General features: G+C 37.2%; 52 protein-coding genes (1 of these 52 only partly in view). 13 read left to right on the plus strand and 39 right to left on the minus strand.

Annotated elements, in window-relative coordinates:
- Positions 1-648, minus strand: partial view of a manganese-dependent inorganic pyrophosphatase gene (locus ABH966_RS15970; protein ID WP_370080009.1) — the 5' portion only. It extends 279 nt beyond the left edge of the window; only the first 648 of its 927 coding nucleotides appear in the window; its start codon is at positions 646-648; the stop codon falls past the left edge of the window.
- Between the two features lie 616 nt (positions 649-1,264).
- On the opposite strand from ABH966_RS15970, the gene ABH966_RS15975 reads away from it, so the two are divergent.
- The gene (locus ABH966_RS15975; protein ID WP_370080011.1) at positions 1,265-2,065 is read left to right on the plus strand and encodes a GNAT family N-acetyltransferase; all 801 of its coding nucleotides are present in this window, start codon (positions 1,265-1,267) and stop codon (positions 2,063-2,065) included.
- Positions 2,066-2,173: 108 nt separating this feature from the next.
- On the opposite strand, the gene ABH966_RS15980 is transcribed toward ABH966_RS15975, so the two are convergent.
- Both ABH966_RS15980 and ABH966_RS15985 read right to left on the minus strand, forming a co-directional pair.
- A complete protein-coding gene (locus tag ABH966_RS15980; RefSeq protein WP_370080013.1) occupies positions 2,174-3,040 on the minus strand; it encodes a MurR/RpiR family transcriptional regulator in 867 nt (288 codons plus the stop codon).
- Positions 3,041-3,762: 722 nt separating this feature from the next.
- Positions 3,763-4,992: an MFS transporter gene (locus tag ABH966_RS15985; protein ID WP_370080015.1), complete on the minus strand. Its 1,230-nt coding sequence runs from the start codon at positions 4,990-4,992 to the stop codon at positions 3,763-3,765.
- Positions 4,993-5,198: 206 nt separating this feature from the next.
- Between ABH966_RS15985 and thrC the strand changes: the two genes are divergently transcribed.
- The 3 genes from thrC to ABH966_RS16000 are packed head-to-tail and all read left to right on the plus strand — an operon-like array spanning position 5,199 to position 7,873.
- Complete coding sequence (gene thrC, locus ABH966_RS15990) at positions 5,199-6,251, plus strand: threonine synthase (RefSeq protein ID WP_370080016.1); 1,053 nt, start codon at positions 5,199-5,201, stop codon at positions 6,249-6,251.
- A complete protein-coding gene (thrB, locus tag ABH966_RS15995; protein WP_370080018.1) occupies positions 6,248-7,162 on the plus strand; it encodes a homoserine kinase in 915 nt (304 codons plus the stop codon). Before thrC ends, thrB begins: the two co-directional genes overlap by 4 nt.
- Before the next feature lie 27 nt (positions 7,163-7,189).
- Positions 7,190-7,873, plus strand: coding sequence for a 2-hydroxy-3-keto-5-methylthiopentenyl-1-phosphate phosphatase (locus tag ABH966_RS16000; RefSeq protein ID WP_370080020.1), 684 nt, complete (start codon positions 7,190-7,192; stop codon positions 7,871-7,873).
- A gap of 210 nt (positions 7,874-8,083) precedes the next feature.
- Here ABH966_RS16000 and ABH966_RS16005 read toward each other — a convergent pair whose 3' ends face one another.
- The 7 genes from ABH966_RS16005 to ABH966_RS16035 form a co-directional block, all read right to left on the minus strand.
- Positions 8,084-8,695 (minus strand): phosphatase PAP2 family protein, encoded by a 612-nt coding sequence (locus ABH966_RS16005; protein WP_370080022.1) that lies wholly within the window; start codon positions 8,693-8,695, stop codon positions 8,084-8,086.
- Between the two features lie 164 nt (positions 8,696-8,859).
- Positions 8,860-8,988, minus strand: coding sequence for a hypothetical protein (locus ABH966_RS16010; protein WP_370080108.1), 129 nt, complete (start codon positions 8,986-8,988; stop codon positions 8,860-8,862).
- Between the two features lie 29 nt (positions 8,989-9,017).
- Complete coding sequence (locus tag ABH966_RS16015) at positions 9,018-9,917, minus strand: hypothetical protein (protein WP_370080024.1); 900 nt, start codon at positions 9,915-9,917, stop codon at positions 9,018-9,020.
- Positions 9,918-10,350: 433 nt separating this feature from the next.
- On the minus strand, positions 10,351-10,965 hold the full coding sequence (locus ABH966_RS16020; protein WP_370080104.1) for a response regulator: 615 nt from the start codon (positions 10,963-10,965) through the stop codon (positions 10,351-10,353).
- Positions 10,949-13,222 (minus strand): ATP-binding protein, encoded by a 2,274-nt coding sequence (locus tag ABH966_RS16025; RefSeq protein ID WP_370080106.1) that lies wholly within the window; start codon positions 13,220-13,222, stop codon positions 10,949-10,951. The genes ABH966_RS16020 and ABH966_RS16025 overlap by 17 nt, the downstream gene beginning before the upstream one ends.
- A gap of 23 nt (positions 13,223-13,245) precedes the next feature.
- Positions 13,246-13,404: a competence pheromone ComX gene (gene comX / locus ABH966_RS16030; RefSeq protein WP_370080026.1), complete on the minus strand. Its 159-nt coding sequence runs from the start codon at positions 13,402-13,404 to the stop codon at positions 13,246-13,248.
- A gap of 12 nt (positions 13,405-13,416) precedes the next feature.
- Entirely contained in the window at positions 13,417-14,319 is a 903-nt protein-coding gene (locus ABH966_RS16035; protein WP_370080028.1) for a polyprenyl synthetase family protein, read from the minus strand.
- 496 nt (positions 14,320-14,815) lie between these two features.
- Between ABH966_RS16035 and ABH966_RS16040 the strand changes: the two genes are divergently transcribed.
- From ABH966_RS16040 to ABH966_RS16050, 3 genes are all read left to right on the plus strand, one after another.
- Positions 14,816-15,466, plus strand: coding sequence for a hypothetical protein (locus tag ABH966_RS16040; protein ID WP_370080030.1), 651 nt, complete (start codon positions 14,816-14,818; stop codon positions 15,464-15,466).
- Positions 15,467-15,619: 153 nt separating this feature from the next.
- The gene (locus ABH966_RS16045; protein WP_370080032.1) at positions 15,620-15,829 is read left to right on the plus strand and encodes a hypothetical protein; all 210 of its coding nucleotides are present in this window, start codon (positions 15,620-15,622) and stop codon (positions 15,827-15,829) included.
- Positions 15,826-16,149: a hypothetical protein gene (locus ABH966_RS16050; protein WP_370080034.1), complete on the plus strand. Its 324-nt coding sequence runs from the start codon at positions 15,826-15,828 to the stop codon at positions 16,147-16,149. The genes ABH966_RS16045 and ABH966_RS16050 overlap by 4 nt, the downstream gene beginning before the upstream one ends.
- Here ABH966_RS16050 and ABH966_RS16055 read toward each other — a convergent pair.
- The 12 genes from ABH966_RS16055 to putP form a co-directional block, all read right to left on the minus strand.
- Positions 16,109-16,423, minus strand: coding sequence for an antibiotic biosynthesis monooxygenase family protein (locus ABH966_RS16055; RefSeq protein ID WP_370080036.1), 315 nt, complete (start codon positions 16,421-16,423; stop codon positions 16,109-16,111). The genes ABH966_RS16050 and ABH966_RS16055 overlap by 41 nt on opposite strands.
- Before the next feature lies 1 nt (position 16,424).
- Entirely contained in the window at positions 16,425-17,435 is a 1,011-nt protein-coding gene (locus tag ABH966_RS16060) for a siderophore ABC transporter substrate-binding protein (RefSeq protein WP_370080038.1), read from the minus strand.
- 51 nt (positions 17,436-17,486) lie between these two features.
- Positions 17,487-18,248 carry an iron ABC transporter ATP-binding protein gene (locus tag ABH966_RS16065; protein ID WP_370080040.1) on the minus strand — a complete coding sequence of 254 codons (762 nt, stop codon included), beginning with the start codon at positions 18,246-18,248 and terminating at the stop codon, positions 17,487-17,489.
- Positions 18,245-19,198, minus strand: a complete 954-nt coding sequence (locus ABH966_RS16070; RefSeq protein WP_370080042.1) for an iron chelate uptake ABC transporter family permease subunit — start codon at positions 19,196-19,198, stop codon at positions 18,245-18,247. Before ABH966_RS16070 ends, ABH966_RS16065 begins: the two co-directional genes overlap by 4 nt.
- Complete coding sequence (locus tag ABH966_RS16075) at positions 19,191-20,141, minus strand: ABC transporter permease (RefSeq protein WP_370080044.1); 951 nt, start codon at positions 20,139-20,141, stop codon at positions 19,191-19,193. Before ABH966_RS16075 ends, ABH966_RS16070 begins: the two co-directional genes overlap by 8 nt.
- A gap of 678 nt (positions 20,142-20,819) precedes the next feature.
- Positions 20,820-21,872 (minus strand): YkvI family membrane protein, encoded by a 1,053-nt coding sequence (locus ABH966_RS16080; RefSeq protein ID WP_370080046.1) that lies wholly within the window; start codon positions 21,870-21,872, stop codon positions 20,820-20,822.
- 245 nt (positions 21,873-22,117) lie between these two features.
- Positions 22,118-23,224 (minus strand): o-succinylbenzoate synthase, encoded by a 1,107-nt coding sequence (gene menC, locus ABH966_RS16085; protein WP_370080048.1) that lies wholly within the window; start codon positions 23,222-23,224, stop codon positions 22,118-22,120.
- A gap of 22 nt (positions 23,225-23,246) precedes the next feature.
- On the minus strand, positions 23,247-24,071 hold the full coding sequence (locus ABH966_RS16090) for a GNAT family N-acetyltransferase (RefSeq protein WP_370080050.1): 825 nt from the start codon (positions 24,069-24,071) through the stop codon (positions 23,247-23,249).
- Positions 24,071-25,216, minus strand: a complete 1,146-nt coding sequence (locus ABH966_RS16095; RefSeq protein WP_370080052.1) for a M20 peptidase aminoacylase family protein — start codon at positions 25,214-25,216, stop codon at positions 24,071-24,073. Before ABH966_RS16095 ends, ABH966_RS16090 begins: the two co-directional genes overlap by 1 nt.
- Before the next feature lie 432 nt (positions 25,217-25,648).
- Positions 25,649-27,136, minus strand: a complete 1,488-nt coding sequence (locus ABH966_RS16100) for a peptide MFS transporter (RefSeq protein WP_370080054.1) — start codon at positions 27,134-27,136, stop codon at positions 25,649-25,651.
- 408 nt (positions 27,137-27,544) lie between these two features.
- Entirely contained in the window at positions 27,545-28,831 is a 1,287-nt protein-coding gene (hflX, locus tag ABH966_RS16105) for a GTPase HflX (protein ID WP_370080056.1), read from the minus strand.
- 133 nt (positions 28,832-28,964) lie between these two features.
- Entirely contained in the window at positions 28,965-30,452 is a 1,488-nt protein-coding gene (gene putP, locus ABH966_RS16110) for a sodium/proline symporter PutP (protein WP_370080058.1), read from the minus strand.
- Positions 30,453-30,677: 225 nt separating this feature from the next.
- Between putP and ABH966_RS16115 the strand changes: the two genes are divergently transcribed.
- Positions 30,678-31,838: a class I SAM-dependent methyltransferase gene (locus tag ABH966_RS16115; RefSeq protein ID WP_370080059.1), complete on the plus strand. Its 1,161-nt coding sequence runs from the start codon at positions 30,678-30,680 to the stop codon at positions 31,836-31,838.
- A 199-nt stretch (positions 31,839-32,037) separates the two neighbouring features.
- Here ABH966_RS16115 and ABH966_RS16120 read toward each other — a convergent pair whose 3' ends face one another.
- Complete coding sequence (locus ABH966_RS16120) at positions 32,038-33,357, minus strand: ABC transporter permease (RefSeq protein ID WP_370080061.1); 1,320 nt, start codon at positions 33,355-33,357, stop codon at positions 32,038-32,040.
- A 1-nt stretch (position 33,358) separates the two neighbouring features.
- A complete protein-coding gene (locus tag ABH966_RS16125; protein ID WP_370080063.1) occupies positions 33,359-34,045 on the minus strand; it encodes an ABC transporter ATP-binding protein in 687 nt (228 codons plus the stop codon).
- 94 nt (positions 34,046-34,139) lie between these two features.
- Here ABH966_RS16125 and ABH966_RS16130 point away from each other — a divergent pair, with 94 nt between their 5' ends.
- The 4 genes from ABH966_RS16130 to ABH966_RS16145 all read left to right on the plus strand — a co-directional run bounded on the left by ABH966_RS16130 (position 34,140) and on the right by ABH966_RS16145 (position 38,617).
- Complete coding sequence (locus tag ABH966_RS16130) at positions 34,140-34,376, plus strand: hypothetical protein (protein WP_370080065.1); 237 nt, start codon at positions 34,140-34,142, stop codon at positions 34,374-34,376.
- A 359-nt stretch (positions 34,377-34,735) separates the two neighbouring features.
- The gene (locus ABH966_RS16135) at positions 34,736-35,356 is read left to right on the plus strand and encodes a DUF47 domain-containing protein (RefSeq protein ID WP_249074778.1); all 621 of its coding nucleotides are present in this window, start codon (positions 34,736-34,738) and stop codon (positions 35,354-35,356) included.
- Between the two features lie 20 nt (positions 35,357-35,376).
- Entirely contained in the window at positions 35,377-36,393 is a 1,017-nt protein-coding gene (locus tag ABH966_RS16140) for an inorganic phosphate transporter (RefSeq protein ID WP_370080067.1), read from the plus strand.
- Between the two features lie 112 nt (positions 36,394-36,505).
- Positions 36,506-38,617 carry an MMPL family transporter gene (locus tag ABH966_RS16145; protein ID WP_370080069.1) on the plus strand — a complete coding sequence of 704 codons (2,112 nt, stop codon included), beginning with the start codon at positions 36,506-36,508 and terminating at the stop codon, positions 38,615-38,617.
- A 54-nt stretch (positions 38,618-38,671) separates the two neighbouring features.
- Here ABH966_RS16145 and ABH966_RS16150 read toward each other — a convergent pair whose 3' ends face one another.
- From ABH966_RS16150 to ABH966_RS16220, 15 genes are all read right to left on the minus strand, one after another.
- Complete coding sequence (locus tag ABH966_RS16150; protein WP_370080071.1) at positions 38,672-39,283, minus strand: alpha/beta hydrolase; 612 nt, start codon at positions 39,281-39,283, stop codon at positions 38,672-38,674.
- Between the two features lie 18 nt (positions 39,284-39,301).
- Positions 39,302-39,493 (minus strand): hypothetical protein, encoded by a 192-nt coding sequence (locus ABH966_RS16155; protein WP_370080073.1) that lies wholly within the window; start codon positions 39,491-39,493, stop codon positions 39,302-39,304.
- Between the two features lie 22 nt (positions 39,494-39,515).
- Positions 39,516-39,980, minus strand: a complete 465-nt coding sequence (locus tag ABH966_RS16160) for a hypothetical protein (protein ID WP_370080075.1) — start codon at positions 39,978-39,980, stop codon at positions 39,516-39,518.
- 567 nt (positions 39,981-40,547) lie between these two features.
- Positions 40,548-41,159, minus strand: coding sequence for an NUDIX hydrolase (locus ABH966_RS16165; RefSeq protein WP_370080077.1), 612 nt, complete (start codon positions 41,157-41,159; stop codon positions 40,548-40,550).
- 11 nt (positions 41,160-41,170) lie between these two features.
- Positions 41,171-42,256 carry an AI-2E family transporter gene (locus tag ABH966_RS16170; protein ID WP_370080079.1) on the minus strand — a complete coding sequence of 362 codons (1,086 nt, stop codon included), beginning with the start codon at positions 42,254-42,256 and terminating at the stop codon, positions 41,171-41,173.
- Between the two features lie 236 nt (positions 42,257-42,492).
- A complete protein-coding gene (locus tag ABH966_RS16175) occupies positions 42,493-44,190 on the minus strand; it encodes a M3 family oligoendopeptidase (RefSeq protein WP_370080081.1) in 1,698 nt (565 codons plus the stop codon).
- Positions 44,191-44,264: 74 nt separating this feature from the next.
- The gene (locus ABH966_RS16180; protein ID WP_370080083.1) at positions 44,265-44,840 is read right to left on the minus strand and encodes a YdcF family protein; all 576 of its coding nucleotides are present in this window, start codon (positions 44,838-44,840) and stop codon (positions 44,265-44,267) included.
- Between the two features lie 85 nt (positions 44,841-44,925).
- The gene (locus ABH966_RS16185; protein ID WP_370080085.1) at positions 44,926-46,668 is read right to left on the minus strand and encodes a methyl-accepting chemotaxis protein; all 1,743 of its coding nucleotides are present in this window, start codon (positions 46,666-46,668) and stop codon (positions 44,926-44,928) included.
- A 263-nt stretch (positions 46,669-46,931) separates the two neighbouring features.
- Positions 46,932-48,227 (minus strand): arsenic transporter, encoded by a 1,296-nt coding sequence (locus ABH966_RS16190; protein WP_370080087.1) that lies wholly within the window; start codon positions 48,225-48,227, stop codon positions 46,932-46,934.
- Positions 48,228-48,289: 62 nt separating this feature from the next.
- Complete coding sequence (locus ABH966_RS16195; protein ID WP_370080089.1) at positions 48,290-49,009, minus strand: YebC/PmpR family DNA-binding transcriptional regulator; 720 nt, start codon at positions 49,007-49,009, stop codon at positions 48,290-48,292.
- 454 nt (positions 49,010-49,463) lie between these two features.
- Positions 49,464-49,928, minus strand: a complete 465-nt coding sequence (locus ABH966_RS16200) for a low molecular weight protein-tyrosine-phosphatase (RefSeq protein ID WP_370080090.1) — start codon at positions 49,926-49,928, stop codon at positions 49,464-49,466.
- A 217-nt stretch (positions 49,929-50,145) separates the two neighbouring features.
- The gene (locus ABH966_RS16205) at positions 50,146-50,754 is read right to left on the minus strand and encodes a lysophospholipid acyltransferase family protein (protein ID WP_370080092.1); all 609 of its coding nucleotides are present in this window, start codon (positions 50,752-50,754) and stop codon (positions 50,146-50,148) included.
- Positions 50,755-50,834: 80 nt separating this feature from the next.
- A complete protein-coding gene (locus tag ABH966_RS16210; protein WP_370080094.1) occupies positions 50,835-51,671 on the minus strand; it encodes a putative RNA methyltransferase in 837 nt (278 codons plus the stop codon).
- Positions 51,671-53,056 (minus strand): MATE family efflux transporter, encoded by a 1,386-nt coding sequence (locus ABH966_RS16215; protein WP_370080096.1) that lies wholly within the window; start codon positions 53,054-53,056, stop codon positions 51,671-51,673. The genes ABH966_RS16210 and ABH966_RS16215 overlap by 1 nt, the downstream gene beginning before the upstream one ends.
- Positions 53,057-53,311: 255 nt before the next feature.
- A complete protein-coding gene (locus ABH966_RS16220; RefSeq protein ID WP_370080098.1) occupies positions 53,312-54,079 on the minus strand; it encodes a tyrosine-protein phosphatase in 768 nt (255 codons plus the stop codon).
- A 147-nt stretch (positions 54,080-54,226) separates the two neighbouring features.
- Here ABH966_RS16220 and ABH966_RS16225 point away from each other — a divergent pair, with 147 nt between their 5' ends.
- Entirely contained in the window at positions 54,227-54,688 is a 462-nt protein-coding gene (locus tag ABH966_RS16225) for a hypothetical protein (protein ID WP_370080100.1), read from the plus strand.
- Positions 54,689-54,818 lie beyond the last annotated feature (130 nt).

A 54,818-nucleotide genomic window follows, 5' to 3' on the forward strand; every position in this document is an offset into this window, starting at 1 on the left:
TACTACAGATTTATATTCACCGAATTGAAATTCTTTTGCATCTAATGATAAAAGATCTTCTAATGATTTATCTGAAAGGTCAGCACCTGCTTTAAGCATTGCTAAACCGTATTCAGCAGCATCAACACCTGCAATTTTCGCTAGCTCCTCACCAGCTTTTACATCTTGCTCAGTGCAAGTTGGAGATTTGAATAATAATGTATCAGAAACAATAGCAGAAAGCATTAATCCAGCAATGTTTGCAGGAATTGCTACGCCATGTTCTTTGAAGATTTTGTTTAGAATTGTTGCAGTACAGCCTACAGGTTCTGCACGGTAGTATAGTGGATCTGCCGTTTGGAAGTTGGCAATACGGTGATGATCAATGACCTCTGTAATTTGTACCTCTTCAATGCCGTCAGAAGATTGCTGGAATTCATTGTGGTCTACAAGGATTACTTTTTCTGCTTCTCCAACTACTGATGAAATTAAACGAGGTGCTTCAAAGCCAAATTTATCTAAAGCAAATTGAGTTTCGTTATTTACTTCTCCAAGGCGTACCGCTTCAGCATCAACGCCAATTTGCTGTTTTAAATATGCATATACAATTGCAGATGTAATTGTGTCTGTATCTGGATTTTTATGACCAAAAACTAAAACTTTACTCATTGAATTTATTCCTCCTGAATGGCAATAACATTTATATTTTATTTTATCATACCTTATGAGCAAACATGATATAAAGTGAAAGTTTATCTATAAAGGATCTACTACCAATATACAAATCAATGATGCCTCAGCATAATTGCGTCCGGAATCGGCTTTGTGCTTTAGCCGGCAGATGTTTTTTTGCGCGAAAGCCTAGCGTCAGCGGCAGATGTTTTTTGCGCGAAAGCCTAGCGTCAGCGGCAGATGTTTTTTGCGCGAAAGCGAAGCGACAGCAACAAGGTTTTATCTGTGCGAAAGTGCAGCGACAACAACAACAAAAGCGGCTCGCCGGACGCCCCGAGGAAAGTGCATAGTCGGAACGGAAATCAACCTCACTTCACGGAACGGAACCAAAAATTACCTGTTACCACTAATTCTGGGTTATTATTGAATTTAATATATTTATCTGTTAATAACATCCTATTTATAACACTTAATAATAATAATACGTAGTTTATAAAAAAGATTTGCTATAAGTAGATATATAGTTGTGTTTTTATATTTAAGAAACCATAATTTTATGCTATTATCAGGTAGTCTATATATATATTAGGATATACAGGAAATGGGGATCACGATGACAAAGAAGATGGAAAAAAAGTATATTCCTTTAGCAAATTATTTTGAAGTAGCTTTACAACAAGAAATTACTTTATCATTTAGCGAACTCGAAAATATTATGGGACAAGCCTTGCCAAATGCAGCTTACTTGAATAGGAGCTGGTGGAAGAAAACAAAGCCCCCTCTCTCTCACTATTTGTCATGGACAAATGCAGGCTACTATGTCATTGATGTTAAACTCGGTACCAGTGTATCTTTCTCGCGTACACAAATGAAGACTACGAGTAATATTTCTAAAGATGACGAAAACCCATCTGCATACATAATTCGAGCAATTGAAGCATCAGATGCCAGATCATTTATTCATTTGCAAGAAGAAATTTTCCAAGAAACTGACTTCATGTATAACATGGAAAATGAATTAGACCTTACAGTTCAACAACTTCGTAAAGATTTAAGCACTTGGAAACAATTAAAAAACCGTACAATTTTACTTTGTATATTAAATGGTAATTTTGCTGGTTATGCCGTTATCCATGGATATAAACATTCTAAAGCTAAGCATGTTGCATCAATCCGCCTAGCTGTTAAGGAAGAGCATCAACGACAAGGTATTGGTTCAGAGCTGATGAAGGCAGTTGAACAATGGTCTAAACAGCGGGATATTTCGCGCTTAGAAGTATCTGTTATGGAACATAATGATTGTGCTTTACATCTGTTTAAAAAACTAGGTTTTGAGCAAGAAGGTATTCGACAAAACGCTATTAAATTAAATGATACCTTTATTAACGAATATAGCTTAAGTAAAATTTTATAAGCTTCTTTTTCAAGGATGTCTAAAAACTTTTTTGGACATCTTTTTTATGTGTAGCGTAAATAAAACGCATAGATTAGTATTTTACGGTTTCTACGCGTTGTAAAATGTTTAGAAAACTTGCTTCTCTCTTGCTGCATCTAAGAATAACAAATTATTTTCTAATTGCTCATATGATTGCTGATATTTCTCATATTGTGCTTTATCCTGACTAACCATTTCCTCAATTAGCGCATGTAAAAACGAAAATAATACTGGAATAACATCCAATGAAGATTGCTTTTTCAGACCAAGTGTAAATAATGCACTTGCATATTCCCGAATAGAAGACAACGCCGAACCAGTAATAGCAATAATTTTAGCCTTTTTCTTCTTGGCAATTTCTACAATCGTTTGAACGTCGTTTGAATGCTTGTCCCCTATCAAAACTATTAATGTCGTCTGCTCTCCCATGCTGTTAATTTGCTGTACAATATCGTCGGATTCTGAGCGAAGCTGTTTTACATTTGGACGTAAAGTTTTCATTGTAGACGATAACCAATTTGCTATGGACGCAGCTTGACGAGTACCTAAAATATAAACGTTCTCTGCTTCATGCATCCATTTCGAGCTTTTTTGGAGCATATTATCGTTAATCAAATGAATCGTATCTTGAATATTTTGAATATCGCGTTGCATCACCTTCCCAAAACTCGGAATATTCCGCTTACTTGAAAAATATGTAGGTTGAAGATTCTCACCACCATTTTGAGTCATTAAATAGCTTCTAACCTTGTCTTGAAGCTCTACATAGCCCATCAAATCCATTGCATAACAAAAACGAATAACTGTTGATTCACTAACATTCGCCTGTCTACCAACTTCTGCTGCTCCATTACCAATTACAACTGTAGGGTTACTCATAACAAATTGTGCAACTTTACGCTGGCCTTTCGACAGCCTAACAAATCTTCTTTTTATTTCTTCATTTATGCTCATTTCTAACAACCTTTCTTTCAATGAAATTATCACGAACGGAGATTGTTTCCTACTGACTCTAAATTCGGATCAATTATACCTCGGCATAATTGTTGCTGTCGCTTCGCTTTCGCACAGTAAACATTTGTTGCTGTCGCTTTGCTTTCACTACAGATAAACAATGAATCTGGAATCGGCTGGAGGCTTTAACTTCTTTCATCGGGTGTTTGGACATCTGTACCTGTCGCTTCGCTTTCGGTACAAAAGACATCTGTTCCTGTCGCTACAGAAAACAATTGCTGAAAGAAGTTAAAAATACAGTATCACGATTACAATCTGAATACAACGACTTTTCTGAAAAATCTTCAATGCTTTAACTCGCTAATGTGAAAAAGACAAAAAATCGTTCTATTTTCTTAATCAAAGTTAATTGATAAATCACCCTTATAAGTCGAGGGTTGATTTCCGCTGCGACTGTAAGCTTTCCTAACGAAACTCGCTCCAGGTTACGTCTGTAGCCATGGTGATCACCAATAAATCCCTGACCTGTACTCCAATCAATTGACCCACTTGCAATACGTTTTAACCAAATGTCATCCCCATTTTCAGTGACGAACCTTATTGTGTGATTTTAACAGATTTTTAAAAATATTTGTATAAAAATTAATAACTCTTAATTTTTATGTAAATTAATTGATAAAAATGTCTTGGATTATAGTTCATCCAAGACATGATTATTTTTGTTATTCTAATTCAATTTGTTTCGTTTCTCGACCTAAGAATATTACCCCAACAACACCGATAATAATCGCTCCACAGAAAATAGCAAAGATAAAGCCAATATCATAACCTGCTGTTAATAAAGAGCCTACTAACAAAGGTCCAAAAATACCACCGATGCGCCCAACAGCCGCTGCCATTCCTGCACCCGTTCCACGGATAATTGCTGGATACTGCTCTGGTGTATAAGCATAAAGCGCACCCCATGCCCCTAAGTTAAAGAACGATAAAAACATCCCAGATGTTAATAGCACTACTAGTGTTTCCGCATTACCAAAAATGAACGCACTTACTGCTGTACCAATTAAATAAGAAACAAGTACAAACTTCCGTCCGAATTTTTCTATAAACCAAGCAGCTGTAAAATAACCTGGTAGCTGCGCAAGCGTCATAATGAGAACATATTTAAAGCTCGTAATCATATCAAAGCCTTTACCAACCATAACACTCGGTAGCCATAAAAACATACCGTAATACGAGAAAACAACCGTAAACCATAACACCCATAACATAAGTGTCGAGCGTAAATATTTTTTCGACCATACTTCTCGAATATTTTGCATAACACTACGTTTCTTAGACTCAGCCTTTACTGTAAATTGTGGTGAATCTGGCAAGTTCCAACGAAGATAAATTGCATATATTGCTGGAATTGCCGTTAACAATAAAGCACTACGCCATCCCCACGAAGGAATAACAAAATACGAAATCAATGCAGCGATTAACCATCCTGCCGCCCAGAAACTTTCTAGCAAAACAACTACTCGCCCACGCTCTTTGGCTTCTACACTCTCAGAAACTAACGTCGATGCGACTGGCAATTCTCCCCCTAGCCCCATGCCTACTAAAAAGCGTAGTGTCATAAAAGCAGCTAATGTAGTGGTAAATGCAGATAAGCCACTTGCGATCGAAAATAATACAAGCGTCCACATAAAAATTTGCTTACGTCCCACTTTATCGGCTAGTACGCCGAAAACAAGAGCTCCTACAGCCATTCCAATTGAGTTTATGCTACCTATCCAACCCGACTGACTTGGCGTTAATCCCCAATCAACTGCTAAAGCTGCAATAACGAATGATAATATTCCTACGTCCATTGCATCAAAAAGCCAGCCTACCCCCGCTACCCCCAAAAGCTTTTTGCGAGAAATAGATTGTTGAAATTTATCCGTTGATACTGTATTTATCGTCATTTTAACCACCTGTCTTTACACTTGACTTTACACTATGAGTTTACTATACAGTTGTTTCAAGAAAGTGACAAGCGAAAATTCAAATTACCGAATTGTTTAGACAATTTCCGAAATTCTATTGAAAACATGTGGCAATTTGCGTTAAAATGTCTTTTATACAAAAACAACTGTTCTTTCTATAAGAACAAAAGGAGATCGTAAACGTTATGTGGAAAGGCCTAATTGAAGAATATAAACAATTTTTACCCGTAACAGAAAATACACCTGCTCTAACTTTAAACGAAGGCAATACGCCTCTTATACATCTAGTAAATCTATCTAAAAAACTAGGCATTGAGCTTTATGGAAAAATCGAAGGTGCAAATCCAACCGGTTCATTTAAAGACCGTGGTATGGTGTTTGCCGTTGCAAAAGCGATTGAAGAAGGTAGCAAATGCGTTATTTGTGCTTCAACTGGTAACACATCCGCCGCAGCAGCAGCTTATGCAACACGCGCTGGAATCCAGTCCATAGTCGTTATCCCTAAAGGAAAAGTAGCCCTAGGTAAGCTAGCCCAAGCAACAATGTATGGTGCAAAGATTATCGAAATCGACGGTAATTTTGATGATGCATTAAATATTGTCCGCCAAGTAAGCGAAACAACTCCTGTGGCACTTGTAAACTCTGTGAATCCATTCCGCATCGAGGGGCAAAAAACGGCGTCATTTGAAATTGTAGATGCTTTAGGAAAAGCTCCAGACTATCTTTGCATCCCTGTTGGTAACGCAGGTAACATTACTGCGTACTGGAAAGGCTTTAAAGAATACGATGCTGCAAAAGACTCTGGTTTACCAAAAATGTTCGGCTTTGAAGCTGAAGGTGCAGCAGCAATTGTAAAAGGTGAACCTATTGCTAATCCTGAGACAGTGGCAACAGCTATTCGTATCGGTAATCCTGCAAGTTGGAAATTTGCAGAAGCAGCTCGCGATGAGTCTGGTGGAATTATTGATTCGGTTACAGACGAAGAAATTTTAGCTGCATACAAATTAATTGCTGGCACTGAAGGAATTTTCGTTGAACCAGGTTCAGCTGCATCATTAGCAGGCGTTATTAAATCAGTTGAAAATGGCAAGATTGCGAAGGGCTCTAAAGTTGTGACAATTTTCACGGGTAATGGATTGAAAGATCCTGATACTGCCATGAATGTCTCGACTGTAGATGTTGTTTCACTTAAAAACGATGAGGAAGAAATTCGAAAATACATCGAGGATGTACTATGAGTAACATGTGGGAAATCACGGTTCCTGGGAGCACAGCCAATCTAGGCCCTGGTTTTGATTCAATAGGTCTTGGCTTATCTCTTTACTTAAAGTTAACCGTGTCTTTACAGGATAGTTGGGAAATTATCCACCTCGATGATAATGGTCCTAAAGAGTTTGAGCTGGAAGAGCACTTACTATACGTGATTGCTAAAAAAATTGCGGATCAATACGGTAAGCCACTACCTGCTTGTCGTGTTGAAATGGCAAGTGAGCTTCCTTTAGCCCGTGGTTTAGGGAGCAGTGCAGCGGTCATCGTTGCAGGAATTGAACTAGCTAACCAAGTCTGTGACTTAGGCTTAACTTTACAGGATAAACTCAATTTATCCTCACAAATCGAAGGACATCCAGACAATGCAACAGCCTCGGTATTAGGGGGATTAACAATTTCCTCAATGGATGAAAATGGCGTTGTTGATACATTTCATGTCAACGATCTAGATGCTTCCTTTGTTGTGTATGTGCCCGGTGTCGAACTAAAAACAAGTGAATCCCGTTCTGTTTTACCAGAACAATTTGACCGTACATATGCAGTGAGGGCCTCTGCAAATGCCAATATGCTAGCGGCATCATTAATGGTTCGTGATTTTGAGCGTGCAGGTCGTTATATGGAAGCTGATTTATTCCACGAACCTTTCCGTGCCAATTTAATTCCACAATATACAGAAATTCATGCCGCAGCAAAGGTTAATGGGGCATTTGGAACAGCTTTAAGTGGAGCGGGACCAACACTGATTTCTATCATCCCTACTGCTATAGCGCAAGATTTCGTAATTGCCATGAAAAATCAATTTCCAGAGCATGAAATTATCTTAACAAAAGCCGATGAATATGGTGTACAGGTAAAATTTGAACGTCTACTGCAAAAGTAGACGTTTTTTCTTGAAGGAGGAAGTAGCTTGAAACCAATTATTTTCTGTGATTTTGATGGCACTATAACAGAAACCGATAACATCGTCTCACTAATGACTCAATTCGTTCCAGAGGAATCTGAGAAAATTGCTAAAGCAATGATGGAACAAACTATAACCTTTAAAGATGGCGTTTCAGCAATGTTCGAGCTATTATCAACTAAACAAAAGGATGCTGTGATCCAATATTTATTGGATACGGCCATTATACGTGAGGGCTTTGTCGATTTCGTTCGTTATGCACAAGAGAACCATATTCCGTTTTATATTGTTAGTGGCGGTGTGGATTTTTTCATTGAGCCACTATTAAAAAAATACGGTCCATTTTCCGGTATATATTGTAACCGTGCTGATTTTTCCGGACAGCAAATTAAGCTCATTTTTCCAAATAGCTGTGATGAAGAATGCACGAAATTTGAGACACAGGGTTGCGGTTGCTGCAAGCCAAGTGTTATGCGAAAAGTTGCACAGGGTAATCATTTTAAAATCGTAATCGGAGATTCACTTTCTGATTTTGAGGCTGCAAAACAGGCAGATTTAGTACTTGCTAGGGATCATCTTATTAAACGCTGTAAAGATCTTCATCTTCCTTATAAACCATTTGAAACATTCTATGATTGCTTAGAAGCTGTAAAAAAGCTTATAGAAGCAGATAATGCCGTTTCAATGTGATGGTTTTAGCCTTCGTTCCTCTATTGCTAATCCCCAAGGAGTCGCCCAGTCGGAACGGAAATCAACTTATAAAATTGGCATACGTTTTAACAAATGTCATCCACAACATTTGGTGATTAGCCAGAAATAAGGGCGGTATGTTCATAAGTGCCGCTCTTATTTCTATATAACAAAGGGAACCATCTTTAATTAGATGGCTCCCATTCAAAGTCATGATTTATTTTTCACTTTAAAAAGTCTCTTCCGACGTTCATACCAAATAACACAAATGATAAACCACGTATAACCCATACTCCATCCAGCCAATACATCTGAAGCAAAATGGCGGGCTCCAGCTACTCGAGACAAGCCAATAAATACAGTTAAAACAATTGCCCCAAGCCAAAGCAATGTCTTACGTCCCTTGCTATTGTTCTCCGAAAAAATATAAGCTATTGTAAATAAATACAAAATACCGGTCATAGCATGTCCAGAAGGAAAGCTAAAGGATGTTAATTGTTCTTCAATCTCAGGTCTTGGCCGCTGCACCCATTTTTTCAATAATTGGTTAAGTACATTTCCACCTGCAACCGTTAACAAAACAAATAATATACCTCGGTTATTTTTTACCTTCCACACTAAATACACTATTAAGACTATAGCTACAGACACTACAAATGCCGGTTCTCCTATATAGTGAAAAAATTCTATAAAACGCTTACCGAAAAATAAATCAGCCATTTTTGTATCAAAAGTCTTGATTAATTCACTTTGAAAAGTAACTCGTAACACAAAAAAGTTAATGAGCGTTAATACCGCTAAAGGATAAGCCCAATTTTTCATATAATACTTCACCTCAAAACAATATGCTGTTATATTTTTCACATCATATCATATTTAAGTCAACTAGAGGTGAAGTTGGCTTCTCCCAACGTAAAGTTATACGGACACCAAGGAGTTAGGTACAAGATTATTTGCCCGTAAATGTCCGATTGGTAAATCTTTATCTAACCCAGTGTGCCCCCTCTTTCTTGGGGTAGGACAAATGTTTTTCCTTCTGCCTTATTAAAATAATTTGAAAGAGCTAATGCAACGATAAATAAGATTGCAACGATAGGTATTATTTTTCTAAACAAAATATACACTTCCTCATCTTCAGTTTAAATTATTTTAATAATACTGGATCGAATAACCAATCCTTCGGCCCAAAGTTTTTATCCTTCTCTCCTCTTACTTCACGAGATATATTGTTTTTAATAATTAATTCTCTAAACTTTCTACTGAACAAAGTCTTTCGATATAAGTATCTACCGTCATGACTCCATTCTGCTGATAAGAAAACATCATTTTCTATATTGGTTATATCTTTACGATTATAAATATCCGGACCATTGATTACCCCACTTAATCCACAATGACATGGAGGTTGCTCTGTCGCAAAATACAATTTAACTCTTTCAGCGCTACTCTCTGGTAATACTTGTGTCGGTATAATTTGAAAAGCTTTTTGCTTCCCTTCTTTCGGTCCTTGATGAATAACTTCTAACAGTTCGTAGCCTTTAATATCCTCTTGTTTCATTAATGTCGCTAATTCCTGTGAAGCAACCCAATATCCGCTCACATGAACTAGATGACGGTCTTTCATTTCTGTTGTATCTATCACTAATGGAGAAAGCTGCTCTTTTTCCATTAATCCGCAATGCTGGCAATGGGTGTTTATAGAAAATAAAGTTCCTCTATCATCTATAAACATATCAGGTGAGTTACCAGTTGAGTTTAATGTGAACAATGGTGCTTTCTCATATTCGCTATCCGAAAAGTCAAAGTAAAAACGTTCTCCGATTGAAACAATTCCTAATTCGTGTTCCAATGATTTGTATAGCGCTGCTACATGTTCATATGTTACGTCTTCATTTAATGTGAAAATAGGATTAAAAGATGCCTTTAAATTTCTTTTTCTTATTTTGGGTGCACCTATAAAAATACCATAGCGATTATAAACATTAATAACTTGATCTTGACTAGATTCATCTATAGAAAATAAATTTTCAAGTTCTACTTTCAAAATACACGCCTACCTTTATATAAAGTTTTATGGTGAAGTACGTTGACTAGCTAGTAACTTTAAAAAAATCTACAATCTCTACTTTCTTCATAGATAGCCAGGCTCTTATTTTAAACGAAATCTTATATAGTATTACCTACTATAGCAAATCTACTTAACCACGATTGTCTTAAGCGTACCAGTACTTACACCGACATTTCAACGTTGGGTTTACGCCAATTTTTTGGCGGTCTTTAGCCCAATTTCCGGCGTGATTTGGCGGACATAGAAAAAACACCGCCATAACTTGGCGGTGTTATGAAAAATTATAGGTGTTTAGAATTAAGGTTTAGGTATAATTAACCAAGTAAAAATATGGTATTATAAAACCATCCAAACTCTCCCTTTTTATTGAAGAATATACCAACGAAAGTTAGTATAGCATACAGACTATCTATAGTAAATTCATTCTTTCTGCAAGATTTACTGCCTCTGTCCGCGAATCTACATTCAACAAAGAAAACAGCTGAGTTAAATATCTTTCGGTTGTTCTTTGAGGAATATTTAACTCTATAGCAATTGCTTTATTCGTATGTCCTTCCGCAATCAGTCTTAAAATTTTCTTTTCTTTTTCATTCAAGTGAATATCGAGTTTTGCATCCTGCAATTTAAATTTATTATCGAGAAAATCCAAGAAATTTTGAGGTAAAACAATTTCACCATTTGCAATGGCTCGAACAGTTCGTAAGATTTGCTCCTTAGATGCTGTTTTAGCTAAAATACCTTCTATTTTCCGTTCTAAAATAAGAGGATAATAATCAGTTATATCATCACCAGTATAAAGAATAATTGAAGCATTTGACTGGATAGCTTTAATGTTTCGTCCTAAATTAATGCCATTTTCTAACGGCATATTTATATCAATTAAGTAGATATCATATGGTCTGTTTTTAATTCTCTGTATGACATGAGTTGCATCACTTTCTGTATCAACTATAATATCTTCATTTTCTTGAAATAAATTTTTTGTTCCCTCTAAAACAATAGGGTGATCATCCACTATGAGCATCGTAATCAAGTGTATCACTTCCTTCTTTTACTGTAATTCTAATAGACATTCCTTCACCAACCTGCGTATCGATGCAAAACTGCCCTTTAAATGCCTTTACACGCTCCTGCATACCTTGAATTCCCATCGAATCTGCGAGAATAATATCATCAATATTACAGCCTACACCATCATCCTTATAGATGATTTCGAAACCATCGCCCATTTCCTGCAAATGAATTTCAACTGTTGTTGCATAAGAATGTTTTAAAGCATTGTTGAGTAATTCTTGAAATAATCGATAAATCATTAAATTCATACGCTCATCCTCTAAATAAAGACGATCTATCGTATAAATTAACACAAAACTAGATCTTTCTATTACTTTGCGAATTAGCTTTTCTAATGCAGCGTTTAACCCTAGAGTATCTAATAATGGGGGCTTCAAATTTTCACAATAAGCTCTTAAATCATGTAAAGATGTAACCATCTGCTGATGTATTTTCGCAAGTTTCGGCTGGATATCTGGTGCACCTTTCATATTGACTAGGACATCAACCTCCCGGGCAATATGGAGTTGCTCTTGCAAATTTGTATCATGTAACTCTTGAGCTAATTGATATTTTTCCTCTTCAAACCTTAACCATAATAATTTGCTTAACCAAGGTAATTGACTATCATCTGCTTGCCTCATATGCTTTAGTTCCTCTAACAGCTCTTCTACCATCTTTGTATTTTCAATAAAATTATTTACATACAATAAGAGCAATTCAAGCCATAGAAGCTCTTCATCTTTTAAATGAATTGAATTATTATGTCCCAATACTAATGTTCTTTTATAATGAGCATCTTGATGGAGGAAGGCTAGATACACTTGGTCAATTTTTTTAATTTCCCCCAATTTCAAATCTTCCATTAACATTGGATTAATCGAAATATTTCCCTCAACCGTTGATGTAAATTGCTTTGTGTCATAGTCATAAGTTAAGACAAATACGTGTTCGAGCTCAAGATGCAGAGAAACCTCTTGAGCAAATTTCTCTAGAAGCTCATCTATTTTGATAGTTTTACCTATTTTATCCACCGCTGTATATAACTGATGTATATAATCCCCTTTAGTCGAAAATAAGATTTTTCGTTTCCGATAATCGACTTTCTCTTTTATGTAAAAAAGAACAACTAACGATAGAAAAGTAAAGAATGAAACACCCGATATTACGCTCATTGTTAAATATTTTCCTGCAATCCAATACAATCCAACTATAAACCATAAAGTAAATATCAATGAAAAGATTACATAATAACGAAGTCTTGTAATATGGTATTCAATATCAAATAATCGTTCTGCTAACTGTGTAAAAATGAAACTAAACGGAATTAACAATAAAAATAGAGCACTAATTTCAGCAGAAAGTATATATCGATGGAAGAAAATGTATGGGAGCGCATATAGAAAAAGGAAAGGCAGAAACGGAATCATTATACTAATTAATAAAATTTTTAACTGAGGCGATTTATATTTGAAATAGCTTAGCAATAAAATACTAAGTATGATAATAAGGAAAACGAAGAACATAGCTAGTACAATATTCGAAAGTAAATTATTAATAGCAGGGTAAATAACGCCAATACCGCCCAATATCATCCCTATCACAGGGAGTATATAAAATAATTTTATATTATTAGAAAGCAACCAATTTGTTTTTAAAAATGTGTAATAATTCCTTAAGAAGTGGAGTAATAACACTAAGCATAGTAACATGCTACAACGGTTAACGATTACACCTATGCTATTTAGGCTTCCTGATGCACCAATGCTTACATAAGCCATGGAAACAGTGAGCATAAATAAAATAAGTAAACATAAAAGAGATGTATTCTTTTGTTTGAAATATAAGTAAAACACAATAATTAATGTTAAAAAAAAGTAACAAGAAGGTATTACCAATATGTAATGAAAATATTGCTTTAGTAAATCAAATCGACTAATGCTCACATCAATTATTTGTCCGTTAGGCTTCATAATTGTTATCAAGCTTGCCGTACGTAATAAATGATCATGTTTTACATTAGGGACATCCTTTGTATGAATGTTATTTACACTTAAAATAACATCTCCTTCAGAAATTCGAATTCCATCCTCTAATTGTTTATTGTACGAACTAGTTACTACCCATTCCCCATTCTCTTCTTTTAAATCTATACCCAAATAATGCTTGCTGTAAGTAATATACAATAGGTAAGATCCTAGCAATATGTAAATACTTACAGCAAGCATAAACCATATACGTTTAATTATTTTTAGTTCCAAAATCCACTTTCTAAGCGTACATCTTCATCAAACGAATCAAGTATCGCTCTTTGCTCCATAGCTGAAACTCCAATTAATGAAGCTTTTTGTTCTTTTAAGAGTGCAACTAAGTCTGGGTTTTTTTCTAGATGTTGAATTACATTAATCATATTAATCTCTCCTCAATTCATTAGTTTTTTTAGGTAATCTTTACATACTTCATTTATAGCTACATTTTCAAGAGTATTGAATGCTTTAAACTTGTAAACATTCTTAATAGTAATTGCATAGCGTATCGCACCACCATTTGTCAACTCATTTTTCGTAGCATTATTATCCAAAAATGCACCTATATCGTCATTATAATAGTTTATAATAGATTTTGAAATATCATTTTTTTGCGATAGTAGATAAATAATAGGCAATGAGTATCTTTTATTTAGCAAATCATTTTTAGGTCCCCAAGTTTTTAAACCTTGAATATCGTTTTTTATTTGTTGGATAATACCTATGTATTTCCCATATTCCTCAACTTCAGAAGATGTCTCTCCTTTTGCAAGCACTTCGCCAATTAAGCAACCCATTGCTGTTAAAGAACCCGACTTTTGTTCAATCATTTGTATATATGATTGCTCATCCCTACAAGTATTGAGTAAATCTAGTTGCTGACCGTTTATACTTCGTAATGCATAACCCTCTAGTATTTGAATAGCAGTACTTTTGTGTTCAAAGGAAGTCTCACGTATAGTTCTAGAAGCCATAACTAGCATAGCTAAAGCAGTATTTAATGATAGTTCGGGTGTTTTAGTCCAACTGTAGTCTGAATCCTTGTCCTGCAAGTCGTCGATAATATCAAACGATAAAATTAAAAGTTCGATAGCTGCGGCAGCTTTATAAATGTCCTCGTTCAAACAATCTGTAAATGCTTCATAATGCCAATAACAAAGCTTACCAAATGAATAACCAACTGCCTTTTTCTCTTCTTTAAAATTTTTTAGCATCGACCGTAGTTCATGACCTATCAATGTCTCGTTTTCAATTAGAATGTCCAATGCTTCATTAATTTGTTCGTCAAGCTCGTGCAATAGTCCTCTCCTCCCTTAAACATATTATTAAATATTATACAGATTAATGGGAAATAATACTAGACACCGAAATTACAAGGGAATATTTTACATAAATCATTAGCACAATATACCGCCAAAAAGTGGCGGTATTTGCGGAAAGCACGCCATTTCTTTATTTAGAAATAGTAAAATAAGTGGCGGTGTTTTATTATTGACCGCCATTTTTTGGCGTAAACTCACCATTGAAATGGCGTCCTCACTGATGATACGCTTACATTAAGCTAAGATAAATTTGTATTCTGTTCGTCTACTAATCTTTGAGTTATAAGGTTCATTAGAAATGAGATCGTATGCTATGTATATAAGTTGATTGGAGAGAAGACTGGGCGGCTTCTCGGTATTAGAGTCACATTGAACGCCTATTCAGAACGGAAATCCCCTACGTTTATCGTGATGTGCCATTTTCGTTTAAGCTATTAACAAGGGAATTCTCGAAACACTGGGAGTGATTGAAATGAAAAATGAAGTAACTGAAAACGTTTTAATACTTACAGCTAATTTTTCCTGTACAATTTTTGTCTCTGAAGAAGAAATCACTATTAAAAAACCTTCGAAAGAACAACAATATATTGAACAAATTATTATTGATGCCGAGCAACAGGTTTTTAAAGAAACATTAGCAGAGTATAAAAGCAAATCTACATTTTCAAATTTTATTTGCAATATTCCTGGATTTGAAGATACTTTTCAGCAAAGGTTGGACAGTTTTATTGAACAATACGGAATTATAAGAGTATCTGAAGAAAGCCTGCCTATGTTGCCTTTAATAAGTCCATTTACTTCCGAATTAAACATACATACGCCTGTACTATATATGTCACCAAGCTTTAATATCATAAATGCAAGAGGCAATTGCTCTAGCGCTTCGTCAATTGGAAATGCTATTAAAATTGGAGAAACAGTCGGCCTACCTGTATATCTTCATAATCCTGAAGTAGAAATGGCAATGTCCTCTTCAGGGAAATTTACTGCTGTAAAAGAAGCAAATTGGGCACCCAAAAAATCAGCCGCCAATTTTACCGGTATTTCCATTAGTGACAATGGTATTTCTTTTAATATTTCTACAGCATTTAATGTATGGAATAGAACGTCCATTAAGCATTAATATTAGACTGGATATGGGGTATGGCACAGGTATAGTTATGTGCCTCGCCTCCCTTCCTTAAAATCGTTCTTTATGCCATTTTAATAGGTCGCATTGATGGTTTTTCCGTCGCTCTAACTTCTATCCGACACTCTGGCGCTTCTTTCCATCACTTTGACCTTTCTTTCCGTCGCTTTGGCGGTTCTTTCCGTCGTTCTAGCCATTCCTTCCATCGCCCTGACTTCTATCCGTCGCTTTGATCTTTCTTTCCGTCGCTTTGGCGGTTCTTTCCGTCACTTTCGCCTTTCTTTCCGTCGCTCTAGCCATTCCTTCCATCGCCCTGACTTCTATCCGTCGCTTTGGCGCTTCTTTCCGTCACTTTGACTGTTCTATCCGTCGTTCTACCCATTCCTTCCGTCGCCCTGACTTCTATCCGACACTCTAGCGGTTCTTTCCGTCGCTCTGATCTTTCTTTCCATCGCTCCAGCCTTTCTATCCGTCGCTTTGACTTCTATCTATCCCTCGGACTTCTATCCGTCACCTTCGCACCTCTATCCTCCACTTTGACTATCTATCATTTATTTCTATCAGGCAATGCAATGGTTCTAGTTCTATTCATAAGAAAAAAGGTGCCTCAAATGAACTTTGAGACACCTCTGATTATTAACCTTTTACATAATAAACTTCTTGGCCGCTTTCGATGATATGATCAGGCTTCGGTTTACCAGCATTTGCTTTATGACCAGCAATATGTTCGGGACTCTTCTCCCAGTTTTTCCATGCTTCTTCTGATTCCCAACGAACCACAATTAGCACTTCTTCATCACCACGTCGTACTTTTTTTACAAGCACTTGCTTATCAACAAAGCCCGGCTGTTGTTCAAGCAATGATGGACCATCTTTTTTTGCACCAAAACGCTCAACGACTTTATCCGAATTCCCTTCCGTAACGACAATACGTTTAATTTGTACAAACATATTAGTTAAACACCTTTAGAACATCTTCAACTTTTTGAGTTTCAGAAGTTAAACCGCCACCAGATAAATACCAAACTTGTGGATCTAAATAAACGATTTTACCGTTTTTCGCAGCATTAGTAGCACCAACAATTTCGTTTTCAATTGCAGCTTTTGTACCAGACTCACCTTCTGGATTTACAGCAGCATCACGGTCAACTACGAATAAAATATCTGGGTTTGTGTCACGTACATATTCGAAGCTTACATTGTCGCCATGTGTATCGACTTTAACTTTTTCATCAGCAGCTTTCACACCATATACATCATGAATCACACCGAAACGTGAACCAGGACCATATGCAGATAATGAACCTTCATTTGCTAAAACGATTAAAGCTTTTTCTTTAGCTGAAGCTGTTTTAGCTTTAACTTCTTCTACTTTTGCTTCGTATGCAGCAAATGCATCAGCAGCTTCTTTTTCTTTACCAAAAATCTTACCAGCTAATTCAGTTTTTTCTTTGAATGATTCCACGAAATTTTGATCATCTACACCTACAAATACAGTTGGCGCAATTTTAGATAATTCATCGTAAGCAGATGCTTGACGACCAGAGATGAAAATAATGTCTGGATTCATAGAAGAGATTGCTTCAAAATCAGGCTCTTTTAAAGAACCAACATTTACGTAATTTTTATCAGTATATTTGCTTAAGTATTTTGGAACTGATTTTTGTGGAAGCCCTGCAACTTCAACACCTAAAGCATCTAAAGTATCAAGGAAACCATAGTCAAATACAACAACATTCTTTGGTTGCTCTTTAAGCGTTACTTCTTTAAAAGTTTCTTTACCATCCTTGATAGCTGGGATTGTTAGTGGGTAAGCTGTAGCTTCTTCCTTTTGATCCACTGCAGACTTGTTATCGGTTGAAGAAACTTTATCTTCTTTTTTTGCTTCATCTTTAGAACCGCAAGCAGCTAATACTAATAGCATCATCGCCATTAATACAGTAAGTAATTTCCAATTTTTCATTGTAAAATTGCTCCTTTATTTTTCAGATGGACATTTCCATCTATTATTTTTTTAAGAGTTAAAATATACACAAATGCGACAGCCGTCCTGTTCTTGAACAGGGATATCCATATCATAGATTTCCTTAAGCGCATCAGAGTTGATGATGTCATTTGTTGGACCGTCTTTGACAACACGTCCATTTTTTAATGCGACAATATGATCAGAGTATACGGAAGCAAAGTTAATATCATGTAATACGATGACAACCGTTTTCCCCAGCTCATCAACGAGCTTTCGCAAAATTTTCATGATTTGCACAGAGTGCTTCATGTCTAAGTTGTTAAGCGGCTCATCAAGCAAAATATAGTCTGTATCCTGCGCAATAACCATTGCAATAAATGCACGTTGACGTTGACCACCAGATAATTCATCCAAATAATTGTGCTGAAGATCCTCTAAATTCATATATTGAATTGCTTCATCAATCTTTAGCTCATCCTCAGGCTTCAAATTCCCTTTCGAATAAGGAAAACGCCCAAATGAAACAAGCTCACGAATTGTTAGGCGAACATTCATATAGTTTGACTGTTTTAAAATGGATACTCGCTTCGCAAAATCGTCCGATTTCCAACGACGTACATCTGATTTATCGAGTAATACTTCCCCAGTGTCTGCATTAAGTAAACGGCTTACCATTGAAAGCAATGTTGATTTACCTGCGCCATTCGGTCCAATAAAAGACGTAATTTTCCCTGGTGCAACGTCGACACTGACATCTTGAATGACCGGTTTTTTCCCAAAAAACTTAGAGATTTCTTTTACTTGGATCATCCTGCTGACCTACTTTCCTTCAATAATAAGTAGATGAAGTACACGCCACCTACGAAGTTTATAATAACGCTTAGTGTTGTATCGAAATTAAAAATACGTTCGACCATCCACTGTCCACCGACCAAAGCTACAATACTCATCACACAAGAACCTGCGATTATCACAGAGTGCTTGTACGTCTTGAAAAATTGATACGATAAATTTGCCACGATTAAGCCAAAGAATGTAATTGGCCCAACAAGAGCTGTAGAAACAGCAATTAATATTGAAGATAAAATGAGCATACGCTGTACAAGCTTGTCATACGGTACCCCTAAATTAATTGCTGTATCACGTCCAAGAGACATTACATCTAATTGGTTCATGTGACGCCAGCCATAAATAAAGGTAATGATTATGACAACACCTGCAAGCCATACTAAATCCGAATTGACATTGTTGAAGCTTGCAAACATTTTACTTTGTAAGCTTAAAAACTCATTCGGGTCTATTAAAACTTGGAAGAATGTAGTTACGCTTCCCAAAAACGTTCCGACAATCATACCGACAAGCAGCAAGAAATAAATCGGACGTTTTCCTTCCTTGAACAATACGCGATAAAAAATCACCGCAAAGACAACCATAGCTAAAACAGCTAGTAAGAAATTGTATTTTGCATTAATTACGAATATCGACATAGAGCCAAAGAAGAAATAGATGAACGTTTGAACCATCATATATAATGCATCAAGTCCCATTACACTCGGCGTTAAAATACGGTTATGTGTAATCGTTTGAAAGACTACTGTTGAATAAGCAATCGCAATCCCTGTTAACGACATCGCTACCACTTTAATAATGCGACGAGGAAACGCGTAATGATAGTTACCATTAAGTCCATAAAATACATACAGTAAAATAGATGCTACAGCCAAACCTAGTAAAATCAACATTTTTGTACGGTTACGCATATGCTTTCCCCCTAAATAACATAATTAGGAAGATCGCACTTCCGATGACCCCGACTGTCATACTAATCGGAATTTCATAAGGGAAAATCAGCACACGCCCTATAATGTCGCAGAATAATAAGAACGACATACCTAGTAATGCTGTATGAGGCAATGTCTTAGCAAGGTTATCCCCTTTGAACAGCGAAACTATATTTGGAATGATTAAACCAAGGAACGGTATCACACCAACTGTTAGCACCACCGTCGTCGAAATAAGTGCTACTAACACTAAACCTAAATTCACAACGAATTTATAGGAAAGACCAAGGTTTTTTGCAAAATCCTCACCCATTCCTGCCACTGTGAAACGGTTCGCATAAATGTAAGCTAAAATCAGCACGGGTACACTTATGTATAAAAGCTCATAACGACCTTTCATCATTAATGAGAAATCTCCCTGTAACCATGCAGAAATGTTTTGGATAATATCCGCCTTATACGCAAAGAACGTTGTAATTGACGAAAGGATATTCCCAAACATTAAGCCAATAAGCGGTATAAAGATCGCATCTTTAAACTTTATTCGATTTAATATTTGCATAAACAATAATGTGCCGGCTAAAGCAAATATGAAAGCGAAGGAAATTTTTTGAAAGTACGAGACATTTGTGAAAAACATCATCGAAATTAATATCCCCAACTTTGTAGCATCTAACGTACCTGCTGTCGTTGGTGACACGAACTTATTCCTACTTAAGCTTTGCATAATTAAACCAGCAATACTCATACCTGCACCTGCTAACAAAATTGCTACAAGTCTCGGTATACGACTAATAAAAAATAGTCTAGTTTCTTCTGATTCGAAGTCTAATAGATCACTCGGTTTTATATCAACTACTCCGATAAATAGTGAAACTATAGACAGCACAACAGTTGCTGTTAAAAGATATCTTTTTTTCATTGTAATCCCCGGTAGATTCATTTTTGCTCGTAACACTCATTGAAAATGATTATCATTACTCACGATTCTCATTATAAGCGTGTTTCTATTCTCAGTCAACCTTCAATTGAGAATTATTCTCGTTTTATTTGAGAATCCTTAAAAAATGAGTATTCTCAACGGAATATTTACATTTAGTGTTATTTCTGAAGATTAAAATTTCTACATTTTTTACACAAATAAAAAGGTAATTGAGAATAAAATACTGTTTTCTTCTCAATTACCTTATCAAATTAATTATGCCTGCCGCTGCCGCTTCGCTTTCACTACAGATAAACAATGCGTCCGGAATCGGCTTTGTGCTTAGGCCTGCGTGAGGGCCGACACGATGTCGGTCATTTCGGTAATGCCACAGGACGTGGCGTTTTTACCGATGCAGGTCAGTTAGCCGTTATCGCATGGATGCGATGATTTTTAGGCTAACATCCTTTATTAACTACTTTCCGATTCTGTGACATCCGCCGGAGGCTTTGGGCCAACAGAAGTTTTTTGCGCGAAAGCGTAGTGCTAACGCAGTGTCAGCAACGTGTTTTGACTGAGCTTCTCTATTTTAGCGGATGTATGGACACCCACGGAAAAGTGACTTAAAACCACATTCATCTTATCACCTATAGAAATGAGATACTTCAGCTGAAGAAGTTAAGCTATTCGTCGAACGCCTTTTAACCATGCAAAAATAATTAAAATGATTAATATAAAACCGACATATCCCATGACAGCATATAGCTTAGCTACAAGCGTTGTAAAACCGGCAAGACTTGCTAAAAAGGCCAAACCACCGATAAAAACGGCAGTTACCTTAAAACTAGCCTTATTAGGTTTTAAAAATCTCACCATAAATGAATAGAACATCCCCACTGCTGTATTATAAATCATCCCTAATAATGAAAAGGACATCAATAGACCAATCAGAGGATGAATTTCATTTGCCAAAGCTAGCATTGGTATATCAATGCCAACGATTACATTCATTTTTGCAAGAAGAGACAGGTTAATAAGTAGAATTAAAGCTCCAAGCAAAATCCCACCAATAATACCTCCCAGCCCTGCCACTTTTTCATTGCGAATAGACCCACACATAACAGTTAAAAGCGAAAAACATACACCGATATTAAAAGACAAATACAGTACAGCAGTAACCCACCAGCTTGTAGAACTTACCTGTGCTCGTTGTGCAATAACAGCTTGTTCGACAAAGGTTAAATCCATCGTAGCTAATGAATAGATTGCTATTATCGAGACAATTGCTAGCAGATAGGGTGTAGCAATTGCAATAACGTTTATGATGCTCTTCACATCCATCATAACTGTCGCTATAGTAAGTACAATCATACAAATGCTCCCCAGCCAAACTGGTAGTCCAAACATTTGATGTAACGTAGCACCTGCTCCTGCAAACATGATTACTGCTACACCGAATAAGAAGAGCGATAGTAAATAATCCATCACCAAACCTACAGCATTACCTGAAATTTGATAAATTAAATCTTTGTGCGATGTCGTACGTAATCTTGAGCTAATTTGAGCAATGCACATCCCTACAAAGGCAAATCCAACTGTAGCAATAAGTGCACCATAAATTCCTTGAAAGCCATAGCTCGTAAAATATAGTACGATTTCCTGTCCTGATGCAAATCCCGCACCGACGATAATTCCTACATAGGCACCACCGATTTGCAAACTTTTTTTCAATCAGTTCTCTCCCTGTTTATCCTATTATTGGGATCATCACCAAAACGTATGGTTGATTTCCATTCCGACTGGGCGCTTTGTTGTTGCTGTCGCTACGCTTTCGCACAGATAAAACAATTGTTGCTGTCGCTACGCTTTCGCACAGAGCAAAGCTTCTTAGGGGCGTCCAGCCTCCACTCCAATCAACTTATTTATATAGTAGACGTTTTATCAAAAGCCATCCACAACATTTGGTGATGAACCTATTATTGATAGACCTTCTTACTGATTGTTAACTTATCGATTACTTTCATATTAGGTGTATATCCAATTCCGGTCGTTTGCGGCACACGAATATAACCATCCTCTACAATTACTTCAGGTGTAATGATATCCTCATACCAATAATGACTAGAGCCTGCAGTATCCCCAGGCAACACAAAATTAGAAAGCGATGTTAATGCAATATTATGTGCTCGTCCGATTCCTGCCTCTAACATACCGCCACACCAAACAGGAATATTATTTTCCTTACATAAATCATGAATTCTTCTTGCTTCTGTTAAACCGCCTACACGTCCTATTTTTATATTAATAACACCACAACTACCAAGCTCTATAGCTTTTCGAGCATCTTCGTAGGAGGTGATGCTTTCATCTAAGCAAATAGGCGTTTTTAACTTTCGCTGTAGCTTAGCATGATCGACAATATCATCAACAGCTAACGGCTGCTCAATCATTAATAGATTAAATGCATCCAGTTGCTGCAATACATCCATATCGTTCAATGTATACGCAGAATTAGCATCTACCATCAAAGGCAGATCTGGCATTTCAGCTCGAATAGCACGAATAACTTCTACATCGTGACCGGGCTTAATTTTCACTTTTACTCGTTTATAGCCTTTATTTACATGGCCTTTTAATAATTCAATTAATGCATCTGTGGAAGATTGAATACCTACGCTAACACCTACCTCTATTTGTTCCTTAACTCCGCCTAGCGCTTGAGCAAGTGATTGCTTCGTTTGTTGAGCATAAATATCCCAAATAGCCCCTTCAATAAAGGATTTCGCCATGCAATTACGACGAATAGGGGAGAACAAAGCACTGACTTCATCTGGATGCCCTATCTCTTTATGTAACAAGATGGGGATTAAGAAGTCTTCAAGCATATGCAATGTTGTTTTTAACGTCTCTTCTGTATACCACGGCGCTACAAAGGCAACAGCTTCTCCCCATCCTACAGTTCCTGATTGATCTATCGCTTCTATAAGTAAGAACTCTTTTTCATCAATTGTGCCAAAACTCGTTGTAAACGGTGCTTTCATAGGCATTTTTATATGTCTCACTGTAATCTGTTCTAATTTCACAAGATTTCACTCCTTATCCTTATTATAAAGCTAATAAGGAGCGTCTGACTAATAGATAGCTATGAACATAGTCCTTATTCTTTTTTACTCGAACAATTGCATAATTTTGTTCAAACAATGTCGTTAAAATAGTACGTACTTTATAACGCCAGTCCTCTGCAAGCCCTGGACTCTCCACTTTCATCTTTTGTGAAAATTGAGGAATGGGCAATAAATAGGCGTCCTTATTATATGATTGCTCTTGCTGAAATTCACCATCAATATCGAGCACTGGTAAGCCATCTACCGTTAAAGACCACGGTACAATTCCGTCAGCTTCTTCTTCCAGTTCATCTAAGGAGTCCTCCACTCGGTCGCGTTCAATCCACCATTCAACAACAATTCGATCTGAAGGTAGCCCATCGTTAAAATCATCCTTGAGCGGTCCATAATAATCATTTTCGTACTGAAAACTAAAGGCATTGAGCTTCAAAAATGATAAATTAGCCATACATGCTTCTAGCGGATCAAATAGCCAAATCACAAGCTGAAACCCATGTTCTTTTGCATATTCCTGTTGGGCATGCTTTAATAATTCACCTACACCTTGTTCACGATATGTTTTCTCCACACCAATCATGTGTGAGTGTAAATATATTTTCCCATGTCGACAGCCAACAAAGCAGTAGTTAAAGCCAATCAGCTTTTCGTCTAAATACGCTCCAAGGATTAATCCACCATTTTGTACAGCTGCTAACAATTGATGTGAGGGAATAGCCTGACTCCCCCAGATACTTTCATTCAAAATTTGTACTTCTGCAATCTCTGTAGGTGCCATTATTTTTTGAATACGTACTCTCTCTAACATTATGCTGATCCCTCCTTTGTATTCCCCGACTCCAATGCTAATAATACCGCTCTTGTAAGGATTTCAACCCCCGTTACAAGCCTCGCCTGCTTAAATTTCATCTTTGGATGATGTAGGCCTGGTGTTGCACCACAGCCTAAACCTAACATCGTAGATTTTAAATGCGGGCGTTGAACTGCATAGTGATGAAAATCTTCTCCTCCAGGTGTATGAACCGGCTTTCTTAAATTCGACAACCCGGTTGCTTGCACGATTGCTTGCTCCATAATATATTGAGCAGTTGGGTCTACCTCAGCAGCTACTACATTTGCTACTGTACGTAATTCAATCTGCACTTTATGCAAGACCTTGGAAGAATCAATAACCCTTTTTACTCCCTGCACAAGTGCATCCATCACATCATTTTGTTGAGCTCGTATATCAATGGTAAACGATGCACTTCCAGGAATAATATTGCCGGATTCTCCTCCAGCATGGAATTTGGTCATCTTAATTGATACAGGAACCATTGGGTCAGTATGAAGCGTTCTTAAATCTTCGATAATAGTTGCTCCTACTTCAATAGCGTTCACGCCGAGATGCGGTCTTGCAGCATGAGCATCTTCTCCAATGATTTCCCCCTCAAGTAATCGAGAGGCTCCATGATACAATGCGGCACAATATGTACCATCTTCAAGCTCATGGACAGGCCTTACATGGACACCAAATAAAAAGTCTAAATCATCAATGATTCCTTCTTTTAAAACTGATAAAGCACCAGTTCCCTTTTCTTCAGCTGGTTGAAAAATCACACGAATTGTACCGTTGAATGATGGAGCAAGCTCTTTCAAAAGTAATAGAGCACCGATTGCCATCGTCATATGTCCGTCATGGCCACAGGAGTGATTCGCACGAAATTCACCATCTACTTCCTGCCATAACGCATCAATGTCCGTACGCAAACCGACTTTAGGACTACCACTTCCTACATCAACATAAAGTCCTGTACTGTTTTTAAAGCGTATTGGTGAAAACCCTTCACGTGTTAGTAAATCAACAATATAATTTGTTGTTTCTACCTCATGCCAGCTTATTTCTGGATTCGCGTGCAAATACGTGAAAATCTCCATTAATCTTGGCCTCAAACGACTTAAAGCTTCCTTCATAGCATCCACCCCCTTAAATTATCATACTATTAAGATTATTATAACGAAAATGAAACCTTTTCACACAAAAACATATTCCCTCATTCAGAAAATTAACTACATAATACAGTTTATTACATTCAGACTGTAGATAATTTATTACATCGAGTCATAAAGTACATTCAATAATCATCTTCTATACACTTCTAATAATTAGAAGATGCTGATTTTCGCTACAGGCTAGAATAATATGCCTACATAAGTAAAATTTAAGGCTTATCATCGAAGATTGGGGATGATATTTGATCAATTATGCCTCGGCATAATTGCGTCCGAAATCGGCTTGTGCCGCCCAGCAGAAACGGAAATCAACCACACTTTATGTGATGACAAAATATCAACAAAAAAAGATGCAAGTACAGTTATTTGAATAACTGCATTTGCATCTTTTGATTAATTAATACCTCGCATAGCTTTTGAAATAATTGGCGAAAGTACTAATATTATTATCCCTAAAACAATTGATAATGAGCCTAAGAAACCGAAGTATGTGAATTCACTTACCACTTCATAGACTTTTACAAGTTGTGCGTTGATTGCTTGCGCTGCTGCGCTTGTTAAGAACCAAAGTGACATCGTTTGTGCAGCAAAAGCCTTTGGAGCCAATTTTGTAGTAGCTGATAAACCTACTGGCGATAATAATAACTCCCCAACTACAACTAAAAAGAATGATAATACTAACCACAATGGGCTTACTAAATCTGTACCACCAGATAAATACGCTGGAATCATCATCACGACGAATGACATTCCTGCAAAGAACAATGCATAAGCAAATTTACGCGGTGTAGATGGTTGCTTATCTCCCCACTTCAACCATAACATGGCAAATAATGGAGCCATTGTAACAACGAATAAAGGGTTTAACGATTGGAACCAAGAAGATTGAATATGGAAACCACCAATATCTAATTGTGTACGACCATCTGCAAACGTTGCTAAAATAGTTGCCCCTTGTTCTTGGATTGCCCAAAACATTACAGCTGATATAAACAAAGGAATATAAGCGAGCACTCGAGACTTCTCGTCCTTCGTTGTTTTCTCACTGCGATACATATAAATAAAGAACACTGTTGGAATTACAATACCTAGCGTCGTAATAATTAAACTAAAAACATTCATTGTTAGTACGCCAGTTTTAATACCAATTGCCCCAGCAATAATAATAAGTAAAGCTATAATCCCAAATCGAGTAAAGACTTTTTTACGTTCTTCAGGTAGTAACGGGTTGTTTACCTGCAACCCTGCTATCCCTAAATATTTTTTCTCTGTTAATTTATAAATAATTAAACCAATAAACATTCCGATCCCTGCTAGACCAAAGCCTAGATGGAAATTATACTTTTGTCCAATTGTTCCGACAATTAAAGGTGCAAGGAATGATCCCATATTAATACCCATATAGAAAATTGAAAAACCTGCATCACGGCGACTATCTGTTTCAGAATACATATCTCCGACAATGCTTGAAATGTTCGGTTTTAATAAGCCTGTCCCAATAACAATAAAGAACATTGAAACAAATAACATGCTTACGCCACCAGGTAACGCTAGCAGGAAATGCCCAAACATAATGAATACGCCACCATAGAAAATGGTTCTACGTGTACCTAGTATTCGGTCAGCAATCCAACCACCGAGAATCCCTGACATGTAAACCATTGATCCGTAGATAGCCATAATGGAGTTCGCTGTTCCACGATCTAGGCCTAAGCCGCCTTCATGCAATTCATAATACATAAAGAAAATCAGAATTGCTCGCATACCATAGTATGAGAATCGTTCCCAAAATTCAGTGAAAAATAATGTAAAGAGCCCTTTTGGGTGTCCGACAAAGCCATTTTGAGGGACGGATTTTACAATTTCATCTTTAGTAGACATAAAAATATCCTCTCCCGATTTCATTATTCAATGATAATATTATTACCCATTTACAATGGATAAAAACTTTATTTCATCATACTAAAGCGTTTTCAAAACTTTTTCAAGAGTTTTAAAAAATGTTGAAATTTTGGACCTTTTCTTTAAATTCAGAATGATTTTCGTTGAATTATAGCAAACCTATTGATATTCCTAAGTTTTCTGATTCTTTAATACCCACTAAATTATAAATCGTTATAAAATTATTCTAAAATATTTTATAGTCAGACTTTTTACTTTTTAAACAAAAAAGCTTGTATTATCTATAATTTCATTCATAGCGATATAAATTCTCTTTTTCGATTACAAAAAAGCACGCTAGAAACACAATGTGCTTCTAGCATGCTTTTAAAACAATGATGTTATTCATTATTTAATGACATATTGTTGGAATTTTGCATAATCCGCTTCTTTTAACTCTAGCGTTAGCAGCGTACCATTTTCTTCATATGCTGTTTCAAAGACAGAGGCGTATTCATTTAAATAAGAGACAATATTCCCCTGTTCATACGGAATGAGCATATTACATGTTACATAATCAGAGAAAATATGCTGACGTATCATTTGCAATAATTCTTCTAATCCATTCCCTTGCTTCGCAGAAATCCAAATATTATCACCGCTAATAACAGGATAAGGAACGTCTGCTATATCCGCTTTATTATACACATAAATTGTCGGAATCCCTTCAACGCCAACTGCCTTAAGCGTTTCATTTGTTACATCCATCATAAAGCCGTGCTCAGAATTGGAAACATCTACAACATGGAGTAGTAAGTCGGCGTCACGAGCCTCTTCCAACGTTGAGCGGAATGCCTTCACTAAATGATGCGGTAATTTACTAACGAAACCAACTGTATCTGTTAATAGGAATGTCTTTTTGTCAGATAATTCTATTTGACGGACGGATGTTTCAAGTGTGGCAAAAAGCATGTCCTTCTCAAACACTTGTTTATGATCTTCCTGTCCTATTTTCGAAAGCAACTGATTCATAATAGTTGACTTACCAGCATTCGTATAGCCGACAATGGAAACGACAGGGATAGCATTTTTACGTCGTTGTTTACGCTGCGTCTCTCGTTGCTCCTTTACATGCTCAAGCTCCTTCTTTATTTTAGAAATCTGATCCTCAATTTTCCGACGGTCCAACTCGAGTTTTGTCTCACCAGCACCACGGTTTTTAAAGCCACCACCTGTGCCACCACCTTGACGGCTGAGAGATGCATGCAAGCCGACTAAACGAGGTAGCATATATTGCAATTGTGCTAACTCGACTTGCATCTGTGCTTCACTTGTTTTAGCACGACGTCCAAAAATATCTAAAATCAACATCGTTCTATCAATAACCTTCGTCTCTAAATCACGCTCTAAATTACGGATTTGTGAAGGTGATAATTCATCATTAAAAATCACTAAATTCGCTTGTGCTTCATCATAAAAGTTTTTTATTTCTTCAATTTTTCCAGTACCAACATAATGAGATGGCGTAATGCGCTCTAAATTTTGTGTGACAATGCCGGCAACTTCAACATTCAAAGCTTCAGCTAAATTTTTTAGCTCCTCCATCGAATAATCAAAATGCTCATCATTCCGTAGATTTACGCCAACTAAAACAGCTTTTTCCAACAATATATCTACTTCTTTAATTCTATCCATCCACAAACCTCCCACCAAACTTTGGTGCTACTACGACAAATTTTCTTCATCTTACCATATAATGTCCTAATTCGTGTCGTTTAACATATATATCGTAAAAAATGCGCCTTTATGCAAAAGGCGCATTTCATTTTTACTTACGTTCTTCTTTTAGTAATACTTCAGTACGATTGAATTCGTCTTCAATATCTTTATTCGGTTTATATGTCAAAATGCTGACAATAACCGCTACAATTAAGCATACTAAGAAGCCTGGAACAATCTCATATAATGTATCAGCTAAGAACTTTATTTTCCCCCAAACAAAGGCAGTTGCTGCACCTGCTACCATCCCACTGAGCGCTCCGTAATTCGTTAATTTTCTCCAATATAAGGACAGCAATATTACAGGTCCGAACGCTGCACCGAAACCAGCCCAAGCAAAGCCTACTAAGTCTAAAATAGAACTATCTGGATTCCATGCTAAAATCCCTGCGACAATAGCTACAACTAAAACAGCCACACGACCAACAAAGACATAATGTTTATCATCTGCTGTTTTATTAAATAGAGCCTTGTAAATGTCTTCAACAAGCGCAGACGAAGTAACAATTAATTGCGATGAAATTGTACTCATAACTGCGGCTAAAATGGCAGCTAGCATTATACCTGCAATAAATGGATGGAATAAGATTTGACCAAGTACAATAAATACTGTCTCAGCGTCCTTTAATTCACCTGCATTTTGCTCATAATAAGCCACACCTACTAAAGCTGTTGCAATCGCTCCGAATAAACTTAATATCATCCAACCAATACCGATACGACGAGCCTGCGTTGTTTCTTTTACTGAGCTTATGGCCATAAAGCGGACGATAATATGTGGTTGTCCAAAATAACCTAGTCCCCATGCAAGTGATGAAATAATTACTGCAGCAGTTGCATTTGAAGATAATAAGCTTAGGTGTTCAGGATTTACAGCTTTAATGGATGTTATTGTATCTCCAATTCCACCTGTCAAAAACAAACCAAATAACGGTACACTTATAAGTGCAAAAAACATAATAAGTCCTTGTAAAAAGTCTGTATAACTAACTGCTAAAAATCCTCCAAACAATGTGTATGCCACAACAACAGCAGATACAATTAATAAGCCAGTATGGTAGTCATAGCCAAATGAGCTATCAAAAAACTTACCCCCTGCAACCATTCCTGAAGAAACATAAAATGTAAAGAAGATTAAAATAATGATACCTGACGCAATTCTTATTAGTTTAGTGTTGTCTCGTAAACGATTATCTAAATAACTTGGAATAGTAATTGAGTCATTAGCAACTTGTGTATATACACGCAGCCTCGGTGCTACTAATAGCCAATTCAAATATGCGCCAATTGTTAAACCAACAGCAATCCAAGCTTTGGAAAGTCCAGCTAAATAGATTGCACCCGGCAAACCCATTAACAGCCAGCCAGACATATCTGCTGCACCCGCGCTCAGCGCTGTAACAGCAGGGCCTAGCGAACGCCCCCCAAGCATGTAATCCGTTAAATTTGATGTTTTCCTAAATGCATACCAACCTATTCCTAGCATGGCGATCATATAAATAATAATCGCAAGTAATTGATACATGTTTTCAGACATACTTTTCCCCCTGTTTCCCCTTGGTGTGTTGTTGCTGACGCTTTGCTTTCGTTACAAAAACAATTGCTGAAATAAATTAAAATGTCAGTATAATTAAAATACCACAAATATACAAAATATCCTATAAATATTCAAAAAGTGTATTCTGAAATTTATACTAGCATTGCACTTCAAAAAGTGTGTTAAACTAGTGCCATCTATAACACGATAAAGAAGGCGAAACGTATGACATTTGAAGAAATGAAAACTCAGCTTATGGAGCGGATTTTACAGCAGCAACTCGTTACTGCTACGATCAGTCAACCACGTATGAAATCAAACGAAGTAAAACGTATAAAGCTAAAACCATTATTACTTAAGGATACTTATCATATACAAGTTGAATATCAATTTGAACGTATTTTAAAACATGAAAATGTTCTATTAGAAGATTTTCATGAGAAGCTAGAAGCATTTTTTAACGATTACCGTCAAGCGCATATTGATTTTATTGATGAAAATATACAAGTACAGCTATCAAAAAAGAACAAAGTCCTATGGAAATCTGATAAATCCTCAACGCCAAAGCAAGTTAATTTAGCGCATAATCGCAAGAAAAACTATTTACTGGCAGAGGATAAGCCGTACCCATTTTTAATTCGTCTTGGTGTGCAAACAGAAGAAGGCAAAATAAAGAAACAAAAATACGATAAGTTTAAACAAATCAACCGCTTCATTGAATTTATTGATGATGCATTAACCTATTTGCCAAAGGATCGTCAAGTTCGTATTTTAGATTTTGGTTCAGGCAAATCCTATTTAACATTCGCCCTATACCATTATTTAAAAATCGAAAAAGGCTTAGACATCCGTGTCACTGGTTTGGATTTAAAGAAGGAAGTTATTGAAGAATGCTCACGAATTGCACAGGATTTAGGCTATGAGCAGCTCGAATTTCTAGTAGGAGATATTAATGATTATAATGAGGAGTCTGCTGTGGACATGGTGGTAACTCTACACGCTTGTGATGTTGCCACTGATATGGCATTAGCACGTGCTGTGAAATGGGGAGCAAGCGTTATTTTAAGTGTCCCTTGTTGCCAGCATGAGCTAAATCGCCAGCTTAATACACCAGCATTAGATATCATGCTTCAACACGGTCTCGTACGCGAACGTTTTGCAGCGCTCGCAACAGATGCAATCCGAGCGGAAATTTTATCCCACGTTGGCTATGAAGCACAATTGCTAGAGTTTATAGATATGGAAAATACACCAAAAAACATTTTAATACGAGCCTATCATACAGGTAAAAAGCCGAGCTCTGAACAGCGAGCCAATTATGATGCCTTTATAAAGTTGCTAAATGCCAAGCCATTTTTAGCAAATGAATTACAAGCTTACTTATAAAATTCGCTGTATTTATGGTCGCAGAGTAAATTTTCTCTCTTCTTTCGCGGGCATTTTATGAGGATGCGAGGGTATTCGCTTTCCTTCCGCGAGTATTTCATGAGAATTCGCGAGTATTCTCTATCCTTCCGCGGGTATTTCTAATTTGCGCAATTCAAATTAACAGGGCGGTCCAATAATTTCTGGACCGCCCTTACTATTATAGTTCTTGTCGTAATGCTTGAATAACGTCAATTTTCGTGGCCTTACGTGCTGGACGATAGCCTGAAATCATTGCTACCCCAATACTAATCGCTGATGCAATAAGAACAAGCTGCCAAGGAATAAGGGAAAATGTAATGTCATTTCTACTAAAAGCATCTTCCCCTGTTGCAGCTTTTAGAATTAAAGGTAATGCAGCATTTGCTACAAAGCTAATAACATATGAAATGGCTACCGCTATCAACGTACCAATAATACCAATGAATGTACTTTCCATTAAGAACAATCGTTGAATAAGCTTAGGACTTGCTCCAATCGCCTTTAAAACACCAATTTCTCGAGTTCGTTCTGTAACAGCCATTGTCATTGTATTGAAAATGCCAATCGAGGCGATCAAGACAGCAATTGTTCCTACAAATATTAAACCAATTTTTAAAACTAGGAAAAATACATTCATTTGATCCAATTGTTCAGTAACTGAATAAACGCTATAGCCCTTGTCTTTTAGTTTGTCTAATATCGGCTTTACATTTTCCATGCTATCTGCAAAAATATTAAATTCCGAATAAAACATTTCATCCTCTTTAACATTACCAGGTGCTGCTAAATTTGTAGCTATCATCGGCTTTTGCTCTGTATCCATATAGATAGAGTTATTGATCATCCAATCATAAGAAGGCTTCTTCATAACACCGACAATCGTATATTTCATTTTCTTTGTCTCTTCTGCCCCATCAGTACGTGGCATTAATGATAACTCGATCTCTTTACCAATTAATGAGTCCTTATAACCTTCCTCACTACCATTATAATACGTGTCTTCTGCTTCAGCTTTTTTACTCTTTTCCTCAATAATTTTACGCTCAGCATCATTGACTAATGTTTGAGCAAAATGATAACCTACAACGATTTCGTTTGGCTTTGTTGGATACTTTCCTTCTTCAAGCTTGCCATTCACTTGCTCAAAATCATGCATATTAGCAACGAATAAATCTGATTGTGTATCACGGTCCTCAAAAAATGAATGTGCAGATGCATTGACAGTAATCGTTTCGAGTACTGTTTCCACATGTTCTATACCTTTTATTTCATGTATTTGGTCCTCTGTAAATTGATCATTACCAAACACTTGAATTTTCGTCACTTTTTCATTTGATAATATTTCATTACGTATGGAATCCTGAAGCCCAAACCCAACTGATGCGAGGACAATCAAAAATGCACAGCCCATCGTTGCCGCTAGCACGGTCATAAACACACGTAATTTATTTTTCTTTATATGCTGTTTAACAAAATCTAATTGATCTTTAAATAACATATTATGCTTCCTCCTTTACAAGTTCCCCATCGTACATGCGGAAACGTCGATGTGCTATCGTTGCTACTTCCTCGTCGTGAGTAATGATGACAAATGTTAAACCAAGCTCACGGTTTAGGCTTTGAATGAGTAGCAATATATCTTGCTCTGTTTCCGAATCAAGACTTCCTGTCGGCTCATCCGCCAACAAAATAGGAGGATTTGTAATTAAGGCTCTTGCAATACTTACACGCTGTTGCTGACCACCCGATAATTCATTTGGGTAATGGTCTGCCACCTCTGTTAACCCAACCTTGTCCATTAATTTTTTTACCTTTTCTAGACGCATGTCTTTCTTGATACCCTGTAACTTCAAAGGTAGTTCAATGTTTTCAAATGCCGTTAAGCCTGGCATCAGTTGAAAGTTTTGAAAGATAAATCCGAACTGTTGCAAGCGAAAAGCAGCACTTTCTATTTCAGTGAGGTGAGCTGTTTCCATTCCGTGTACCTTAATAGATCCTTGCTCAGATTTCATAAATCCAGCTAATATTTGTAATAAGGTTGATTTCCCGGAGCCACTTTTACCAACAATTGCGACAATCTCTCCTTTTTTCACCTCAAAATTGACACCCTTTAATACCGGAACCTGCTTTTCCTTGCCTTTCTTTCCAATTAAAAATGTATGTTGTAAGTTCTCGACTTGAATCATTTTCAAAAAACTCCCCTTTCACCTTCTTTAGATTCATCACCAAAACGTGGGGGTTGATTTCCGTTCCGGCTGGGCGCTTTCCTAGGGGCGTCCGATGAGCCGCTTCACTCGCGAGGCTCGCTCCAGGGTCTCGGGCCAGCACGATGCTGGTCACGAAGGCGTTATCACAGGACGTGATGGTTTTAGCCTTCGTTCCTCTATTGCTGATCCCCAAGGAGTCGCCCAGCCTCCACTCCAATCAACTTCTATACATGAATATGTTTTTAACAAATATCATCCCAAACTTATGGTTATTAACCCTTCTTTCTTCATTGTAGTAAATAATTCTTAATAAAGTTGAAGGATAAAAATGAAGATATTCTTAAGAAAATGGAAAACTATTAGCAAAACAATTCCTTTACATTCTCTTTACAATTCATCCGAAAATTTTTCGAAATTTTATGTCCGAATAGTATCTTTTTGTATTAAACAGAGGAAAATCTCTTTATAAAACCTATCTTAAAGGCATTTTTCCTGTATTAGTAAAAACAAACACAGTGATACCTTTCTTATTTTGTGAACAAATTTTATATTACAGGATTGTAAAGTTTTCTGTAGAATTGAAGAATTTTATGTAGATAATTTAAAGATTTTGTTATGATAGTAAAGTTTAGAGGCTAATTTATTTATATCCAGGAGGATTCGATTTACATGCTTAACTCAAAAAAACAAGACCCTTTCTTTATAGCTTTGCATAAAATTGCTGAGAATATGAGAGAGGCTGTACATTACGCAAATGATTTTCGTATTAACAGTGTGGCTGACTTAAAAGAGATTAGCATTACTATGAAAAATTACGAAACAGCTGGTGATAAGCTCATTCATGAACTAATCGTGATGCTAAACAAATCATTTATGACACCTATCGAACGCGAAGACATTCTAGAATTCGCCATTCGTATGGACGACGTATTAGATGGTACGGAGCATTGTATCGCTCATTTTGAGATGTTCTCTCTAACTGAGGTTGATGAATCAATGCGTACTTTCTTAGGCTATATTTCAAAAAGTGCTGATGAAATTGTTAAAGCAACGGAAGAGTTAAAGAAAAAGAATCTTATTGGCATGCGCCCACACTCAATTCTTATTAAGGACTATGAACGTGAATGTGATGAAGTACAACGTTCGTCTATTAAACAACTATTTTTAAATGAAAAAGATCCAATTCGACTTATTAAATATAAAGATATATATGAACAACTTGAAGATATCGCTGATCATTGCCAAAACGTTGCAAATACTATGGAAACAATTATCATGCGTAACGCGTAATTAGGAGATGGGCACTTACAATGAACACAATCATTATACTAACTGTTCTGGTCGTTATCTTTGCCCTAACATTTGACTTTATCAATGGTTTCCATGATACAGCAAATGCTATAGCAACCTCAGTTTCCACTAGAGCATTGAAACCTCGTGTAGCTATCATGATGGCTGCGACGATGAACTTTATAGGAGCTATTACCTTTGTCGGTGTTGCAAAGGCTTTAACAAAAGACATTGTAGATCCTTTCTCTTTAAATGCTTTTGATGGAGACACGACCGGATCAGTCGTTATTTTAGCAGCATTAATCTCCGCTATTATCTGGAACTTACTAACATGGTATTTCGGTATTCCATCGAGTTCTTCACATACTCTGATTGGGTCCATTGCTGGTGCAGCAGTTGCATCTGCTGGCTTCGGAGTTTTAAACTATGGCGGTTTTACTAAAATCCTTATGGCCCTAGTGCTATCACCAATTCTTGCAATTTGCGCCGGCTTTATTATGATGACACTGTTTAAATTATGGTTTAAAAACTTAAATTTATATCGTACGAATAAAGGTTTCCGTACAATGCAAATTTTCACTGCCGCAATTCAATCTTTTACACATGGTACTAACGATGCACAAAAGGCAATGGGGATTATGACGATGGCGTTAATCGCTGGTGGTTTGCATTCAGGAGATGACATTCCTTTCTGGATACGAGCTGCAGCGGCAACTGCAATGGGGCTTGGTACTTCTATCGGCGGCTATAAGATTATTAAAACAGTCGGCGGTAAAATTATGAAAATCCGTCCTGTGAACGGAGTTGCAGCAGATTTAGCATCTGCATCAGTCATCTTCGGTGCTACATTAATTCACCTACCAGTATCTACAACACACGTTATTTCTTCCTCTATCATGGGTGTTGGCTCTGCACAACGTGTACGTGGTGTGAACTGGGGGATGGCGCGAAAAATCGTAACTACTTGGGTTATTACAATGCCAATTTCTGCAGTTATGGCAGCTATTATTTACTTTTTGTTATCGTTATTCTTTTAATTTGAAAGCATACTAAGACTCCTGTTCCTTGTTGAACAGGAGTCTTTACATTGTCACACGACAAAATGTGACACATCCTTTACACTATGTTAAAAGGAGGATAGTACCTACAATGAAAACTTTTTCAGCCTTTATAACAGCCCACGCTAAAGCTATCGTAGCCTTATGGTTCGTAATTTTCATTACTATGGCTATGTTTGCCATACAACTTCCAAGTAAGCTTCATGGAGATGGTTTTTTTGTTAAAGGCGATCATACCTACGTAACAAATGAGCTTGCGAAAACATTTGATTTGCCTTCCGATACAATTTTGGTCGTCTTCAATCCAGCTGACGATAAGAAAATTCAAGATACAATAAAAAAATTAGAAAAAGTTAAGGAGATTCATTCAATCCAGTCACCACTTGATGATGCTTCTTTACAAAAGAATGGTATAGCTTATGCCATGATTCATATGAAAAATAATGTTGATCATCTACCTGATGTTGTGAAAGACATCCGTTCATTAATAGAGGATGACGGTGTGAGCATTACAGGCGGGCCTGTTATTTCAGCAGACATCAATACAGCAAGTCAAAAGGATTTAGCATCAGCGGAAGCAATAGGCTTACCAATAGCTATCATAGTGCTATTACTTGCTTTCGGTACTGTCGTAGCCTCAATCTTACCCATCATTATCGGCATTGTTACTGTTGTAACTGCGTTTGGAATTTTGACTTTGTTTAGCGGTAATATCAATTTATCAATTTTTGTATTAAATATAGTACCAATGCTTGGACTTGCATTAAGCATCGATTTTGCCTTGTTGTTTATTAATCGATATCGCGAAGAACGTGCCCATGCATCCATTGTACAGGCTATTCAAACAGCGATAGAGACAGCTGGCCGTTCTATCATCTTTTCTGCTGTTTGTGTCATGATCGGCTTAGGTGCCATGATTGTCATTGACGTCGAAATTTTTCACAATATCGCTTTAGGAGGCACAATCGTTGTATTTCTTGCAGTACTTTCTGGCTTAACCTTGCTACCTGCTACGATGATGCTAATAGGAGATAACCTAAATAAATGGCGTTTATTACGTGTAAAGCCTGGTGGAGCAAATCGTTGGCGTGGCTTTGCTGGCTTTGTCATGAAACATCCAGTGACCATCGTTATTGTGGCATTACTATTACTAGGTATTGGTATGATTCCGTTGAAGGATATTAAACTTACAATTCCTCAGGTGGATTCATTACCAACAAAATATGATGCACGTGCAGCTTATGATCAGTTAGATAAAACATTCGGACTTGGCGATACCTCAACTTTATATTTGCTAGCAGAACGTAAGGAAGGCTGGGAAGATCGTGAGGCAAGAGAGCTTATTTTCAATATTCAAGAACAATTACTTGATGACCCTCTAGTGAGTCATGTATCAACCATTTATACGACGGCTAACATTAAATCTCCCGAGGAACTGACTGCTTCTTTGAAAATTCCTCAAATGGCAGAACAATTAACACCAATACTAAATACGTTTTCTAAAGATAAGCAACTCTTTATCCCAATTACATTGGATGCAGCCGGTTCATCAACTACCGCTCAACAATTCGCTCGAACATGGAAAGATAAAGATTTAGGTGTGGATTTTGCTCTTGGAGGTCATGCGAAATTCAATCAAGAAATTTTCGATGAAATCTCTAATAAAATTTTCTTGGCTGTATCCATTATTATCGTTTCAACGTTCTTTATATTAATGCTCGCTTTCCGCTCTATTTTAATCCCACTGAAAGCGATTATTATGAATATCATTGGACTTTCCTCAGCCTTCGGTATTCTCGTCTATATTTTCCAATACGGACATTTGGGGATTGAAGCCGGTACAATCGTCCTTATTATCCCGGTGATTGTATTTTGTCTTGTATTCGGCTTAAGTATGGATTATGAAGTCTTTTTAATATCACGCATTCAAGAGGAATATCAAAAAGGGGCGGATAATACACGTGCTACGATTGACGGTCTAACCTCTACAAGTCGTATCATTACGTCAGCAGCACTTATTATGATTGTTATTACAGGGGCGTTCGCTTTTACAGATGTAATGCCAGTGAAGCAAATTGGGGTTGGTATAGCTATTGCAGTCGCCCTCGACGCAACTATTATTCGTCTCATGCTCGTTCCAAGTCTTATGAAGCTATTTGGGGACTGGAATTGGTGGCTCCCCTTCGCGAAGAAGCAAAAATAAAAAATCCGCAACCTTCCGTGAGCTCTTCCTCACGCAAAAGTTGCGGATTTTTCCTTATTTTGAATAAATACGGTCGTACCATTCTTTTGCTGCTTCTACCTCAGGCATCGTTAGCTGATGGCCATAATTAAACCATACAGTTGCCACATCTGCCCCAGCCGACGATAAAAGTGCCTCTAAATCCTCAGATTCCTGAGCAGTACACATTGGATCATTCGTTCCAGCACCGATAAAGACAGGGATTGAAGAAAGTGTAGGCAATTCAATATCACGTCTAGGCACCATTGGATGATGCAGTATGGCACCTGCTAGAGCATCCTCATAATGGAATAATAGGCTAGCAGCAATATTTGCGCCATTAGAGTAGCCGATAGCAACCACCCGATTACGGTCAAAGCCATACTGCTGTGCTGCTTCTAATAAAAAGTCATTTAATTCCTTCGTACGGAAAATTAAATCCTCTATATCAAAAACACCTTCTGCTAAACGACGGAAAAAGCGTGGCATACCATTTTCAAGGACATTTCCACGAACACTTAAAATGCTTGCTGTATCATCAATTTCCTTTGCAAGGCCAATTAAGCTTTGTTCATTTCCACCTGTACCATGTAACAGTAAAAAAATCGGTTTTGTTTCATCTGTTCCTTTATGAAAAACGTGCTGCATTTACAGTCCACCTCTCGATTATCTTGAATTCGAGATAATTGTAGCCTGTGGCAAAATTAAATTCAAGCTCTTTGACTTATTAATTTCTCGATTTTCACTATTTGGCTGTTCCTCATGGTCTTTATAAAATTTCGTAATCGTAAATACAGAAAATAAACAAACAGCTATAACAACAACAATAACTATTCCCACTATTTTTTTCCCATTCATTCGTTCTTATCCCCCGAATTACTTATTTCTTTTTACGAAAACCTTCTTCTAGTAAATATTCTTTCGCAGCTTCTTGTGTACCAAAGGCTTCCTCTAAATTTTCACCATGATAGACATTCCAAGAACGTTGCTCAAAGGCTAGCTTTAATTGAATACCTTCACGATTTTGCCAAATCTCTTCAATCGGATCTTGCTCTTCTTCTTCTTCCGATAAATATTGAATGGCATCTTCAATAATTTCACGAAGTTGTTGTTCATCGTAGTCACGAATATTGACTAGACCTTTATCACTTGCTTCTTTCTCGTAGCGCAATAAATCACCAACAAAGACGAAGCCGTTGCCATTTGGGTGTAGCTTTTCAACAACAATGGTCTTTTCGTAAAGGCTATCCATAAAGTGATAATTTAAGCGTTTTAATGAAATTTCCTTCTTCGTAAGTTCAGGAAATGAGTCGATGATGGCTTGCTTTTGTTCAAATGTTAGCATATAAAAATGCTCCTTTTCTATTCAATCTACCTTACAGTATAACTTATTCTTCCTGTTATATCGAAATAAAATAGGTAGTACTAAAAGTAAAGTTTGATGTCTATAACGTGTATGTTGATTTCCGTTCCGATTGGGCGCTTTCCTGGGGGCGTCCGATCTCCACTCCAATCAACTTATTCGCATAGCATACGTTTAAACAAAACGCCATCCCTAAATTAAGATGAGAGACCCAAATTAGAAAATCACATCACTATAACGTAGAAGGCGTTATCACAGGACGTGACGCTTTTAGCCTTCTTTCCTCTATTACTAATCCCTAAGGAGTCACCCAGTAGGAACGAAGATCAACGTATATACATGACATACTCTTTAACAAAATTGATGATGAGACAAGAAATCAGAGCCTAATCATTTTTCCTATAAAGACAAAAAAATCCGCTTAAACTCCCAGGAAAAAGCAAGAGCACAATGATGTTGCTCATACCTTGTCCACGGAAAGCGAAGCGGATTTTACCTTTTACAATTATGCCAGAATTCTTACGGAAGACTTCCCCAGTCCCCCACAATTCATAACATTTTATCTTTTACAAACTGAATAACATGAGCAACGTATAGTTCACGGTAAGGGACAAATTGTGCTGTACTTACTGGACGCACAACTTTCGCTCGTTGACCATCAGGGAAATATTCATAGCCTTCATTATTCAGAGTAGCTGTTTCTCCTAAAAAGAATGCCTCTGCCTCATCGAGTTTTGCTCGAACGACCCCTGACACTTCCTCATACTGCAGTTCAAATGATTCCCAATCATGTTTGAATGGATATATATAAACATGACAAAATTCATTGTCTATCATGTTTTCCGAAACGATACTACAAGATGTCATGCCCATTTTAACAACTTCGTGTACGTCGACATCGAGCCCTAGCTCTTCCTTCACTTCACGAATTCCTGATTCTACTGTCTCCACAGCTAACAGATGCCCTGCCGCTGTAATATCAAGCAAGCCAGGGTAGTCCTTTTTTTGGGAACTACGGATTTGGAAATAGATATAGTCCTTATTGACAAGCCAACAGTGGAATGTTTCATGCCACAGTCCTTTTTCATGTACCTCTGCTCTCGTTGCTGTCCCAATCTGTTCATGCTGTTCATTAAAAACTTTCACAATTTCTTGTTCCATTTTTTCGACTCCTATACAGACTTCGTAGCCTTTTTCTTAATCACGTTACGTTCATCATAAATATTGGATGCGATCACTTTTAATACTGCATAAAATGGTACAGCAATGATAATACCGATGAAACCTGCAATATTACCTGCTGCTAAAATAACTGTAATAACTGTTAACGGATGTATATCGAGTGTTTTCCCCATTACATTAGGCGTTATAAAGTTACTATCGATTTGCTGCGCCACGAGTGTGACAACAGACACCCATATGACTAACACTGGATCCTGAACAATGGCCACAATCAGTGCTGGTGTAAAGGCAATCCATGGTCCAATAAACGGAATCATATTCATAAAGAACGCGAATATAACAAGTAGCAACGAATAATCTAAACCTATAATTAAATACCCAACATACATAATGAGTGCTAGTAAAAAACTAATTTGCAGCTGTCCTTGAATATAGTTACGTAAAACACCATCAATTTCACTTAACGTTTTCTTCACCCATTCACGACGTTCACCACTAAAATATTTATAAATCGATGGTGCAAATTTTTCATGATCCTTCAACATAAAAATAAAGAAGAATGGAATTAAAATAGCTAATAAAGAGGCAGATACAACTGATTGTAAAAACGATACTAGCCCCTTACTTGCCACAACGGCAATATCCTGCACAGAATTCGCCATATTGTCGATAAAGTTTTTTAACTGGGGTGGTAAGCTATCCTGGTTATAGTTATTTAGCACATAATCAGCTGCCTCTTGAATGCTAGCACTAATCTTTGGTACATTTTTCACTAAATTATTAACCTGCTCTGCAATCGGATTACCAACGATCCAACCAAAGCCACCAACGAACGCTATGAGTCCAATGACTATCGTTAATATACTTGCCCATCTCGGAAATTTACGCTTCTCTAAAAACCTTTGAATCGGTTCCGTAACATAATACAAAACACCGCCAAGTAACAAAGGTATAAAAATAGCCTTTAAGATAATTACAAGCGGCGAAAAAATCCAATGAATCTCTATAAAATATTTAATGACTAGTAGAACAAGCAAAACCCCTACGCCTACTTGAAACCAAACTTTCCTCGTCACTTTCTTCACTTCCTTTTATCACAGTTACTGAAAATACTACTTATATATTAACCATTTCGCAAGTATCCTACTATTTAATTTCCAAATAAAAGAGTTTCTAAACTGAAAAATTCGCAACTCACCAACGGGCAATCCTCGCAAGCCCCTCAAATGCTATAGCATCTGAGAAAGCTCGGACGGATTGTTTTCCCACAGGAGTGTCGCGAATTTCCACTAATGTCGCATAACGTAGTAGTCTATAATTTTGTGTCTTCTACTGAATTTAAGTAATCTTCAATATCACCAATAACCGATTCAACACAGCCGTCCTCAAATGGTGAAATTAAGCCTGCTTCTTTCACAAGCTTCGTAAAGGACATAGAGCCACCTAAACCACATAAATGAACATAGTCCTTCCAAGCAACTTCAAATTCTTCACGTGAACGTTTCCAGAATTGGAATGCACAAATTTGAGCTAACGTGTAATCAATGTAATAGAACGGACTTGAATAAATATGTCCTTGACGTTGCCATATACCGCCTGCTTCTAGATAGCTATTATGATCATAGTCACGATGTGGTAAATATGTTTCCTCAATTTTTTTCCACGCAGCTTTACGTTCAGCTGGTGTCATATTCGGATTTTCATAAATCACATGCTGGAACTCATCAACTGCAACACCGTAAGGAAGGAATAACAAGCCACTACTTAAGTGTGTGAACTTATATTTTTCCGTGTCTTCCTTAAAGAATAGCTCCATCCATGGCCATGTGAAAAATTCCATACTCATCGAATGAATTTCACAAGATTCATATGTTGGCCATAAATATTCTGGGATTCCGATGTTACGACTTGAATAGACTTGAAAAGCATGTCCAGCTTCATGTGTTAACACATCGATATCGCCTGAAGTACCATTAAAGTTCGAGAAGATAAATGGTGAGTGATAGTTTTCAATAAATGTACAGTAACCGCCACTCTCTTTTCCTTTCTTCGCCACTAAGTCCATTAATTCATGATCAATCATAAAGTTGAAAAATTCACCAGTCTCAGGTGATAGCTCTTCATACATTTTTTTACCGTTCGCAACAATCCATTCAGGATCGCCTTTTGGTGTAGCATTTCCTGATACAAAGTTGAATGCTTCATCATAGAATTTAAAATCAGAAATACCAATACGCTTTGCCTGACGCTCATATAATTTTGTGGCAATAGGTACGATTAAATCACGAACTTGGTCACGGAATTTCTTTACCATCTCTGCATTGTAATCAATGCGATTCATTCGAATATAGCCTAGCTCGACATAGTTTTTATAGCCTAATTTAACAGCGATTTCATGGCGCACCTTAACTAGCTCATCATAAAGTCGATCAAATTCCTCTTCATGATCAGCAAAAAAGCCAAAGCGTGCATCCGTAGCCGCCTTACGCACTTCACGATCAGTAGACTCTGCATATGGTCCAAGCTGAGCAAGCGTTAATGTTTCACCATTAAAGTCAATTTGCGCAGAGGCAACAAGTTTATTGTATTCTGAAACGAGCTTGTTCTCCTTTTGCATTAGATCAATGACTGCTGGTGAAAAGCCTTTAATTTGATAGGTTGCTAAATCAAATAATTGCTGACCCCATTTTTCTTCTAACTGCTCACGAAATGGTGAAACGATTAGCGCTTTATAATATTCTGTTGTTACCTCTTCCAACTCAGGTCCAACTTCGTCAAAATAATCGCGTTCTGCATGATAAAATTCATCATTTGTATCAATCGAAGCACGAATGTACACTAAGTTTGCCATTGTAGCGTAATCATTGCTCAATCCATTTAATTTTTCAATTATTTCACTTTGCTCGTCCATCGTTTGAGCATTTTTAAATTGGTCAATTAAGGATAATTGTTGCTCTTTCATTGCCTCGATATTTGGACGGCTGTATTCATAGTCTTTAAACATTTTCATAGAAGTCCCCTCTTTCTGTCATATACCCCGTGATATTTCTATTATATGCCAAATCTATACTATTAAGAAACAAATTAATAGCCAATTATATAGGTTTTTAATAATGCTGCCCTTTCACGTAGATTTAACTTTATTTCCACTGATTTCGGTGTTTTTGCCGCAACGACATCTACTTCAAAACCTAAAGACTCAGCTAAATATTTTGCACGCTTTAAATGAAAATCATTAGAAAGAATCGTTATTTTCTTAGTTCCTTTAGGCAAAAGTTCTTTAGAAAATAGTAAATTCTCATAAGTTGAAGTAGATTGGTCTTCTACTAATATTCTGTTAGTATCTATCCCCTTGTCCTGTAAGTATTTAAACATTACTGAAGCCTCTGTCCGATCTTCATCCGCTCCTTGCCCACCTGAAACAATTACTTTCACATGAGGATATTTGTTTAAATACTTTACAGCCTCTTCTAATCTATTTTCCAATGAAAGCGATGGGATTCCACCCGCTTTTACCTTCGCTCCCAGGACAATCATGTATGTAGCTGTTCCGTTTGCAGCCGGCTGGGCACCTTTTTTCATCTCCTCGCCGAGCCAAATATAAACAGCTATACAAATAACGAGCAGTACAACCCCTAATCTGATTAACCATTTTTTCACATTACATCCCCCCTTTACCTTTACTAACGATTAGACAAAGAAAAAGATGCTTGTACTAGAATTACTGTACAAACATCACGATTGATTATCTTAATATAAAGCGCTTAATAGATTCCTGTAACGCCGTTATTTCATCTGTTAAATCACTAGAAGATTCACTAACAAGCTGAATGGCACGCTGTTGTTCATCAACAGATGCTGTTACTTCCTCTGATGCAGCAGCATTTTTCTCACTAATCATTGCAATACTTTCGATAGATTGCATCATGTTATCCTTTGAGCTATTCAAATATTCTACTCCCGCAGTCATTTCTCCAATAACAGAAATAATTTTCTCTACGGCCAATTCAATTTCCTTAAAGGACGACTCTGTGATGGCAACCGAATCATTTTGCTGATGAACAATGACATTTGTTTTTTTCATCTCATCGTTCACTAAATTAGTTTCACTTTCGATTCCCTTTAAGGTTGTGCGCACTAGCTCAGTTGCTACAGATGTTTGGTCCGCTAGCTTCCGCACCTCCTCAGCAACGACTGCAAAGCCCTTGCCATGCTCACCAGCTCTAGCCGCCTCTATCGATGCATTCAATGCAAGTAGATTCGTCTGATCAGAAATTTCGGTAATGGTACCGACAATGCCTTCAATTTCCCTTACTTTCACAATTAAGCTATTAAATACAGCATAAACATTATTAATCAATTCCGAAGACTCGTGTGATGTCTCTTTTAAGCGGTTTAAATTTAAGAGCCCCTCTTGATTTGATCGTTTCATATGTTGAGATGCATCAAGCATTACTTCATTTTTGTCATGCAATACCTCAATCTGCTGGGCAAAATCAACGGCAGTTCGATTCGTATCTTCAGCATCTGAAGCTTGCTTTACCGCACCGTCCGAGACCTCATTTATCGCTTTTACTATTTCATCTCCATAAGCGTTTGTTTCCTCTGCCACAGATGTTAAATTTGACGATGTCGATTGAATTTCTACAATAGCTTCCTCTACATCTGTAATTAATGTTTTCAGTTGATCAACCATTTCATTAAATCCTTCATTTAACTGACCAATCTCATCTGAACGTTGTAGATTTTCAATTTCTACAGTTAAATTCCCCTTTGCTACCTCGCGTACGCGTTTAGATAGTTTTTTCACTGGTAAAGCTAAATGTCTCGAAATCATTATGACAACCACAGTACCTATAATAATGGCTCCTAATAATGTAATACCAATAACGAGTAATAATGAATTAGCTTCTTTATTAAAGTCTTGCATATATGTACCCGATGCAATGATCCATCCCCAATTAGGATCCTTTACAGAATAAATTATTTTTGGAGCTATTACATCTTGACCCGGTAGCGCAAACTCATATTGTGTAAATCCTCCACCAGCAAGTGCTTTTTCGATTACTTCTCGGATAAAGTAATTGCCACTATTATCTTTATCATTCCATAAGCTATCCCCTTCTCGAGTCGGATGGGTTGTTAATGTCCCTTTCTCATCTAAAACATATACATAACCATACTTCCCTAAGTCTCCAGGGTAATTAATTGGCCTTTTGCCTTCACTATCCTTAGGCCCTAGAAGTGCCTCCCGCACCCGTTCCTGTGCAACTTCCAAAGGAACGTCGCCTCTTTTAACACTCTCATTTGCAAGCTCGATTAATTGCAAAGTAGATTCAACACTATTTTTGATAACTTGTTCGCCAATATTCTCCATTCCTTTATTCGCTTTGTTATAACTAACCAACCCTATTACTAAACTAGGAATAATTAATAGTGCTAACGAAATGATAATTAGTTTCCCCTGTATCGAACGTGAAAACTTCATGCTTTAGCCCCCCCTTTTCTCTTCGTCACTATGACTATTAATCTATATTATGTTATGATTTGAAATTTTTCACAATGGGTAAAACGTAATTTATGTATGAATTATTCGCCTTTTTACCCAGATATGCTTCATCACCATAACGTTGATGGGTAGGCTGGGGCGCTTTCCTGAAGGCGACCGATGAGCTAGAAAAACAGAAAAAACTATCTTTCTACAGCGATATGCCTTATAGAAAAATAGTTTTTTGATTTTATTCTATTTACCTATGATATGATCATAATCCAAGTCACTAAAGCTATTAAAGTAGCTAAAAGAGTTGGGATTGTTAAGATAATACCTATCTTTAAATACTGAACCCAGCCAATTTTTATCCCTTTTTGCGCCAGTATATGGAGCCATAACAATGTTGCAAGTGAGCCAATAGGTGTCATTTTAGGACCTAAATTAGTGCCAATGACGTTTGCATAAATAAGCCCATCTTTAATAATGCCAGTTGCACTAGTTTCAGCAATAGCTAATGCATCAATCATGACAGTTGGTAGGTTGTTCATAATAGCTGACAAAATTGCTGCTACAAACCCCATCGTTATTGTCGATACCATCAACCCTTGTTGTATCGCGTGCTCTAATAAACTTGCTAGCAATCCAGTCATTCCTACATTTTTCAAACCGTAAACAACGACATACATACCGATAGAAAAGAACACAATATTCCACGGTGCCCCTTTCACAACTCTCTTTGTATCTACAGTATGGCTACGTCGTGCAAGTAAGAAAAAGATAGCCGCTACACCACATAAAATAAATGACACAGGAATTTTGAAAAACTCACTCGTAAAGAAACCAACTAATAATATCGCTATAACATACCATGATAATAAAAATAATCTCGTATCACGAATTGCCAGCTTTGGATTATCAACTGCTTCAAGTGAATATTCTTTTGGAATCGAACGACGAAAGACTATATAAAGTATAGCAATGCTTGCCAGTAAAGAAACTAAGTTCGGTATCAGCATATGTAAGAAATATTCCATGAATCCAATATCGAAATAGTCTGCCGACACAATATTTGTTAAATTACTAATGACTAACGGTAATGATGTTGTGTCTGCTATAAAGCCACTTGCAATAATAAATGGAAAGACCATTTTATCGCTTAAATTTAACTTACGGATCATCGCTAGAACGATTGGTGTTAGTATTAGGGCTGCACCATCATTTGCAAATAACGCTGAAACAACAGCACCTAGACAGGAAAGATAAATGAATAAGCGGATACCACTTCCCTTGGCGATGCGTGCCATATGGAGGGCAGACCATTCAAAGAATCCTATTTCATCTAAAATAAGTGAAATGAAAATAATCCCTATAAACGATAACGTTGCATTCCAAACAATCCCTGTTACCTCAACAACATCTTGCCAAGTAACAACCCCGAGCGACAACGCAATTGCAGCACCAATACAAGCAGACCAGCCGATTGATATTTTACGTGGCTGCACTATTACAAAAAATAAAGTTACTAAAAATATAGCAATCGCTAAAAGAGCTTGCACCGTTTTCCTCCCTAATTAAAAACCAGTAGCTTTAAAAATTGCTACTGGTTTTATAATTTATATTATTCGCCTAAATCTGCATTATGGTAAACGTTTTGGACATCCTCTAAATCTTCTAATGCATCAATTAATTTTTCAAATTTCGCAACATCGTCACCAGTTAATTCTACTTCCGTTTGAGGAAGCATTGAAAGCTCTGCTACAGTAAATTCTTCAACACCAGCTGCTTTTAAAGCTTCTTGCGTTGCAAAGAATTGTTCTGGCTCTGCATAAATAATAACAGCTTCATCTTCTTCTAGAATATCACGAGCATCAATATCTGCTTCCATTAAAATTTCAAGAACTTCATCTGCTGATTTACCTTCTAAACCGATAACTGCTGTTGAATCAAACATGTAGGCAACAGATCCACTGACACCCATATTCCCATTATTTTTACCGAATGCTGCACGTACATCTGAAGCAGTACGATTAACATTATTCGTTAAAGCATCAACGATTAACATAGTACCAGCTGGTCCGAAACCTTCATAACGTAATTCGTCGAAGCTTTCATCGCCGCCACCTTTCGCTTTATCGATTGCTTTTTCAATAATATGTTTAGGAACACTGTATGTTTTTGCTCGTTCAAGAACAACTTTAAGGGCACGGTTTGACTCAGGATCTGGTTCGCCTGATTTAGCTGCCACATAAATTTCACGTCCGAATTTTGCATTGATACGGCTTGTGCTTTGGTCTTTAGACGCTTTCTTTTCTTTAATATTATTCCACTTACGACCCATAGTTTCCACTCTCTTTCAAATTAAAAGTTTATCAAAATAATAGATGTACACTTGCACATCTGTAAATGGTGATTAAATACTTCTCGTATCTTTACTCTGAAAATAATAACACAAATGATGCTTACAAAGCTAGATATGCCAATGTTTAAGGTCGTTTTCTAAAGAATAAATTTTTAAAAAATCAGATCATCACCATAACGTGTGGTTGATTTCCGTTCCGGCAGGGCGCTTTGTTGCTGTCGCTTCGCTTTCGCTGCAGGGTTTCGGGCCAACACGAGGTTGGTCACGAAGGCGTTATCACAGGATGTGATGCTTTTAGCCTTCGTTCCTCTATTGCTGATCCCCAAGGAGTCGCCCAGCCTCCACTCCAATCAACTTATATACATAGCATACGTTTTGAATGTCATCCTCAACTTTTGGTGTGGTCCAGAAAATTGTTTCACTTAGAGGCACTTTACAATTGGTTTTCTACTTTGATTTTTTCTAATAGTGCATGACAACCTTCTAAGGCTAAATCATAGGTTTCTTGAAAATCTCCCGTATAGTATGGATCAGGCACGTCTTTTCGATGGTCGGTTAAATCTAAAAAGCGGAAAATCTTTAGAGAATCAGGATTGCCAAGCATCGTTCGGATGTTACGTATATTGCTTTCATCCATGCCAATAATGTAATCAAAATTTTCAAAGTCAGCTTTTTGTAATTGTCGTCCTTGCATACCCTTCGTTGAGATGCCATATTCTTTTAGCTTATCTTGTGTTCCTCTGTGAGGTGGTTCGCCAATATGCCAAGAGCTTGTTGCAGCCGAATCTAACTCAACTTTATGACTTAAATGCTCTTTTTCAACTAAATTACGCATGACCGCTTCAGCCATTGGTGATCGGCATATATTCCCTAAACACACAAAAAGTACTCGAATCATTTTTATATCCTCCTCAATCAATTTCGCTTGGCGTAACTGTTGCTGTCGCTTCGCTTTCGCACAGAAAATATTGCTGAATCCAAGATAAAGCACTCAAAATCAATGATTCTGAGTGCCTTCTAAGCTGTCCAGCATATAACCAGTAGGAAGCTACTCCACTTCAAAAGGTTGTGAAGGTTTGTATTCTTCACAGGGAGTCCTTTAAATATGTTTCACTTTATTTCTTTTCTGCCGCAATTCGCTTCTCTAATTCTTCAGTTAACGTTACTAATTCATGTTCAAGGCGATGTGTAAATTCCTCGCGCCCTTCTTTACCTTTGCCTGTCACATAAAATGGCTCTCCATAAATTAGATAACCCTTACCGCGCTTAAAAACATCGCCAGCATTACGCGCACCAACGTAAGCAGCTGGTACAATTGGAGCTTTAGACAACTGTGCTATAGTAATTGCACCTTGCTTTAAATCCGAACCCTCAGCATTTCTTGTACCAGATGGGAAAATCCCTACGATTTTACCCTCTTTCAATAACTGTGAAGGGATTTTAATAACACTTGGTCCTGGATTGTCACGGTCAACCGGAAAGGCATTTAAACGCTCTATAAGCCACCCAAGGCCTTTTATATCAAACAATTGCTTTTTAGCCATAAAGTGAATTTCTCGAGGAGTCATTGAAACCCCAAGATTTAAAATATCAACATAGCCTGTGTGCGTACATGCAATAATAAACCCACCTTCCTTCGGTAAGTTTTGCTCCTCATATACACGCGCCTTTGAGCCCGTTAATTTTAATATCACTTTGACAAGATTTGCTATAAATTTATACACTGTTCATTCCTACCTTATTTTCAATAGTTATTCCCATTGTAATCGAAAAGACCAGTATACTGCAATTGCTTGTGAAATAACTAGACTCTTCCCACTAATACATCAACATCAATCGTAATTTCATTTAACTGAATATTAGCGTCTTCTTTTTTATGCCAGCCCATCGGTGTCATTTCAAGCAGAGCCGGTACAAGCTCTGTAGCTAGCGGTACCGTATACGTAATACGGTCTACACTAACATCGGCAAAGCTTTCTTTAAACCGAGCAACGATTTGTTCATTCGAATACGACTCTTTTGTAGAATCCGCATATAATTGTGATCGAAGCTCATGTAGATACCCGCTTTGAGGTACAACCTTAACAACACAACCATTCTGAGTTAATAAACGTTTAAACTCTTCGTAATTGGCAGGCGATAAAATATTTAATATGGCATCGAAGCTTGATTTGGCAAATGGACTTTTCGCTAAATCACCAACACACCAAATTTGCTCTGGATAATGTCGGGATGCAGCAAGTATGCCTTCTTTCGCTATATCAATACCTATGCCAATACTGTTATCTTTTTTATCTTCCATAATACGGGCTAAATGCGAACCCTCACCACACCCTGTATCAAGCACGGTTTCTGCATTAGCAATCAGCTCTCCGATTTTATCTTCTACTAAATCATAGATGCCACTATCAATAACCGCTTTTCGAGATTCAAAGAGGTCTTTACCGTACTTAGAAATAGCACCATGTGTCAGCATATTGACGTAGCCTTGCTTGGCAATATCAAAAGAATGATTTGAGGAACATACTAATCTACCCTGCTCAAATACACTCATTGACTCCTGACAAATTGGACAAGCAAAAAGTGTCATATTTTTATCCATTAAGGCTGCCCCTGCAGCTCTTTTAGAAAGTGCTCCCATTAATTCGTCTCCTTTTGTTCTGTAGGTGAAACAAGTGCAAAACGCTCCCACTTACGACTTCTCCATCTAAAGTATACAATAATGGCTCGCATCCATTCATCTGCCGAAATCGCTAGCCAAATACCTACTAACCCCCAATGTAAAACGAATACGAACAAGTACCCGAGTGGGAGGCTCATACATACCATTGATAAGAAACCGATTTTCACCGGGAATCTTGCATCCCCCGAGGCACGCAATGAGTTAATAACTACAATATTCATTGTACGCCCTGTTTCAAGCAGAATGCTTAATGCTAGGACAGATGCCCCGATGGCTATTACCTCTGGATTATCAGTGAAAACGTGCATAAGTTGCTTACGGAATATCGTCACAACTACAACCATAGTTATCGTAAAGGCAAAAGCTGCTCGTACACTTAACCAAAGCTGATGATAAGCTTGATCTTTTTTACCAGCACCGACATTTCGCCCAATAATTATAGCTGTGCCCGTCCCGATTGCAATCGCAAATAAATACGTAAACATCGAAATATTCATAGCATATTGTCTTGCAGCAAGTGTCTCTGTGCCTAAATACGTTGCATAATAAAGGAAGACAATCTGACAGAACTGATAAAGCACCTGCTCAAATGCTGACGGTAAGCCTATATTTAATATTTTTTGAACATATTCCTTTGAATACTCGAAATAATATTCTAACTTCACCCTTACTTCCATCACTTGATACAACAGCCAGAAAAACACAAGAACTGCTAATCCCCGACTTACAACTGAGGAAATAGCCGCTCCTTTTACACCTAACTCCGGTAATCCTAAGTTACCAAAGATTAAACCGTAGTTTAATACAACGTGTAGCACATTCATACCTAGTGATACATACATCGTTTGCTTTGTCCATCCATGTACACGGATAATCGCTGCTAACGCATTTATAATTGCCTGTAAAAAAATAAAGCTTCCTATGATTGCCAAATAGCTTTGGGCATATTTAAGCACTTCTCCCTGCAAGTTCATCATGGTCATTAAATGACTCGAAAAGAAGAAAAATAAGACACTCATCATTAGTCCAACGACTAAATTCATCGTTACTGCTAAAGCAGAAATTTTCGCAGCTTCAAAAAAGCGCCTTGAACCTAAGTATTGAGATACAACAATGGAAGCACCATTACCAACTACCTCAAGTATTAAAATTGCAATATGAATATACTGATTGGCTGCACCAACCCCTGATACTGCATTATCTGATAAAGCACTAAGCATAAAAGTATCTGCTAGTCCCATTAACATAAATAAAAATACTTCTAAAAATATCGGCCACGTTAAATGGAACAAGCTTAACTTATTTGTCTCTTTTATATCACTTTCTCTTACTGTGTCTGACAATTTCAACTTCTCCTATACGCTTCATAAGAATTTTACGGGCAGTTAATCTCCCAACTACCGATTTTGAGATGAGAGTTTTGTACCTGACACTTCGCTTTCGGTACAGTTAAATGACTGCCCGTTACAGCGGGATAAAAATATATAGTATCTTATCATAGATTTTTAGGGTGTAAAGAGTATTTATAACGAAACATTGTAAAGGTAGTATAATACGTAAAAAATCCCTCTCACAATTTTATGCGAAAGGGTTTCTTATCATAGTAAGCAATGGTCATGCAATTGCTTACGTTTTTCTGTTGTTAAACCAAACTCTTGCTCTAAAAAAGCAGTCTTAGAACCATATCGGTTATCCATTGCATCAAATGCCGCTTGTAAATAGTCCTCACGGGCAGACATTAAGGCGTAAAATTGCTGTAATTCTCGATCGCTATAATCTTGCTGAATTGTCTGAGCCATTCGTTCTACTAAGGGACGTAGATGTACATTTGTATCTAAATAGTCCTCCATGATCGTTTCCTCAGGTACATCTAACGCCAGTAAAATAAGTGCGCTGCCAATACCTGTTCGATCCTTCCCAACCGCACAATGGTGAACAAGCCCTAAATTTTCAGGTTGTTGAATCGTTGCTATTAACTTTTTAAACGAGTCATTATTAAAAGGCATTTGTGCATAAAATTCTCGGAACATCTCTAGGCTTACAACCTTATAAAAATCTTTTCCACCAGTGTTTGTAGGCATCTCAAAAGCATGATTTCCCTTTGCTGGTATTTGAATATACTTGGCATACGGAAATACCGGATTAGGATTATTTTGAGCCTCATGGTTGTCTCGATAATCAAAAATTGTTTTCACACCTAGCGTTTTAAATAGCTCCTTATCTGTTTTCGTCATTTTACCAAGTGCTGCTGAACGATAAATCAAACCATTCTTAACAGTACGCCCATCTCTCGACTTATAACCACCCATATCACGAAAATTATAAACTGCTTCAAACGGAACAATCTTCATATCAAACTGTTTCATTCACTGCACCTCTCTCTGTTAGCAAGCATGCTTACCTCTATATTATAGAACAATTCGATATAATACCAATTTTCGCACTAGGGAATGTCATACGCTACTTTGAACGCTGAGGGAGGGATTTCAGCGAATCTTTATTGAAGCGGGGAGATGGCCGTATTACCTGATCACTTTTTCATCAAAGCGGAGCAGTTATCCACTCTAACCGATCACTTTTTCATCAAAGCAGAGCAGTTATCCACCTTACCTGATCACTTTTTCATCAAAGCAGAGCAGTTATCCACTTTACCTGATCACTTCTTCATCAAAGCGGAGCAGTTATCCACTCTAACCGATCACTTTCTCTTCAAAGCAGAGCAGTTATCCACTTTACCTGATCACTTCTTCATCAAAGCGGATCAGTTATCCACTCCAACCGATCACTTCTGCTTCATAGCGGAGCAGTTATCCACTCTAACCGATCACTTTCTCTTCAAAGCAGAGCAGTTATCCACTCTACCTGATCACTTCTTCATCATAGCGGAGCAGTTATCCACTCCAACCGATCACTTCTGCTTCATAGCGGAGCAGTTATCCACTCCAACTGATCACTTCTTCATCAAAGCGGAGTAGTTATCCACTCTAACCGATCACTTCTGCTTCAAAGTGGATCAGTTATCCACTCCAACCGATCACTTTCTCTTCAAAGCGGATCAGTTATCCACTCCAACCGATCACTTTCTCTTCAAAGCGGATCAGTTAT

Source organism: Lysinibacillus sp. RC46 (assembly GCF_041262385.1).
Taxonomy (GTDB): domain Bacteria; phylum Bacillota; class Bacilli; order Bacillales_A; family Planococcaceae; genus Lysinibacillus.

Coding starts and splice junctions, on each gene's coding strand:
- ABH966_RS16175 (WP_370080081.1), bottom strand. CDS start 44,190: ATGAAAATGTTTAAAGACTATGAATACAGCCGTCCAAATATCGAGGCA.
- ABH966_RS16145 (WP_370080069.1), top strand. CDS start 36,506: ATGAAAACTTTTTCAGCCTTTATAACAGCCCACGCTAAAGCTATCGTA.
- ABH966_RS15980 (WP_370080013.1), bottom strand. CDS start 3,040: ATGAGCATAAATGAAGAAATAAAAAGAAGATTTGTTAGGCTGTCGAAA.
- ABH966_RS16220 (WP_370080098.1), bottom strand. CDS start 54,079: ATGAAACAGTTTGATATGAAGATTGTTCCGTTTGAAGCAGTTTATAAT.
- ABH966_RS16060 (WP_370080038.1), bottom strand. CDS start 17,435: ATGAAAAATTGGAAATTACTTACTGTATTAATGGCGATGATGCTATTA.
- ABH966_RS16210 (WP_370080094.1), bottom strand. CDS start 51,671: ATGGGAGCACTTTCTAAAAGAGCTGCAGGGGCAGCCTTAATGGATAAA.
- ABH966_RS16095 (WP_370080052.1), bottom strand. CDS start 25,216: ATGAAGGAAGCTTTAAGTCGTTTGAGGCCAAGATTAATGGAGATTTTC.
- ABH966_RS16100 (WP_370080054.1), bottom strand. CDS start 27,136: ATGTCTACTAAAGATGAAATTGTAAAATCCGTCCCTCAAAATGGCTTT.
- ABH966_RS16130 (WP_370080065.1), top strand. CDS start 34,140: ATGAGCCGCTTCACTCGCGAGGCTCGCTCCAGGGTCTCGGGCCAGCAC.
- thrB (WP_370080018.1), top strand. CDS start 6,248: ATGAGTAACATGTGGGAAATCACGGTTCCTGGGAGCACAGCCAATCTA.
- putP (WP_370080058.1), bottom strand. CDS start 30,452: ATGTCTGAAAACATGTATCAATTACTTGCGATTATTATTTATATGATC.
- ABH966_RS16115 (WP_370080059.1), top strand. CDS start 30,678: ATGACATTTGAAGAAATGAAAACTCAGCTTATGGAGCGGATTTTACAG.
- ABH966_RS16125 (WP_370080063.1), bottom strand. CDS start 34,045: ATGATTCAAGTCGAGAACTTACAACATACATTTTTAATTGGAAAGAAA.
- ABH966_RS16155 (WP_370080073.1), bottom strand. CDS start 39,493: ATGAATGGGAAAAAAATAGTGGGAATAGTTATTGTTGTTGTTATAGCT.
- ABH966_RS16020 (WP_370080104.1), bottom strand. CDS start 10,965: ATGCTCATAGTGGATGATCACCCTATTGTTTTAGAGGGAACAAAAAAT.
- hflX (WP_370080056.1), bottom strand. CDS start 28,831: ATGGATAGAATTAAAGAAGTAGATATATTGTTGGAAAAAGCTGTTTTA.
- ABH966_RS16005 (WP_370080022.1), bottom strand. CDS start 8,695: ATGAAAAATTGGGCTTATCCTTTAGCGGTATTAACGCTCATTAACTTT.
- ABH966_RS16140 (WP_370080067.1), top strand. CDS start 35,377: ATGAACACAATCATTATACTAACTGTTCTGGTCGTTATCTTTGCCCTA.
- ABH966_RS16055 (WP_370080036.1), bottom strand. CDS start 16,423: ATGTTTGTACAAATTAAACGTATTGTCGTTACGGAAGGGAATTCGGAT.
- ABH966_RS15975 (WP_370080011.1), top strand. CDS start 1,265: ATGACAAAGAAGATGGAAAAAAAGTATATTCCTTTAGCAAATTATTTT.
- ABH966_RS15985 (WP_370080015.1), bottom strand. CDS start 4,992: ATGACGATAAATACAGTATCAACGGATAAATTTCAACAATCTATTTCT.
- ABH966_RS16195 (WP_370080089.1), bottom strand. CDS start 49,009: ATGGGTCGTAAGTGGAATAATATTAAAGAAAAGAAAGCGTCTAAAGAC.
- ABH966_RS16065 (WP_370080040.1), bottom strand. CDS start 18,248: ATGATCCAAGTAAAAGAAATCTCTAAGTTTTTTGGGAAAAAACCGGTC.
- ABH966_RS16160 (WP_370080075.1), bottom strand. CDS start 39,980: ATGCTAACATTTGAACAAAAGCAAGCCATCATCGACTCATTTCCTGAA.
- ABH966_RS16120 (WP_370080061.1), bottom strand. CDS start 33,357: ATGTTATTTAAAGATCAATTAGATTTTGTTAAACAGCATATAAAGAAA.
- ABH966_RS16090 (WP_370080050.1), bottom strand. CDS start 24,071: ATGTTAGAGAGAGTACGTATTCAAAAAATAATGGCACCTACAGAGATT.
- ABH966_RS16225 (WP_370080100.1), top strand. CDS start 54,227: ATGGCCGTATTACCTGATCACTTTTTCATCAAAGCGGAGCAGTTATCC.
- ABH966_RS16185 (WP_370080085.1), bottom strand. CDS start 46,668: ATGAAGTTTTCACGTTCGATACAGGGGAAACTAATTATCATTTCGTTA.
- comX (WP_370080026.1), bottom strand. CDS start 13,404: ATGATTAATGTAATTCAACATCTAGAAAAAAACCCAGACTTAGTTGCA.
- ABH966_RS16075 (WP_370080044.1), bottom strand. CDS start 20,141: ATGAAAAAAAGATATCTTTTAACAGCAACTGTTGTGCTGTCTATAGTT.
- ABH966_RS16040 (WP_370080030.1), top strand. CDS start 14,816: ATGAAAAATGAAGTAACTGAAAACGTTTTAATACTTACAGCTAATTTT.
- ABH966_RS16025 (WP_370080106.1), bottom strand. CDS start 13,222: ATGCTTGCTGTAAGTATTTACATATTGCTAGGATCTTACCTATTGTAT.
- thrC (WP_370080016.1), top strand. CDS start 5,199: ATGTGGAAAGGCCTAATTGAAGAATATAAACAATTTTTACCCGTAACA.
- ABH966_RS16135 (WP_249074778.1), top strand. CDS start 34,736: ATGCTTAACTCAAAAAAACAAGACCCTTTCTTTATAGCTTTGCATAAA.
- ABH966_RS16165 (WP_370080077.1), bottom strand. CDS start 41,159: ATGGAACAAGAAATTGTGAAAGTTTTTAATGAACAGCATGAACAGATT.
- ABH966_RS16070 (WP_370080042.1), bottom strand. CDS start 19,198: ATGCGTAACCGTACAAAAATGTTGATTTTACTAGGTTTGGCTGTAGCA.
- ABH966_RS16150 (WP_370080071.1), bottom strand. CDS start 39,283: ATGCAGCACGTTTTTCATAAAGGAACAGATGAAACAAAACCGATTTTT.
- ABH966_RS16200 (WP_370080090.1), bottom strand. CDS start 49,928: ATGATTCGAGTACTTTTTGTGTGTTTAGGGAATATATGCCGATCACCA.